At 64.5% G+C, this 57,671-nt stretch carries 53 protein-coding genes (2 of these 53 cut by a window edge); 27 read left to right on the forward strand and 26 right to left on the reverse strand.

Annotated features, from left to right (window positions below; translation table 11 throughout):
* On the forward strand, positions 1–374 hold the end of the coding sequence (locus SB764_RS22680; RefSeq protein WP_410864966.1) for a tetratricopeptide repeat protein. 2,533 nt of this gene lie to the left of the window's left edge; only the last 374 of its 2,907 coding nucleotides appear in the window; the start codon falls outside the window, past its left edge; it ends in the stop codon at positions 372–374.
* A gap of 9 nt (positions 375–383) precedes the next feature.
* Here the strand turns inward: SB764_RS22680 and SB764_RS22685 are convergent, their stop codons facing one another.
* The 3 genes from SB764_RS22685 to SB764_RS22695 all read right to left on the reverse strand — a co-directional run bounded on the left by SB764_RS22685 (position 384) and on the right by SB764_RS22695 (position 2,793).
* On the reverse strand, positions 384–722 hold the full coding sequence (locus tag SB764_RS22685) for a DMT family transporter (protein WP_110327481.1): 339 nt from the start codon (positions 720–722) through the stop codon (positions 384–386).
* A 190-nt stretch (positions 723–912) separates the two neighbouring features.
* On the reverse strand, positions 913–1,704 hold the full coding sequence (locus SB764_RS22690) for an MHYT domain-containing protein (RefSeq protein ID WP_110327480.1): 792 nt from the start codon (positions 1,702–1,704) through the stop codon (positions 913–915).
* 315 nt (positions 1,705–2,019) lie between these two features.
* A complete protein-coding gene (locus SB764_RS22695) occupies positions 2,020–2,793 on the reverse strand; it encodes an AraC family transcriptional regulator (protein WP_074983464.1) in 774 nt (257 codons plus the stop codon).
* Between the two features lie 178 nt (positions 2,794–2,971).
* On the opposite strand from SB764_RS22695, the gene SB764_RS22700 reads away from it, so the two are divergent.
* From SB764_RS22700 to SB764_RS22710, 3 genes are read left to right on the forward strand one after another with little or no spacing between them, the layout of a single operon-like run.
* Positions 2,972–4,387, forward strand: a complete 1,416-nt coding sequence (locus SB764_RS22700) for an efflux transporter outer membrane subunit (protein ID WP_410864968.1) — start codon at positions 2,972–2,974, stop codon at positions 4,385–4,387.
* Between the two features lie 39 nt (positions 4,388–4,426).
* Positions 4,427–5,551 carry an HlyD family secretion protein gene (locus tag SB764_RS22705; RefSeq protein WP_410864970.1) on the forward strand — a complete coding sequence of 375 codons (1,125 nt, stop codon included), beginning with the start codon at positions 4,427–4,429 and terminating at the stop codon, positions 5,549–5,551.
* Positions 5,548–7,143, forward strand: a complete 1,596-nt coding sequence (locus tag SB764_RS22710) for a DHA2 family efflux MFS transporter permease subunit (RefSeq protein WP_410864972.1) — start codon at positions 5,548–5,550, stop codon at positions 7,141–7,143. Before SB764_RS22705 ends, SB764_RS22710 begins: the two co-directional genes overlap by 4 nt.
* Positions 7,144–7,162: 19 nt before the next feature.
* On the opposite strand, the gene SB764_RS22715 is transcribed toward SB764_RS22710, so the two are convergent.
* Complete coding sequence (locus SB764_RS22715) at positions 7,163–8,368, reverse strand: MFS transporter (RefSeq protein ID WP_410864974.1); 1,206 nt, start codon at positions 8,366–8,368, stop codon at positions 7,163–7,165.
* Positions 8,365–8,898 carry a MarR family winged helix-turn-helix transcriptional regulator gene (locus SB764_RS22720; RefSeq protein WP_074983469.1) on the reverse strand — a complete coding sequence of 178 codons (534 nt, stop codon included), beginning with the start codon at positions 8,896–8,898 and terminating at the stop codon, positions 8,365–8,367. Before SB764_RS22720 ends, SB764_RS22715 begins: the two co-directional genes overlap by 4 nt.
* Before the next feature lie 268 nt (positions 8,899–9,166).
* Between SB764_RS22720 and SB764_RS22725 the strand changes: the two genes are divergently transcribed.
* The 4 genes from SB764_RS22725 (at position 9,167) to SB764_RS22740 (ending at position 14,808) form a co-directional block, all read left to right on the forward strand.
* Positions 9,167–9,886, forward strand: coding sequence for a gluconate 2-dehydrogenase subunit 3 family protein (locus tag SB764_RS22725; RefSeq protein ID WP_410864976.1), 720 nt, complete (start codon positions 9,167–9,169; stop codon positions 9,884–9,886).
* A gap of 75 nt (positions 9,887–9,961) precedes the next feature.
* Entirely contained in the window at positions 9,962–11,731 is a 1,770-nt protein-coding gene (locus SB764_RS22730) for a GMC family oxidoreductase (RefSeq protein ID WP_065062551.1), read from the forward strand.
* A gap of 5 nt (positions 11,732–11,736) precedes the next feature.
* Entirely contained in the window at positions 11,737–13,050 is a 1,314-nt protein-coding gene (locus tag SB764_RS22735; protein ID WP_410864978.1) for a c-type cytochrome, read from the forward strand.
* 201 nt (positions 13,051–13,251) lie between these two features.
* Positions 13,252–14,808 (forward strand): methyl-accepting chemotaxis protein, encoded by a 1,557-nt coding sequence (locus SB764_RS22740; RefSeq protein ID WP_074983475.1) that lies wholly within the window; start codon positions 13,252–13,254, stop codon positions 14,806–14,808.
* Between the two features lie 61 nt (positions 14,809–14,869).
* Here SB764_RS22740 and SB764_RS22745 read toward each other — a convergent pair whose 3' ends face one another.
* Positions 14,870–15,775, reverse strand: a complete 906-nt coding sequence (locus tag SB764_RS22745) for a LysR family transcriptional regulator (protein WP_410864980.1) — start codon at positions 15,773–15,775, stop codon at positions 14,870–14,872.
* 107 nt (positions 15,776–15,882) lie between these two features.
* Here SB764_RS22745 and SB764_RS22750 point away from each other — a divergent pair, with 107 nt between their 5' ends.
* A complete protein-coding gene (locus SB764_RS22750; protein ID WP_410864982.1) occupies positions 15,883–17,085 on the forward strand; it encodes an MFS transporter in 1,203 nt (400 codons plus the stop codon).
* 51 nt (positions 17,086–17,136) lie between these two features.
* On the opposite strand, the gene SB764_RS22755 is transcribed toward SB764_RS22750, so the two are convergent.
* Positions 17,137–18,042, reverse strand: a complete 906-nt coding sequence (locus tag SB764_RS22755) for a LysR substrate-binding domain-containing protein (protein ID WP_074983478.1) — start codon at positions 18,040–18,042, stop codon at positions 17,137–17,139.
* A 162-nt stretch (positions 18,043–18,204) separates the two neighbouring features.
* On the opposite strand from SB764_RS22755, the gene SB764_RS22760 reads away from it, so the two are divergent.
* From SB764_RS22760 to SB764_RS22770, 3 genes are read left to right on the forward strand one after another with little or no spacing between them, the layout of a single operon-like run.
* Entirely contained in the window at positions 18,205–18,750 is a 546-nt protein-coding gene (locus SB764_RS22760) for a sugar ABC transporter (protein WP_410864984.1), read from the forward strand.
* Positions 18,751–18,758: 8 nt separating this feature from the next.
* Positions 18,759–19,085 (forward strand): hypothetical protein, encoded by a 327-nt coding sequence (locus tag SB764_RS22765; RefSeq protein ID WP_183715113.1) that lies wholly within the window; start codon positions 18,759–18,761, stop codon positions 19,083–19,085.
* A gap of 18 nt (positions 19,086–19,103) precedes the next feature.
* Complete coding sequence (locus SB764_RS22770; RefSeq protein WP_410864986.1) at positions 19,104–19,988, forward strand: MBL fold metallo-hydrolase; 885 nt, start codon at positions 19,104–19,106, stop codon at positions 19,986–19,988.
* Here the strand turns inward: SB764_RS22770 and SB764_RS22775 are convergent.
* Positions 19,985–22,186, reverse strand: coding sequence for a TonB-dependent receptor (locus tag SB764_RS22775; protein WP_410864988.1), 2,202 nt, complete (start codon positions 22,184–22,186; stop codon positions 19,985–19,987). The two genes, SB764_RS22770 and SB764_RS22775, sit on opposite strands and share 4 nt — an antisense overlap.
* A gap of 263 nt (positions 22,187–22,449) precedes the next feature.
* Between SB764_RS22775 and SB764_RS22780 the strand changes: the two genes are divergently transcribed.
* From SB764_RS22780 to SB764_RS22825, 10 genes are all read left to right on the forward strand, one after another.
* Positions 22,450–23,097 (forward strand): helix-turn-helix domain-containing protein, encoded by a 648-nt coding sequence (locus SB764_RS22780; protein WP_080180517.1) that lies wholly within the window; start codon positions 22,450–22,452, stop codon positions 23,095–23,097.
* Positions 23,098–23,107: 10 nt separating this feature from the next.
* A complete protein-coding gene (locus tag SB764_RS22785; protein ID WP_065062500.1) occupies positions 23,108–23,599 on the forward strand; it encodes an Lrp/AsnC family transcriptional regulator in 492 nt (163 codons plus the stop codon).
* Positions 23,600–23,883: 284 nt separating this feature from the next.
* A complete protein-coding gene (locus tag SB764_RS22790) occupies positions 23,884–24,681 on the forward strand; it encodes a transporter substrate-binding domain-containing protein (RefSeq protein ID WP_074983488.1) in 798 nt (265 codons plus the stop codon).
* Between the two features lie 31 nt (positions 24,682–24,712).
* Entirely contained in the window at positions 24,713–25,402 is a 690-nt protein-coding gene (locus SB764_RS22795; RefSeq protein ID WP_183039675.1) for an ABC transporter permease, read from the forward strand.
* On the forward strand, positions 25,399–26,091 hold the full coding sequence (locus SB764_RS22800) for an ABC transporter permease (RefSeq protein WP_410864991.1): 693 nt from the start codon (positions 25,399–25,401) through the stop codon (positions 26,089–26,091). Before SB764_RS22795 ends, SB764_RS22800 begins: the two co-directional genes overlap by 4 nt.
* Before the next feature lie 12 nt (positions 26,092–26,103).
* On the forward strand, positions 26,104–26,868 hold the full coding sequence (locus SB764_RS22805) for an ABC transporter ATP-binding protein (RefSeq protein WP_322007264.1): 765 nt from the start codon (positions 26,104–26,106) through the stop codon (positions 26,866–26,868).
* 85 nt (positions 26,869–26,953) lie between these two features.
* Positions 26,954–27,841 carry an agmatinase family protein gene (locus SB764_RS22810; RefSeq protein ID WP_410864993.1) on the forward strand — a complete coding sequence of 296 codons (888 nt, stop codon included), beginning with the start codon at positions 26,954–26,956 and terminating at the stop codon, positions 27,839–27,841.
* Between the two features lie 189 nt (positions 27,842–28,030).
* Positions 28,031–28,957, forward strand: a complete 927-nt coding sequence (gene ctlX / locus SB764_RS22815) for a citrulline utilization hydrolase CtlX (protein ID WP_321904817.1) — start codon at positions 28,031–28,033, stop codon at positions 28,955–28,957.
* Between the two features lie 13 nt (positions 28,958–28,970).
* Positions 28,971–29,996 (forward strand): arginine N-succinyltransferase, encoded by a 1,026-nt coding sequence (gene astA / locus SB764_RS22820; protein WP_410864996.1) that lies wholly within the window; start codon positions 28,971–28,973, stop codon positions 29,994–29,996.
* Between the two features lie 166 nt (positions 29,997–30,162).
* Entirely contained in the window at positions 30,163–30,303 is a 141-nt protein-coding gene (locus tag SB764_RS22825; RefSeq protein ID WP_410864998.1) for a hypothetical protein, read from the forward strand.
* A 69-nt stretch (positions 30,304–30,372) separates the two neighbouring features.
* On the opposite strand, the gene SB764_RS22830 is transcribed toward SB764_RS22825, so the two are convergent.
* The 10 genes from SB764_RS22830 to SB764_RS22875 all read right to left on the reverse strand — a co-directional run bounded on the left by SB764_RS22830 (position 30,373) and on the right by SB764_RS22875 (position 43,732).
* Positions 30,373–34,632: an autotransporter domain-containing protein gene (locus SB764_RS22830; protein WP_410865000.1), complete on the reverse strand. Its 4,260-nt coding sequence runs from the start codon at positions 34,630–34,632 to the stop codon at positions 30,373–30,375.
* Between the two features lie 611 nt (positions 34,633–35,243).
* The gene (locus tag SB764_RS22835) at positions 35,244–35,603 is read right to left on the reverse strand and encodes a RidA family protein (protein WP_410865002.1); all 360 of its coding nucleotides are present in this window, start codon (positions 35,601–35,603) and stop codon (positions 35,244–35,246) included.
* 58 nt (positions 35,604–35,661) lie between these two features.
* Positions 35,662–36,843, reverse strand: coding sequence for an NAD(P)/FAD-dependent oxidoreductase (locus SB764_RS22840; RefSeq protein WP_074983501.1), 1,182 nt, complete (start codon positions 36,841–36,843; stop codon positions 35,662–35,664).
* Positions 36,836–38,275, reverse strand: a complete 1,440-nt coding sequence (locus SB764_RS22845) for an FAD-dependent oxidoreductase (protein WP_410865004.1) — start codon at positions 38,273–38,275, stop codon at positions 36,836–36,838. The genes SB764_RS22840 and SB764_RS22845 overlap by 8 nt, the downstream gene beginning before the upstream one ends.
* Positions 38,265–38,660, reverse strand: a complete 396-nt coding sequence (locus tag SB764_RS22850) for a (2Fe-2S)-binding protein (protein ID WP_410865006.1) — start codon at positions 38,658–38,660, stop codon at positions 38,265–38,267. The genes SB764_RS22845 and SB764_RS22850 overlap by 11 nt, the downstream gene beginning before the upstream one ends.
* Positions 38,661–38,691: 31 nt before the next feature.
* On the reverse strand, positions 38,692–39,873 hold the full coding sequence (locus SB764_RS22855; protein ID WP_410865008.1) for an NAD(P)/FAD-dependent oxidoreductase: 1,182 nt from the start codon (positions 39,871–39,873) through the stop codon (positions 38,692–38,694).
* The gene (locus SB764_RS22860) at positions 39,870–40,667 is read right to left on the reverse strand and encodes an ABC transporter permease (RefSeq protein WP_176079985.1); all 798 of its coding nucleotides are present in this window, start codon (positions 40,665–40,667) and stop codon (positions 39,870–39,872) included. Before SB764_RS22860 ends, SB764_RS22855 begins: the two co-directional genes overlap by 4 nt.
* A gap of 10 nt (positions 40,668–40,677) precedes the next feature.
* A complete protein-coding gene (locus tag SB764_RS22865; RefSeq protein WP_074983511.1) occupies positions 40,678–41,550 on the reverse strand; it encodes an ABC transporter permease in 873 nt (290 codons plus the stop codon).
* Positions 41,537–42,616, reverse strand: a complete 1,080-nt coding sequence (locus SB764_RS22870) for an ABC transporter ATP-binding protein (protein ID WP_065062469.1) — start codon at positions 42,614–42,616, stop codon at positions 41,537–41,539. Before SB764_RS22870 ends, SB764_RS22865 begins: the two co-directional genes overlap by 14 nt.
* A gap of 45 nt (positions 42,617–42,661) precedes the next feature.
* Entirely contained in the window at positions 42,662–43,732 is a 1,071-nt protein-coding gene (locus SB764_RS22875; protein WP_065062544.1) for an ABC transporter substrate-binding protein, read from the reverse strand.
* A 156-nt stretch (positions 43,733–43,888) separates the two neighbouring features.
* On the opposite strand from SB764_RS22875, the gene SB764_RS22880 reads away from it, so the two are divergent.
* Positions 43,889–44,809 (forward strand): LysR substrate-binding domain-containing protein, encoded by a 921-nt coding sequence (locus SB764_RS22880; protein ID WP_065062467.1) that lies wholly within the window; start codon positions 43,889–43,891, stop codon positions 44,807–44,809.
* Positions 44,810–44,827: 18 nt separating this feature from the next.
* Here SB764_RS22880 and SB764_RS22885 read toward each other — a convergent pair whose 3' ends face one another.
* The 4 genes from SB764_RS22885 to SB764_RS22900 all read right to left on the reverse strand — a co-directional run bounded on the left by SB764_RS22885 (position 44,828) and on the right by SB764_RS22900 (position 49,279).
* Complete coding sequence (locus SB764_RS22885; protein WP_231957671.1) at positions 44,828–45,229, reverse strand: hypothetical protein; 402 nt, start codon at positions 45,227–45,229, stop codon at positions 44,828–44,830.
* Between the two features lie 381 nt (positions 45,230–45,610).
* Positions 45,611–47,050 (reverse strand): MFS transporter, encoded by a 1,440-nt coding sequence (locus tag SB764_RS22890; RefSeq protein ID WP_065062463.1) that lies wholly within the window; start codon positions 47,048–47,050, stop codon positions 45,611–45,613.
* Between the two features lie 116 nt (positions 47,051–47,166).
* Positions 47,167–48,318 (reverse strand): CaiB/BaiF CoA transferase family protein, encoded by a 1,152-nt coding sequence (locus tag SB764_RS22895; protein ID WP_110327455.1) that lies wholly within the window; start codon positions 48,316–48,318, stop codon positions 47,167–47,169.
* 10 nt (positions 48,319–48,328) lie between these two features.
* Entirely contained in the window at positions 48,329–49,279 is a 951-nt protein-coding gene (locus tag SB764_RS22900; RefSeq protein WP_410865012.1) for a hydroxymethylglutaryl-CoA lyase, read from the reverse strand.
* A 134-nt stretch (positions 49,280–49,413) separates the two neighbouring features.
* On the opposite strand from SB764_RS22900, the gene SB764_RS22905 reads away from it, so the two are divergent.
* Positions 49,414–50,337 carry a LysR family transcriptional regulator gene (locus SB764_RS22905; RefSeq protein WP_183715207.1) on the forward strand — a complete coding sequence of 308 codons (924 nt, stop codon included), beginning with the start codon at positions 49,414–49,416 and terminating at the stop codon, positions 50,335–50,337.
* A 358-nt stretch (positions 50,338–50,695) separates the two neighbouring features.
* Here SB764_RS22905 and SB764_RS22910 read toward each other — a convergent pair whose 3' ends face one another.
* The 4 genes from SB764_RS22910 to SB764_RS22925 form a co-directional block, all read right to left on the reverse strand.
* On the reverse strand, positions 50,696–51,310 hold the full coding sequence (locus SB764_RS22910; protein ID WP_065062455.1) for a hypothetical protein: 615 nt from the start codon (positions 51,308–51,310) through the stop codon (positions 50,696–50,698).
* 49 nt (positions 51,311–51,359) lie between these two features.
* The gene (locus SB764_RS22915; protein WP_322004528.1) at positions 51,360–52,133 is read right to left on the reverse strand and encodes a molybdopterin-dependent oxidoreductase; all 774 of its coding nucleotides are present in this window, start codon (positions 52,131–52,133) and stop codon (positions 51,360–51,362) included.
* Between the two features lie 2 nt (positions 52,134–52,135).
* A complete protein-coding gene (locus SB764_RS22920; protein ID WP_074983521.1) occupies positions 52,136–52,726 on the reverse strand; it encodes a cytochrome b/b6 domain-containing protein in 591 nt (196 codons plus the stop codon).
* 122 nt (positions 52,727–52,848) lie between these two features.
* Positions 52,849–53,868: an N-acyl homoserine lactonase family protein gene (locus tag SB764_RS22925; RefSeq protein WP_410865015.1), complete on the reverse strand. Its 1,020-nt coding sequence runs from the start codon at positions 53,866–53,868 to the stop codon at positions 52,849–52,851.
* A 22-nt stretch (positions 53,869–53,890) separates the two neighbouring features.
* On the opposite strand from SB764_RS22925, the gene SB764_RS22930 reads away from it, so the two are divergent.
* From SB764_RS22930 to SB764_RS22940, 3 genes are all read left to right on the forward strand, one after another.
* The gene (locus SB764_RS22930; RefSeq protein WP_410865017.1) at positions 53,891–55,384 is read left to right on the forward strand and encodes an HD domain-containing phosphohydrolase; all 1,494 of its coding nucleotides are present in this window, start codon (positions 53,891–53,893) and stop codon (positions 55,382–55,384) included.
* 585 nt (positions 55,385–55,969) lie between these two features.
* A complete protein-coding gene (locus tag SB764_RS22935) occupies positions 55,970–56,860 on the forward strand; it encodes a nitrilase family protein (RefSeq protein ID WP_410865019.1) in 891 nt (296 codons plus the stop codon).
* Positions 56,861–56,944: 84 nt separating this feature from the next.
* A protein-coding gene (locus tag SB764_RS22940; protein WP_074983528.1) for a substrate-binding protein crosses the window boundary here: on the forward strand, positions 56,945–57,671 show its 5' portion. The gene runs 437 nt beyond the window's last position; the window shows 727 of its 1,164 coding nt (coding positions 1–727); it begins with the start codon at positions 56,945–56,947; the stop codon falls past the right edge of the window.

Raw genomic sequence — 57,671 nt, forward strand, 5'->3', positions numbered from 1 at the left:
GGCGCTGGCTGGTGCCGGCGGACGCGGCCGCGAATCTCTGGCGCGAGGACAGTCTCGCGCCGGCCGGTATGCGGCGTCAGCGCTGGGATGGCTTGTCGAGTCTGAACGAGGCGCTGCTCGGCAATCCGCTGATGCAGTACGACATCGGCATGCGCTTTCTGACCGGCAATGGCGTCCCGCGCGATCGCGCGCTCGGCGCGGCGTGGATCGCTCGCGCGCGAACGGGCTTCGAGGCGCGTGACGGCGTCCCGGCGTACGCCGCTGCCATCCGCATCGTGGAGGCGCGACTGTCCGAACGCATGGGCGATGACGAGAAGCAACGCGCTCGCGAGATCGCCGCGAATCTGAATGCGACGGTAAGCGAGCTGCCTTGAGGTGACGGCCTACGCGCCGCCGCTGCTGAAGTTCAGCAAGACGATGCCCGAAATCGCCGTCACGAGCCCGATGGCTTTGACGGCGCTCACCGATTCGCCAAACCACAGCATGCCGATGACCGCCGTGAGGGCCGCGCTGCTGCCGGCCCACGCAGCGTAAGCCATGCCCATTTCGATGCTTTTCGTCGCGACCGCCATCAGATAGATGGCCACGGCATAGCACGCGATGGTCAATATCGACGGAAAAAGGCGGCTGAAACCGGCGGATAAATTGAGTGCTACGGTGCCGAGCGCTTCAGCGGCGACACTTGCAGCAAGGATGAGCCAGGCGGCTTGAGTGGAGGGCATACCCGTACCTCGCCAACTCCACGTTTATACCGAACGTTAGAGCAAGCGGAGAGGACGGTACCCCAAGACGAAAAAATACTCGCAAAACAGCGCCCCGTTGTCAACGTCATCAACGGGATTCGATGGCGATGGGGCGCTCAGGCAAGCATGCTTTGCTTTCCGAATCTTTCCGCCGATTCCGGCGACACGATTAGCGCGCCGGATTGCGTCGATTCACATGGTTGTCGAGAATCGCATCGGCCATGGCGCGCGACTTCGCGCTATTGCGGGCGTCGAGCATGGCAATCACGATGGACGCCCCGAAAATCAGCAGGCTGAATGTCACGACGATGCCCGCGAGCCAGGGCACCGGCATATTGCGCAGATCGGCGACCGAGTAACTGCCCGCTTCGAATTGCGCGGCGGCCATGCCGCAGTAATGCATGCCGCACACCGCGACGCCCATCACGATTGCCGAGCCGATCTGCCGGACGCGGCGCATCGTATGGCGGCGGCGCAGGTCGAAAGCCAGCAGCAACGCCGCACCGCTCGCGATGATGGCGATGATCACCGACGCGATCACGAGGCCGATGTTGTAATGAATGGCCGGGCAGATATCCATCGCCCACATGCCGAGATAGTGCATGCCCGCCACGCCGAGCCCCATGGCAACGGCGGCGCCCGAGAGCAGCGGCCAGCTCAGTTCGTAACGGCACAGCGGCAGAAAACCGATTGCGGACGCGACGATGGCAATCGCCAGCGAGGCAACGGTAATGGGAATGTTGTAGCCGACGGAGATCGGCAGATGGAACGCCAGCATGGCGATGAAATGCATCGACCAGATGCCGAGCCCCATGATGCATCCGCCGAATGCAATCCACGGAAGAAGCGGGCGTTTGCCGATGACATCGAGGCGATCGGAAATATCCAATGCCGTGAATGAGGCAAAGATCGCGAGCAGGCAGGAGAGCACGACAAGCGAGGGATCGTAGTAGCCGGTCATTTTCGTTCAACTCGTGTGAACTGCATGTGGCGAGACTTGGCGTGGACGCGGTTACCACTTCCCCGTGCGTCCATTTCCTTTTAAAAATTGCGTCGAGTATACATAGAAACGTTTGCGCGCAATAGCGAGGCAGAACCCGAATAAACCCGAAAAGGACGCCTAAGAAATGTGGAATGACCCTTGAATGGCGGCTGTAAAAAAATACTCGAATAGCGGCATTCGAATAACGATGCGAATTGCATTTAAATGGCTTTAAAACACGTATGAAAAGGCAAGGGCGCGGCATTTGTTTGCACGCAAGGCAAACTGCTCTGCCTACTTTCGCCGCAGATACTCGCTAGGCGGCATGCCCAGCACCTTGCGAAACATCGCCGCGAACGCGCTCGGACTGTCGTAACCATGCTCGAGCGCGAGTTCGAGTATCGACACTCCGGCGGACAACCTCGGCAAACTGAGCAGCAGGCGCGCGTGCCGCCACCACGCGCCGGGCGTCATGCCGGTTTCGCGCTTGAACGCGCGCGCGAGCGTGCGTTCGGTCATGTGCGCGGCGTGCGCCCAGGATTCGAGCGTGACCGGTTCGGCGGGCGAGCGGATCAGTTGCGTGCACAGCGCGCTCAACGCGGGATGGCGCGGCATCGGCACATGCAGGGCGAGCGGCACGGCGATTTCGACTTCGTCGAGGATCAGCGCCAGCACGCGGCCGGCGCGATGGTTGAGGTCGTAATCGGCGGGCAGGCCGTGCGCGGTCACGATCAACTCGCGCAGCAACGCGCTCGCCTCGATCACGCGGCAATCGCGCGGCAGACTCGGCCGCACTTCATGAGCGACGAACAGCGAGTGCATGCGCACGTCGCCGGCCATTTCGATTTCGTGGCGCGTGCCGCCCGGCACCCAGACCGCGCGTCCTGGCGGCACGACCCAACTGCCGGCCTCGGCGCGCACGATCATCACGCCGTCGATGGCGAGGATCAGTTGCGCCTGCGCGTGCGTGTGCGCCGGAAACGCAAGGCCCGCGGGCGAATCGGTGGCGATCACGCCGATCTGGCGCGCTTTGTCCTGCGCGTCGAGCGCCTCGAAGAAGCCGTTCATGTGTCAATTTCCCGACGATGAATGCACATTACGCGCGCGATTGACCAAAGGGCTCGACCCTATCATGACGTCGATGTTTCCGCCCGATCGTTTTCCCTTCATCGACTTCACGATGCCGTCCACGTCTTTTCCTCCCGTTTCATCGCGCGTTGCGAGCGCGCTGTTATTGACCGCCGCAGTGTCTGCGCTGGCTGCGCTGGTTGCAAGTCTCGCCGCGTGCTCGACCGTTGAGCCGTATCGCGCGCCCGTGGCCGCCGCCGAGCGCACCGCGCCGTTCGACGCCGCCGCTTCGACGCCCAACTCGGTGAGCGCCGCGCCGCCCGATCACTGGTGGCGGCTCTACGACGATCCCGCGCTCGACGCGCTGATCCGCGACGCGCTCGCGCAGAACCGCGATCTCGCCGTGGCCGCCGCGCGCGTCGAACGCGCCCGCGCCGTGCTCGCGCAAACCGACGCCGCGCGCCTGCCCGCCACGGAGGCGACGTTCGGCGTCGATTACGGCCGCCACACCGACGACCAGATCGTGGCCGCCGCACGCAACAGCGGCAGCGCGCCGACGCGCTTCGGCTGGGCGCCGGGTTTCGCGCTGTCGTGGGAGGTCGATCTGTGGGGACGCGTGCGCGATCTCGTCGATGCCGCGCATGCCGACGCCGACGCCCAGCAAGCCGCCGCCGACGCCATGCGCGTGAGCGTCGCCGCCGAAACCGCGAGCGCCTACGCGCGGGCCTGTGCGTTTGGCGCGCGTATCGACGTGGCGCAGCGCTCGGAGCAGGTGGCCGAGCGCATCGCCGCGCTCACGGCGCGGCAGCAGGCGCTGGGCCTCGTCGCGCCGATGGACCTCGCCCGCGCGCGCGCTTTCGCCGACGACACGCGCGCGCGTCTGCCCGTGCTCGAAGGCGAGCGCCGCGCCGCGCTCTACGAACTCGCGGTGCTCACGGGTCATGCGCCGTCCGAGATTCCGCCGGCCGCCGTGCAGTGCCGCACGCCGCCCGCGCTCGCGCAGCCGTTTCCGCTCGGCGACGGCGCGGCGCTGCTGCGTCGCCGTCCCGATCTGCGCGAGGCCGAGCGCGAGCTCGCGGCGGCGCATGCGCGCGTCGGCGCGGCGCAGGCGTCGCTGTATCCGGCCATCGTGCTGGGCGGCTCGGTGAACTGGCTGTCGACGACGGGCAATCCCGCATCGATCGGCGATCGTTACGCGGTGGCGTGGGGTATCGGCCCGTTGATTAGCTGGCGCTTTCCGAATCTGGCGGCGAGCCGCGCCGAACTGGGCGCGGCGCGTGCCGACGACACCGGCGCGCGCGCCGCGTTCGATGCGAGCGTGTTGCGCGCCTTGCAGGAAACCGAGCAGGCGCTCGCGCGTTACGGCGCGGCCTGGCGCGAACGCGATGCGTTGCAGACGGCGCGCGCCGAGCACGCTCGCGCCTTCACGCTCGCCGAGCGCGAGTTCCGCGCGGGCGCGCTCGATTCGCTCGGCGTGCTCGACGCGGAGCGCAGTCTCGTGGACGTGGACGCAGCGCTCGCGCAGTCCGCGCAGCAGGTCTCGCTCGATCAGGTGGCGGTGTTCAAGGCGCTCGGCGGCGGCTGGCAACCCTGAGCGCGGCTTCATTCATATTCTCGAAACAAGATCACAAGCATGAGTACGACTGTCGATACCCAAACTGAAACCGAAGTTAAAAAGATCAGGCATCCGAAACGTGTATGGATCGTCGCGGGCGGCGTGCTCGCGCTGCTGGCGGCCAGCGCGTGGGGCTGGCACTGGTGGCGCGTCGCGCGCTTCGTCGAATCGACGGACGACGCCTATGTGCGCGCCGATGTCGTGACCGTGAGCCCGCGCGTGTCGGGCTACGTGACGCGCGTGGCCGTCGACGACGATCAGCCCGTGCGTCGCGGCGACGTGCTCGTTCAGCTCGACGACCGCGATTTCCGCGCCAAAGCGCAAGCGGCTGCGGCGGCGGTCGCGAGCGCGCAGGCGGCGCTGGGCGAGGCGCAGGCGGCGTCGCGCACGCTCGATGCGCAGATCGCGCAGCAGGCGAGCGCGATCGACGAAGCGCAGGCCGACGTGGACGCCGCGCGCGCCGAATCCGCGCGCCGCAACGCCGACGCGGCGCGCTATCAGGCCTTGCTCGCCGACGAAGCCGCGAGCGGCCAGCGCTGGGAAGCGGCCCACGCCGACGCGCTCAAGGCGAACGCGCAGTATGCGCGCGCGAAGGCGGCGGCGCAGGCGCAGCGCGCGCAGACCGAGGTGTTGCAGCGTCGGCGTGCGCAGGACGATGCGGCGATCGACGCGGCGCGCGCGCGGCTCGCGGCGGCGCAGGCGCAACGCGTGCTCGCGGACCTCGATCTCGACCATACGCGCATCGTCGCCACGCGCGACGGCATGGTCGGACAGCGCAGCGTGCGCGCGGGGCAGTACGTGGAGGCGGGCACGCCGCTGCTCGCCGTGGTGCCGATGCGCGATGTCTACGTGGTCGCGAACTTCAAGGAAACGCAGCTCGAACATATGCGCGACGGCGAGCCTGTCACGCTAGACATCGATACGTTTTCGGGCCGCACGCTGCACGGTCGCGTGCGCGGCATCGCGCCGGGACCGGGTGCGGAATTCGCGCTTCTGCCGCCCGATAACGCCACCGGCAACTTCACGAAGATCGTGCAACGCGTGCCCGTGAAGGTCGCGCTCGATCCGCTGCCGCGCGACGTCGTGCTGCGGCCCGGCATGTCGGTGGTCGCGCATGCGGATACGCGCGAGGCGGCGCGATGACCCCGCAATCGGTGCAATCGGCGCAATCCACACCCGCCGCCGAAGAAACCGTCTCGCTGCGCGCGTGGGTCGCCGTGCTCGGCGGCGTGTGCGGCTGCTTCATGGCGGGCATGAACGTGCACGTGACGAACGCCTCGCTGCCCGACATTCGCGGCGCGCTGGGCGCGAGCTTCGAGGAAGGATCGTGGATCACGACCGCGTATCTCGTCGCCGAGATCGTCGTGATTCCGCTCACGGGCTGGCTCGTGCAGGTGTTTTCCGCGCGACGCGTGCTGCTGGTCGGGGCGTCGGGGTTTCTCGCGTTCTCGCTGGCGTGCTCGCTCGCACCGACGATCGGTTCGATGATCGCCGCGCGCGCCTTGCAGGGCGCGTTCGGCGGCGTGCTGATTCCGCTCTCGTTTCAGCTCATCGCCACCGAGTTGCCGGCGTCGCGGCGCGCGCTCGGCATGGCGCTGTTCGCCGTCGCCAACAATGTCGCGCAGGCAGTGGGGCCGTCGCTCGGCGGCTGGCTCACGGACGCCTATTCGTGGCGCTGGATCTTCTATCTGCAGATTCCGCCCGCGCTCGCGCTGATCGCGGCGATCGCATGGTCGATCAAACCCGTTTCCGTCGATCTCGCGCGCTTGAAGAATGCGGATTGGTTCGGCATCCTGACAATGGTGGTTGGATTGAGCGCATTGCAGATTGTGCTCGAAGAAGGCGGACGCAAGGACTGGTTCGCCTCGCACGATATCGTGCTGCTGTCGTGCGTCGCGGCGCTCGGTCTTGTCGCGTTCGTGGCGATCGAATTAAAGCGCGCGCAGCCGTTCATCAACCTGCGTCTGCTGGGGCGCTACAACTTCGGCGTGGCGAGCCTGATGCAATTCATGTTCGGCGCGGTGGTGTTCGGCGTGGTGTTTCTGGTGCCGAATTATTTCGCGCAGACGCAGGGCTATAGCGCGCGCGATATCGGCATGACGATGATTCCGTATGGGCTCGTGCAGTTCGCCATGTCGTTCGCCACGCCGCCGCTGATGCGCGTCGTCGGGCCGCGAATGGCGATCGTCGCGGGCTTTGCGCTGGTCGCTGTGGGCTGCCTGATGAATATCCATCTCGACGCCGATTCCGCCGCGAACGTAATCGTGCCGTCGCTGATCGTGCGCGGCGTGGGGCAGTCGCTGGTGGTGATCGCGCTGTCGGTGATGGCGGTGGACGGGATCGAGAAGGCGCAGCTCGGGTCGGCCTCGGGCGTGTTCAATATGGTGCGCAACGTGGGCGGCGCGATCGGCATCGCGCTCGCGAGCCAGATCGTGGTCGAGCGGGAGAAGCTGCATGCCATGCGGATCGGTGAATCGATCACGCCTTACGCGAGCGCGTTTCAGGAACGGATGGCAGCGCTCTCGCGGCTCGTGGCGCAGAGGCATCTCGCGCACGCCGACGCGCTGCCGCGCGCGCGCTTGGACGGCGTGCACGAAACGGCGCTCGCGATCATCGAGCAGCGCGTGCTGCACGAAGCGCTGCTGATGGCGTATAGCGATGCGTTTCTGATTGCGGGCGTTGCGATGCTTGGCTGCATGGCCGCTGCGTTTTCGCTGCGCGGTGCGAGTCGATGACGCGGTTTAGCTCGCAGGTTCAGTTGGCAGGTGAAGGCGCGTTGCGCTGGCGGCGTCCTTCGAAAATGCCGAGCGTAAAAACCGTCAGCATGCCGCTCGCGATGGCGAGCGGCCAGAGCAGCACGTCGTTGCCGAGACGCGCCATCGCCGCGCCCGCGATCAGCGGACCGACGATCGAGCTGCCCGTGAACGCGAGCGACACGCGCCGCATGTTGCGCACGAGCGCGTCTTTCTCGCCGGCGGCGGCCGCGTACATGCCGAGCGTGATGAAGGCGCTGTTCATGCCGCCCGCGAGAAAGGCGCTCGCGGCGAAGCGCCAGGACGTGGGCGCGGCGAGCGCGAACGCGACCAGGGCGAGCGTGCTCGTCATCGCGCAGAGGACCACGGTTTTGCCGAGGCCCGCGCGGTCGGCCATCCACCCGACCGGGAATTGCAGCGCCATGCCGCCGAGGCCGACGCAGGCGAGCAGGACGGTGGTCTGGGTGCCGGTCATGCCGCGCGCGGCGGCGTAGAGCGGGAACAGGCCGTAGAGCGCGCCGTCGCTGAGGCCGCCGACGGCGACCACCACCATGCCCAGCGCGACGAGCGCGCTGACCGGCATGGAGCGCGCGTTGCTTTGGCCCGGCGTTTCGCGCGCGGGCGGCGCGACTGCTGGCCCGATGGGCGACCCGGAAGCGGTCAGCCACAGCGGAATCGCGGCGGCCAACGTGAAGGCCAGGCCGGCGACGATCGTCACGGAACCGGCGGGCCCGCACCACGCGGCCAGCGCGGGCGCGACGACGCCCGCCGCCGCGATCAGGGTTTCATGCACGCCGACCGCGCGGCCGCTGAGCGCATCCGGCACGAGTCCGTAAAGCCAGGATTCGTTGGCGATCCAGCGCAGGCCGATCCCGAGACCCATCAGCATGCCGGGCGCGATCCACCACGGCCAGGACAGCCACGGCACCGTCGCGAAGGCCGCGATGCTGGCCGCGAGTCCCAGCGAGACCGTGTATTTAGCGCCGATGCGTGCGACCAGCGCGGGCGCCGCCATCAGCCCCGCGAGCATGCCGATCCATTGCGACGCCGCGAACAGCCCGGCGCGCGGCGCGTCGAGCCCCTGATGCGCGAGCCAGACCGGCAGCACGATGAAGCCGAGGCCGAACTGGCCGATCTGCGCGAGCGTCGAGACGGCGGTCAGCGCGGCGATCGCGCGCCAGCGCACCGCGGGTGCAGCTTCGTTCACGGCGCGCTCCCGGCGGGCATCGGCAGCCCGGTTTCGCGGCATTCGATCGGACAGCCCGCTTTGAGGCACGGGCCGTCGTCGCAGAAGCGGCAAAGCTGCATCGCCTGCGCGGCGTCGCGTGTTTCGTGCCAGAGCACCTTGATCAGCAGCGCTTCGAGCTGCTGTCGCTCGTTGCCGTCGAGATGGCCGACGATGCGCGTGAGCAGTGCGTCGCGCGCACGTTGCAGGGCCGCGACTTCGCGGCGGCCGGCGTCGGTTAGCGCGAGGGCGACGGAGCGTTTGTCGACACCGGGCCGTTTTTCGACGAGACCGGCGTCGACCAATGCCGCGACGGCGCGCACCGCCGCCGGATGCGAGAGCGCGACGGCGTCGCGCAACAGTTCGATCGATGCGTCCGGATACTGGCCGATGGCGTTCAGCATCGCCCGCGCGGTGGGGCCGGCGAGTGCCGCCACGGAATCGAGCGCGACCATGTCGTCCATCACCAGCACGGCGAGCGCGCCGAGCAGGTTTTCCGTGCGCTGAGTCATACGTCTCCCAATACATGCAATCTGCACATATGCAGTTTGCACACATTTCGGGAGAAAGACAAGCACAAACAAAAGCCGTCGCGCAAGCGGCGAACGACAGCCGCAGGCCCAATTTTGCACACTTGGTATTGATGTACGACAACTTTGTGGTATGGTCGCGATCCCAAATATTGAAGCGATGACCGACGCCCCGTTGTGCAGGGGCTTGTAGCGCGTCGGCAATCCGCTCAGACCACCCCGACTCTCGCGACAGCTGAACCAATCGACCATGTTGTCTGACATTTCTGCATCAAGACGTAAATTCCTCCTGACGGCCGTGCTCGCGCTGCCGACCATGGGCGTCTTCGTCAACACGCTGAGCGCCGCCGAGGCCGCCGAAATGGCCGCGCCGGATCTGAAAACCTATCGTCCGGCGTTCTTTTCGGCCGAGGAATGGGCGTTCATGCTCGCGGCCTGCGACCGTCTGATTCCGGCCGACGGACGCGGTCCCGGCGCGCTGGAAACCAACGTGCCGGTTTTCATCGATCAGCAGATGCATGGCGATTTCGGCCGCGAGATTTATCTGCAAGGGCCGTTCAATACGCAGGCGCCGAAAGAGCTCGGCTATCAACTCCCGTACACGCCGCAGCAGATCTATCAGCGCGGCATCAAGCTGACCGATGCGTATTGCCGCCAGAAGTATCACAAGCGTTTCAGCGAACTCGACGCGGCGACGCAGGACGTCGTGCTGAAAGCGCTGCAGGACAACGACATTCACTTTGCCGACAGCGGCGAAAGCGCGCTCAAGGCCAGCCAGTTTTTCGGCGAGATGATTTCGGATGCGAAAAACGGCTATCTCTCCGATCCGATGTACGGCGGCAATAAAGGCATGAAAGCCTGGATTGCCATTGGTTTTCCCGGCGCCCGGGCGAGCTTCCTCGAATGGGTCTCGCAGCACAACGTGAAATATCCGCTCGGGCCCGTGAGCCTGAACGGACTTCGCGCTTGAGCGCAGGACTTTCGCGCGCGTGATCGCGTGACCGATCGCGAAGCACTCGCGTATTCAGAATCAACGAGGAACACCGTGGCAAAAATAACCAATGACGCAGTCGACGTCGTCGTCGTCGGACTGGGCTGGGCCGGCTCGCTCATGAGCATCGAACTCGCGCAGGCAGGCCTGAAAGTGCGCGCGCTCGAACGCGGCGAAGACCGCAGCAATGCCGACTTCGCGTATCCGAAGCCGGCCGATCAATACGCCTACGGCGTGCGCAACAAGATCATGGTGACGCCGCGCGACGGCGCGCTCACCGTGCGCCATTCGGCGCAGGATACGGCGCTGCCCACGCGCAAGTGGGGCGCTTTCGTGCCGGGCACCGGCGTGGGCGGTTCGGGCCTGCACTGGACCGGCGTGCTGATCCGTCCGACGCCGACCGACCTCAAGCTCAAGACTTACGCCGATCAGGCCTACAAGAAAGGCCAGCTCGAAGACGGCATGCAGGTGCAGGACTTCCCGTTCACGTGGGACGAGATCGAGCCGTACTACGACTTCTTCGACAAGGTCTGCGGCCTTTCGGCGAAGACCGGCAATCTGCGCGGCAAGATCATGCCGGGCGGCGATCCGTTCGAAGGTCCGCGTTCGAACCCGGCGCCGCTGCCCGCGCTCGAAGACACGCTGAACAATACGATGTTCGCCGACGTGGCGCGCAAGCTCGGCTATCACCCGTTTCCGAATCCTTCGGCGAACGTGTCGCGCGCGTGGACGAATCCGTACGGCAATCAGATCGCACCGTGCAATTACTGCGGCTATTGCAGCAAGTATCCGTGCCTGAATTTCTCGAAGGCGTCGCCGCAGACGGCGGTGCTCGACGCGCTCAAGCGCATGGATAACTTCTCGTACCGTGTGAACGCGAACGTGCTGCGCGTGGACATGCACGCCGACGGCAAGACCGCGAAGGGCGTGACCTACGCCGACGCGCACGGCAACGAAGTGTTCCAGCCCGCGAAGATCGTCGTGCTGGCGGGCTTCCAGTTCGTCAACGTGCGGCTGATGCTGCTGTCGGGCATCGGCAAGCCGTATGACCCGGTGAGCGGCAAGGGCACCATCGGCAGAAACTACGCATTCCTGAGTAATGGCGGCGCGACGCTGTTCTTCAAGGACAAGAATTTCAATCCGTTCGCCACGGCGGGCGCGACCGGCCAGATGTTCAACGACATTTCGCCGGGCAATTTCGACGGTCCGTCGCTCGGTATTCTCGGCGGCGCGAAGATTCACAGCTCGCAGTCGAGCGGCGCGCCGATCGGCACCGCGCTGCCGCACGGCACGCCCGCGTGGGGCAAGGGCTGGAAGGAAGGCATGCAGGACTGGTACGGCCATTCGATGAAGATCAGCATCACGACGAGCTGCATGTCGTATCGCGATCACTATGTCGATCTGGATCCGACCTACAAGGACCCGTGGGGGCAGCCGCTGTTGCGTATCACGTTCGACTGGAAACAGAACGAACTGAAGCTGCAGCAGCATCTGCGCAAGATCGTGCTCGATGTCACGAAGGAACTGAATCCGGACAGCTATTCGGAAAGCTTCCTCGCGATGGACTCGCACTGGGACATCACCAAATACGTTTCGACGCACAACGTCGGCGGCGCGGTGATGGGCGATTCGCCGGAAACGAGCGCGCTGAACCGCTATCTGCAAAGCTGGGACGTGCACAACGTGTTCGTGCCGGGCGGCAATGCGTTTCCGCAGAATTTCCAGGCCAATCCGACCGCGACCATCGGCGCGATCACGCTGTTCGCCGCTCGCGCGATCAAGGAACAGTACCTCAAGAACCCCGGTCCTCTCGTGCAGGCATGATCGTCATGAATTTCCTCAAGACCTTTACGTCCGCGGCTCTTGTGACGGCCGTGACGCTCGGCGCTGCGTTTGCCGCCGATTCGGCGCTGGCGCAAACCGGCGCGGCTGCGCAGAATCCGCAAAGCACGCAAGCCGCGCAAGCCGCGCTCATCAAGCAGGGCGAATATCTGGCGCGTGCGGGCGACTGCATGGCGTGTCACAGTGCGGTGGGCCGCAAGCCCTATACGGGCGGGCTGCCGATCGTGAGCAACATCGGCACGATCTATTCGACCAACATCACGCCGGGCAAGCAGAACGGCATCGGCAACTACACCGAGGCGCAGTTCGCCGCCGCCGTGCGCAAGGGCATTCGCGCCGACGGTTCGCATCTGTATCCGGCGATGCCGTATCCGTCGTACGCGAAGGTGTCGGATGCCGATATTCACGCGCTCTACACGTACTTCATGCAGGGCGTCGCGCCGAGCGACGATGCCGCGCCGGAAACCTCGCTGAGCTTCCCGTTCAACCAGCGTTGGGGCATGGCACTGTGGAACTGGGCATTCACGTCGGATAAACCGTTCAGCGGCCCGGACGGCGCGAGCGATCAGGTGCGCCGCGGCGCGTATCTGGTCGAGAGCCTCGGCCATTGCGGCAGTTGCCACACGCCGCGCGGCTTCGCGATGAACGAGAAAGCGCTCGACAGCAGCAACGCGTTGTTCCTCGCGGGCGGCCAGCTCAACGGCTGGAACGTGCCCGCGCTGCGCGGCATGTCGCGCTGGAGCCAGCAGGACATCGTCGATTATCTGCAGACGGGTCGCAACAGCCAGGCGGCGGTCGCGGGCGAAATGACGTCGGTGGTCTATCACAGCACCTCGCATTTGAGCGACGCCGATCTCAACGCGATTGCGGCGTATCTGAAGACCTTGTCGGCGTCGGAGACCGCGCAAGCGGCAGCGCCCACTGGCGCGAGCGCGACGACTGCTAAATTGACGGCGGCGCAGAATCTGACGCTCGGCGAGCGGCTCTATGTCGACAATTGCAGCGCGTGTCACTTCGTGAACGGCAAGGGCGCGCCGCGCGTGTTCCCGCATCTCGACGGCGCGACCGTGGTGAATGCGAAGGACCCGACCGGTCTTATCAACGTGATTCTCGCGGGCGCGCAAACGCCCTCGACGGCAAAGGCACCGTCGGTGCTGCCGATGCCGGGCTTCGCCTATCGTTTGAGCGACGACGAAGTGGCCGCGCTGGCGACTTTCGTGCGCGGCGGCTGGTCGAATCACGCGGGCGCGGTGGACGCCGGTCAGGTCGCGAAAGTGCGAAGCACAATGCACCACGATTGAGGTTTCAGCGATCCGCAGAAAGCGGCGCCGCGCGATGCGTGGCGCCGTTTTTTTTTAAAGCTTTTCGCACTGTTTCAGGGCATCTTCTGGTTTAAAAAGTCTGATGAAAAGACTTTTTAAACGACCTCTAAAGCAGCGCGCGATTATTGCCGTTATTGCAAGTATCTCAACGACCAATCGGCCACCGCCGGCACCCGCAGCATGCGCAATGTAACCGTACGGGCCAGCCTGCTGGCTGTCCTCGCCATCTTCTCGACGATGATTCTGCTGGGCGGGCTGATGGGCATCACTGCGCTGCATAGCGCGAATGGCAATACGCAATCGTTGCGGGAAATGGCGCGCCAAACCATTCTCGTCAACGATGCCTACAAGGACACCGCGCGCACGCGTTCGGCGCTGATGCGCGCCTACACCGCGCTCAAGGAGCGCAACGATACGGCCGGACGCGACGCCGCGCTCAAGAGCGCACAACGCACGCTGGATCTATCCGCGAGCGAAACGCAGGCGTTTCAGAAGGCCGTGCCGTTCGACGGCATGGACGCAACGCTCAAGGCAAGCCTGATCGATTCGTCGGGGCAACTCGCGACGAATCTCGCGCGTGCCCGCGATGCGCTCGCGAGCGGCGATACCGGCGCGTACGCTACGCTCAACGACAGCGCGATCACGTCATCGGGTGCGGCCTATTCGGCCAATGTCGAGCAATTTCAGCAACTGGCCAATCAGCTTTCCGAAACCGGCCTCGCGAACGCCAACACGCAGTATCAGTGGATCGTCGGCATGGTGGTGCTGGGCGTGAGTCTCGCGATGGCGCTGATCGTCGCCACGCATTTCGCGCTGCGCCGCGTGGTGTCGCAGCCGCTCGCGCTCGCGGCGGACGTGCTCGATCGCATCGCCTCGAACGACCTCACGGTGCAGGTGCCGCAAGCGAGCGGCAACGAAATCGGTCTGCTGTTCGCGGCGATGCAGCGTATGAAGTCGGGACTCACGCAGACGGTGGCCGGCGTGCGCGATAGTTGCGAAGCGATCCATACGGCCGCGCGCGAAATTGCGGCAGGCAATCTCGATCTGTCGAGCCGCACGGAACAGCAGTCGGCGTCGCTCGAAGAAACGGCGGCGAGCATGGAGCAACTGACGTCGACGGTGCGCCAGAACGCCGAGCATGCTCGCGAAGCCAGTACGCTCGCGGGCGGCGCGGCCGATCTCGCGCAGCAGGGCGGCGACGTGGTGAGCCGCGCCGTGCGCACGATGGCGGAGATCAGCGCGAGTTCGAAAAAGATCGCCGAGATCACGGGCATGATCGACAGCATCGCTTTCCAGACCAACATTCTTGCGCTCAATGCCGCGGTGGAATCGGCGCGCGCAGGCGAACAGGGGCGCGGTTTCGCCGTGGTGGCCGGCGAGGTTCGCACGCTCGCACAGCGTAGCGCAGGCGCGGCACGCGATATCAAGGAACTGATCGGCCAGTCGATCAACCGTGTGGAAAGCGGCAATGCGCTCGTGACGGAGGCTGGCAATACGATGGGCGAAATCGTCGGCGCCGTGCGTAATGTGGCGACGCTGATGGGCGAAATCACGACGGCCACGGCCGAGCAAAGCGACGGCATCGAACAGGTCGGTCATGCGGTGAGCCAGATGGATCAGGTGACGCAGCAGAATGCGGCGCTCGTGGAAGAAGCGGCCGCTGCGGCGGGGGCGCTGGAAGCGCAATCGCAGCGCATGCGCGAAGCGGTGTCGGTGTTTCGTCTTGCGCGTGCGTGATTACGCAAATCAGACGATGGCGGCTTAACGGGCTGCAATCGTCCGCGGTGTTTTACGTCGATTAATCGATACGTAATTCATTCGTGAGCAGTTTTAATAGCGCGTCCACTTTTGGAATCAGTTGCCGGCTCGCCGGCCAGACGAGGTAAAGCGGCAAGCCTTCGGTCGCATGCTCGGGCAGAATCTCGACCAGCTCGCCGCTGTCCAGTTCGTGCCGGATCAGCCACGTTGCCAGTTGCGCGACGCCGAGTCCGGATTTCACCGCTTCGACCTGCGCTTCCGCGCTGCCGAGTACCATCCGACCAGGCCGGTCGCGGTGCTCGGCCCCTGCGTTTTCGCTAAATCGCCAGGCGGAAATACCGCCATCCGCGCGCCCATATAACACGCGATCGAGTTGCATCAGCGATTCAATATCGCGCGGCACGCCACAACGTTTCAGATACGCAGGCGACGCGCAGAAAATCAGGCGCTCCGTGCCGAGGTGTCGGCGCGCGAGACCATCGGGTCCGTTTTGCGCGACGCCGATACGCACCGCAATATCAATTCCTTCTTCAATCACGTCGACGAACCGATCGGTGAACGTGACGCGCGGCGTCACTGCCGGATAGCGCTGTGCGTAACGCAGCAGCACGGGCATGACGCGGAATCGTCCAAAGGCGACCGGAAGATCGATGCGCAGGCGCCCGATCGGCTCCGATCCATGCGCCGCGAGAACAGCTTCGGCGTCGGCAAGTTCTTTGAGCACGCTCGAACAGGTGGCATAGAACGCGGTGCCTTCATCGGTCAGCGCGAGACGGCGCGTGGTGCGCGTGAACAGCTTGCAATCCAGGCGCGATTCCAGCCGGGCAACGGCTTTGCTGATAGCCGATGTCGTGAGATTGAGGCGGTCGGCGGCGGCGGTAAAACTGCCTGACTCCGCAGCGGCGACAAAGGCTTCGATGCCTTTCAGGCGCTCGGTGGGCAACACGGCAACCCCTTATTGTGGACTCGATGGAAACAATCGCTTGAAATATTGCCGCACGACTTTCTGGTGCGTCAATGATAGATTTCGAGGCCTTGAAACTGGAGGTGCTCGTGTCCACCACGTCGCGTACAACATCGGCCCAACACGGAACGGCGCCCGCACACGGCGCGCTGGCCGTGCTGCTGCTGGCTATTTCGGCATTCGTGATTGTCACGACGGAATTCATCATCGTCGGATTGCTGCCGGGTATCGCGCGCGATTTCGGTTTGTCCATTGCCAACGCGGGCCGTCTGGTCACGCTGTTTGCTTTCACGGTGATGTTATTCGGGCCGGTGCTTACCGGGCTCGTTTCGCATGTCGACCGAAAGAAGTTATTCGTCGCGCTGCTGTTTCTCTTTGCGTTTTCGAATGCGCTCGTCGCGATGGCATCGAACGTCTGGATCTTGGCCTTGGGGCGCGTGTTGCCCGCGCTCGCGCTGCCGGTTTTCTGGGGCACGTCGAGCGAAACCGCTGCACAACTTGCGGGTCCGGCGCGTAGCGGTAAAGCGGTTTCCAACGTCTATATGGGCATTGCGGCGGCGATGGTGTTCGGCATACCGGTTGGCACGCTCGTCGGCAATGCCGTGGGGTGGCGCGGTACGTTCTGGATTCTTGCCGCGCTTTCGCTGGCCATGGCGGTGCTGCTGTTGTTCGTGATGCCTGTGCTTCAAAAACCGGCGCGCCTTGAACTTGCCCATCAAATGCGCATTCTCAGGAATCCGATATTTCTCGCCAATCTCGTTCTTTCAGTTTTCGTTTTTACGGCGATGTTCACGTCTTATACGTATCTCGCCGATCTGCTCGAACGCGTGGCGCACATTCCCCGTCACGCCGTGGGCTGGTGGCTGATGGGCTTCGGCGTCGTGGGGCTCGCGGGCAACTGGATCGGCGGACATATGGTCGGCAAGGACCCGTTGCGCGCGACGCTCATCGCGGCGCTCGTGCTGGCAGTCGGCATGGCAGCATCGACGCTGTTGATCGGCAATGCGTTCATGCTCGTGATCGCTCTCGGCGTATGGGGGCTGGCGAATACCGCGCTCTACCCGATTTGTCAGGTTCGGGTGATGCGGGCGTCGGCGCATTCACAAGCGCTGGCGGGCACGCTGAATGTGTCGATGGCGAATGCCGGGATTGGACTCGGTGCGATCATCGGCGGTCTGACGATCAATAAGCTCGGCGTTGCCGATATTGGCTATGTGGCGGCGGCTATTGCTGTCGTGGCGGTTCTACTGGTGCCGTTGATTGCGCGCATGGGCGGCGAACGCGCTTGTTAACAGCGCGTCGCTTTTAATAAGCGTTCCGATCGCGGTTTTCAATCATGGTTTTCAAGCGTGGTTTTCCATCGCCACGCCTCGGGCTTCTTCAAGCAGCCAGTGTGCAAATGCCTGGAGCGGCCCGTCACTCGATTCGATCGGCTCGGGCAGTACGAGGCAAAAGTTTTTCGCCACACTCCCGGCGTCGGGCCACGGCGCAACCAGACGGCCTTCGGCCAGCTCCGCGCCGATATACAGACGCGGCACCAGCGCTACGCCGAGGCCCGCAAGCGCGGCCTCGATCAGCATCGCATGCAGATCGTAGCGGGCGCCAATCGCCGAATTCGTCAGCTCGATGCCGGACGCTTGCGCGTAGACCTGCCACGCATCCGGATTCTGCCGTCTATGCAGGCGCGGCATCGCATCGAGCGACGCGTTGTCACCCGCCTCCGCGAGCAGCACCGGACTGCACACCGGCACCAGCACTTCTTCCAGCAAATGATGTCGATGCATGCCCGCCCACGCAGGGTGATCGAAATGAATCGCGGCGTCGAAACCACTGCCTGCGAGCAGAAAAGGCTCCATGCATTCGGCGATATGCACGGTCACATTCGGGTGGCGCTGCTGAAAACGCTTGAGGCGGGGAATCAGCCAGCGCGTGGCGAAAGTCGGAATGGCCGCGATATCGATGCTGGCGCCTTCGGCCGGTTGCCCCATCAGATACAGACTGTCGCGCTCCAGCCGATCGAGAATCTCCCGGACCTGCGCCGCGTAGCGCGTGCCATTGGGCGCGAGCCGAACGCGATTACCCACGCGTTTAAACAGCGACACGCCCAGAAATGTTTCCAGCCGGGCGATCTGGCGGCTGATCGCGCCTTCGGTGAGCGCCAGTTCTTCGGCGGCACGGGCGAAGCTGCCGTGTCGGGCTGCGGCTTCGAAAGCGAGTAGCGCGGAATGGCTGGGAATCTTGCGGCGCACTGCGGTTCTCTCCGTTCTAGCGTGCTGAGGGTGTTGATCGTCAGCTTGATTAAATGTCATTGAAGGCTGACTTTATTTCGTTATCTATGCGGCAGACCCCAGATTACCATTACCAAACCGCAATGAATGCGCGCACGCTAATCCGTTTCGAAGGACCAACCGATGATCTACACCGTGGAATGCAGTTTCGCCGATCCGCATAGCGAGGCCGAGTGGAACGCCTTTTATAGCCTCGACAAATTGCCCGCGCTCATTTCGGTGACCGGCTTTCGCAGCTCACAACGATTCAAGGCGATGAGCGCGGGTTGCCCGGTTTATCTCGCCATGCACACGGTCGACAGTCTCGACGTGTTGACGAGCGAGGAATATCGCCAGAAAGGCGGCGGCAATTTCGCGAAGTGGCAGCAACACATTACGGACTGGCACCGGAATCTCTACAGCGATATTGGCCTCGCGCCCGCAGTGAAAGCCGATGAATGGCTCGTGCTTAGCGCAAACGGCCCGGATCCGCTGATTCAGTTGGGCCTGAAACCCTTGGCGATGCAGGCCGTGGCCCTGGAGAGGTTTCCGGAGAAGCGCTGGCTCGCGGTGCTGCCTCGGAGCAATGCGCCGCGCGCGGAGGATTTGCCCGCAGGCATCTATCTTTACGCACCGATGGCCGATCAATTGACCAGCGCGCGTGCGATATCGTCCGGCCAGAAAGACTGAGCATCGCGATGCCCAACCTGACTTTCCATATTCGCGCGGACCGGATGCCGTCCGATGCGCAGCTTGGCGAACTGTCGCGCGATTGCGTCGAACTCTGCACCGAGAAACTCGAAGCGGAAATCGGCAATGTTCACGTGATTTATTCCGCCGTTCGGCATGGATACGGCCAACCCGTTTTCGCGGAAATCCGGTATCGGCTCAACGCGTTTCGTACTGCAGCGGTCATGGACCGCTTCATGGAAAGTCTCGACGGCGCGATTACCCGGCGTACCGGCCTCAAGGCGCGTATTCGTTGTTTTGGTTACGCGGCTTCGACGATTCACGCACGCAATTAGGCAGTCTGGAGAATCAGGATGTCCACGCAATCTTTTCCCAGTCATCAAGCAGGCGATTTCATGATCCACGCCATCAGCGACGGCTATCTCAATGCCAGCCTCGATTTCCTTTCGAATATCGACGCGACCGAAGCGTCGACAATGCAGCGCGACGCCGGTGAGCAAACGCCGACTGCCGTGCATATCAATTGCTATCTTCTGCGCGGAGCCAGGCGAATTATTCTTGTCGACGGCGGCGCTGGCGGCATCAAGCAATGGGGCGGACGCCTTCAAGATAACCTGTTGCTTGCCGGTATCGAGCCGTCGGCGATCGACACCATTCTGCTCACGCACGCGCACCCCGATCACGTCGGCGGGCTGGTGAATGCCGATGGACGCATGGCTTTTCCCAACGCTGAACTCGTGGTGAACACGCGAGAAATTCGCTTCTGGCAAGACGATGCGAATCTGGCGCGCGCCAGCGAACGCGCGCGCGGAAACTTCGAAATCGCGCGCCGCGTATTCGACGCTTATGGCGATATCCGCGCGTTCGACGCAGGCGAAGTGCTGCCCGGCATCCGCGCGATGCCGCTACCGGGGCATACGGAAGGGCATACGGGCTATATTGTCGAAGCGCGCGAACGCAGTCTGCTGATCTGGGGCGACGTGGTGCATTTTCCGCATATTCAGATTCAGCGTCCCGATGTGTCGATCGCATTCGATCAGGATGCTTCGCTCGCGGCGAGCACGCGTTCGCGTTTGCTGGACGTGGTCAGTTCGGAAGGGCTGTTAGTCGCCGGGATGCATCTTGGCGAACTCGGCTTTGCGCGCATTGCGCGAAAGAAAGGGGGCTATGACCTGCGCTATGAGCGCGAAGCCATGCCCCCGCAAGCGGTTCGGCAAGACGCGCCGAACGCGCTTTAGAAGTTGAATTCCGCCGACATCAGCAACGTGCGCGGCGCGGCATTCGTCACATACGTGCCTTGCTGAATCCAGTAGCGGCTGCCGAACAGATTCTCGACATTCGCACGCAGCACCACGTCCTTGCCGAGCACCTGCATGCCGTAACGCACGCCGACGTCATAACGTGTCCACGCCGGCAGACGCAGCGTATTCGTCGCGTTGTAGTATTGCGCGCCCGTATGAATGATGCGGCCGTTCACGCTCAGGCCCGGAATCCACGGCAGATCGTAATCGGCGCCGAGATTGAAGGCGAATTTGGGCACGCCCGCGGGATCGTGGCCGTCGTTCGTGCCGCCCGCGGTGCCCTGGAGTTTCGGATCGTAGAACGTCGCGCTCGCCATCAGACGCAGATTGCGGAACACCTCGCCGTACGCGGCCAGTTCGAGACCGCGAACGCGTGTCGTGCCGTCGTAACCGTAGATGTTCGTGAGCGGATTCGTCACGCCATTCGGCTGCGAAATCTGGAACACCGACACCGAAGTCAGCACGCGTCCCCAATCGGCTTTCACGCCCGCTTCATATTGATTGGACTTGTAAGGCGCGAACGCCTGACCCGCGTTCGCCGTGCCGGCCGGTGCGGTGCCGCCGTTCGTCAGACCCGATGTGAAATTGCCGTACACGGAAATATTCGACAGCGGCTTGATGACAATGCCCGCGAGTGGCGTGATCGCCTGCTGATCGAGCGTGCTCGTGCGCGCGCCCGTCGACGTGTTGTAGTTGTCGAGGCCAATCGTTTGTCGACGGAAGCCGCCGGTAATCAGCAGCCGGTCGTTAAACAACGACATCGTGTCGATCACCTGCTGGCTGTTCAGGCGCGTCTGGCTGCTGCGCTGCATGTCGCCGCGCGCGGTGGTCATCGCCGGAAGCGGAGTGGGGCTGTACAGATTCGACGGCACCGCCGAAGACGTTGCGCCCAGCGCGTAGAAATAGCCGATTTCCTGATTCAGGCTCGTGAAGCCCGTGACCAGCGTGTGCTTTACGCCGAAGGTGTCGAAGTGAAAACGCAGCCCGGCGTCCACCGATTTCGTGCGCGTGTATTGGTCGTAATAGCCGTTGCGCACGCTGAACGTGCCGTCGTTCGTCATGCCGCTCGCCGACGGGAAGTTCTGCTCGGAAGTGCCGTAATGCTCGCCCACGGCGCCATACACGGTCACGTGATCGTTGAAGTCGTATTCGGCGCGCGTCATCACGGCCGTGTCGCGCAGTTTGAGCTTCGAGCCGGGATACAGATTGTTGTACGCGGACGGCACGGCGGGCACGGCCGTCGCGGTGCCGAAGCCAATTTGCGAGCGCAGTTCGTCGGTGTTTTCGGAAACGTTATACGCATCGAGCGACCAGCGGAATTGTTTGCTGCGGTAATCGAGCGCCACGGAGCTATCGCCCTGAAGCTGATTGCCGTGCGCGATGCCGGTCTGGCCATCCTTGATCTGGCCGTTCACGCGAATGCCGAACTGGCCTTCGCTGCCGAAGCGGCGTCCAATATCCACCGCCGTGCCGAACTGGCTTTTCGACTGATAAAGCGCGGTGAGACGCGTAAGCGGTTCGTCGTCGGCGCGCTTGGTGACGATGTTGATCGCGCCGCCGACGCTGCCGCCAGGACCCATGCCGTACATCAGCGAGCCGGGGCCTTGCAGCACCTCGACACGTTGCAGCAGATTCACCGGCACGCGCGCGGCCGAGACCATGCCGTACAGACCGTTGAGCGCGACGTCGGTGGCTTGCACCGCGAAGCCACGAATCTCGAACACATCGCCGAAACCGCCGCTGCTCTGTTCGGTGCGCACCGAGGCGTTATTCACCACGAGATCGCCGATCGTGCGCGCCTGCGTGTCCTGAATGAATTGCTCAGTATAGTTAGTCGTGCTGAACGGCTGGTCCATGACATTGGACGTACCCAGCACGCCCAGCCCACCGCCGCGCGCGACCTGGCCGCCCGCATAAGGCGCGGGCAGCGCGCCCGGCGCCGAGGTGCTCTTGACGACCACCGCGGGCAGGACCGCGTTCGCGTCCGCTGAGGCGTCGCCCGGCTTCGTGGTGGTTTGTGCGTGCGCCGCGCCCGATAGCGCGGCCGTGGCGATCACGCCGAAAGCAAGCGTGTGGATTGCGCGAGCGACTGCGGTGCGCTGGCTGCCCGGCGCGTGAAATTCCCGTTGAGACATGGTGTGTCGATTGTTGTTAGAGAAAAAGGGCGCGCCGGTGCATCGCGCATCAGAATGCGAATCATTATCAATTGTAAGATAGATGCGAGATGAATGCAGCAAATGTTTACAAATATTGTTGTCGATACAACACCGTCGTATGCGCCTTCTTGATGCGCAAAAAGTTGACAATCAGGCGACAAAAGTTGCGTCCGAGTTTATTTTTGACAAAGGAAACTTTCGTGTACTATCAGGACACCTTTTCCTGAATCGACTCATTACGCATGCCGCGAAAACCCGCCACTGCTGCGAAGTCCACGAAAATCCGTGCCGAGGATGAACTCGCCGAAGCCGTGCGCCGACCCACGGGTCCGCTGCGGCCCGTGCGCGACGACATCAATCTTGGCGAGCGGCTGCGCACGCTGCGCAAGGCGCGCGGACTCTCGATCGAGCAGGTGGCCAACAGCGTCGGCGTGACCAAGTCGTTTCTGAGCCGGTTCGAGCGCGACGCGGTGTCGGCGTCCGTCGCCACCCTGCTTAAAGTCTGCGATGCGATCGGCGTGCGTCCGGGCACGCTGTTCGATCCGCCCGCGACCAACCTCGTGCGCGCGGGCGAAGGCCGGCCGATCAGCCTGGGCGGCGAGGGCATGCACGAGTATCTGATCGCGGGCGTGGGCAACGAGCATCTGATGGCGCTGTTGTCCGTCATCGAGCCGGGCGGCGGCTCGGGCCCGGAGCCGTACAAGCTCAACGCCGCCGTCGACTTCGTGCATCTGAAGGAGGGCGAACTCGACATGGTGGTGGACGGCGAACTGTATTCGATGAAAGCCGGCGACACGCTCACGTTTCCGCCGACGCTCGCGCACACGTGGCGCAACCCGTCGCAGACGCAGCCCGCCGTGGCGGTCTGGGTCATCGCGCCGCCGATCTGACGAGTCCGCCATGCGACGACACGCCCCGAGCGCGCACGAAAGCGCGAACCTCGACCGCATCGACCACGCGATTCTCGACGTGTTGCGCCGCGACGGGCGCGTGACGTATCAGCGGCTCTCCGAACTCGTCAATCTCACGCCGCGTCCGTGCCTCGAACGCGTGCGCAAGCTCGAAAAAATGGGCGTGATTGCGGGTTACGGCGCGCTGATCGACATGCGCCGCGTAGCGCCGTGCCTCACGCTGTTCGTGCAGGTGGCGCTGTCGAATCAGAGCGGGCGCGCCGCGCAAACCGCCTTCGAAGCCGCGCTCGCGAGCGCGCCGTGGGTGCTCGACGTCTATCTGGTGAGCGGGCAGTTCGATTATCTGATTCGTATGGAGTGCCGCGACATGCATCACTACCGCGAGCTGACCGAAACCTGGCTCGACGACGCACGCTTTCATATCGACAAGATCGCCAGCAGCCCGGAGCTGGCAGCAATCAAGCAAACGCTGGCGTTCTAAGGTTTTTATGGGGCACTCCATTTCTTTTTCCGAACTGATTGATTCGTCATCCGAATTAAATGATGCGACGGAATCGGTCGTCAAGCGCGTAACTGCGACGCAAATGCGCTGCCGTGACGACGTCCTTCGACATGACTCGCGGTTTATGCGCCGCAATAATTGACGCCGGATTCCAGCGAGAAACCGCTAACCAGATCGATACCGTTAGCACGCCAATACCTGCGCGGTGCGCCTTGATGCGCCGCCCCGAAATCCATCCAGCAAGCCACCTCACGAGACCGACGATGAAACGCTACGCCCGCCTACTGCTGATTACCGCCGCCTGCGCCACTTTTGGTGCGCCGCTCGCGCACGCGAAAGAATGGACCCAGGTGAATGTCGCCACCGACGCCACCTTCCCGCCGTTCGAATCCGTCGCGCCCGACGGCAGCCTCACCGGCTACGACATCGACCTGATTCACGCGCTCTGCGATCGCATGCAGGTGAAATGCAACGTCATCAACGCGGCGTGGAGCGGCATGTTCCCCGGTTTGCTCGGCAAGAAATACGACGCGCTGATCTCGTCGCTCAATATCACCGAGGAACGCAAGCGCGTGATGGCGTTCACCGACGTCTATGAATTTCCGGTCTATCGCTTCGTCGGCCCGAAGAGCGAACATCTGGCGATCACACCCGAGGGACTGAAGGGCAAGACGATCGCCGTGCAGACGGGCACGCCGATGGACAACTTCATCACGCAGCGTTTCGGCAATGTGGCGACGATCAAGCGCTACGAGTCGGGCAGCGAGCCGTATCTCGATCTCGCTTCGGGCCGCGCCGATCTGCACTTTTCGTATCAGGCGCAGATCGATTCGAGCTTTCTCTCGAAGCCTGAAAATGCGCAGCGCTTTGGCCTGATCGGTCCGGCGTACACGGGCAAGGACAGCCAGGCGCTGGGCGAGGGTGTGGCGATCGCCGTGCGCAAACAGGACGACGATCTGCGCCTGAAGTTCAACACGGCGCTCGCGCAACTGCGCAAGGACGGCGAACTCAAGAAGATCAACGACAAGTGGTTCGGCGCCGGTTCGAACGTCACGCAATAACGCTTACTCGTTTTCAGTTTTCATTCAGACCATGATTGCGGAATACACACGCTCGGTCCTGGCAGCCGGTACGGTGACGCTCGCGCTGGCGTTCGCTTCCATCGTGCTCGCCACCGCGTTCGGCATGATCGGCGCGCTCGCCAAACTGTCGGGCAAGCCACGCGTGGTGTGGTTGGCCACGCTCTATACGACGGTGGTGCGAGGTATTCCGGATCTCGTCATCATGTTCATCGTGTTTTACAGCTTGCCGGGCGCGATCAATCAGATGCTCACCGCGCTCGGCAGCGACGCCAATTTCGAATTGAATCCTTTCGTTGCGGGCACGCTCACGCTCGGACTGATTTTCGGCGCGTATATGACCGAGACGTTTCGCGGCGCGCTCCAGCGTATTGCGCGCGGTCAGTCCGAAGCGGGCTACGCCTACGGCATGACCGCGTGGCAGGTGTATCGCCGCATTTTGTTGCCGCAGATGGTACGTCTGGCGATTCCCGGTTTCACCAATAACTGGCTCGTGCTCGTGAAGGGCACGGCGCTGGTGTCGCTGATCGGTTTGCACGATCTGATGTTCCGCGCGCGCGGCGCAGCGGAAGCCACGCGCGAACCGTTCACGTTCTACGTGCTGGCGGGCGTGTTCTATCTGATCGTGACGATCGTTTCGCTGATCGCGCTGCATTATGTGGGGCGTCGTTTCGCCGTCGGCGCACGCGAGGTGCGCGCATGAACTGGGATCTTATCTGGCTCAACGCGCCGATGTTCCTGCACGGCCTGCTGCTCACGCTCTGGCTCGTATGTGCTTCGGTGTTAATCAGTTTCGTGATCGCGGTGTTGCTGGCGATCGCCCGCGTGTCGCGCAATCGCTGGGTCGCGTGGCCGGTTGCGGGCTACACGCTCGTCATGCGCGGTACGCCGCTGCTCGTGCAGCTTTTCATCGTCTATTACGGGCTCGCGCAATTCGCGTGGATGCGCGATTCGTCGGTCTGGCCGTGGTTTTCGAACGCCACGTTCTGCGCGATCTTCGCGTTCGTGCTCAACACCACCGCCTATAGCACCGAGATCTTCGCGGGCGCGATCCGCACCGTGCATCACGGCGAAGTGGAAGCGGCGCAAAGTTTCGGCATGAGCCGCGCGCTGGTGTATCGGCGCATCGTATTGCCGTCGATGTTGCGCGCCGCGCTTTCGCAATACAGCAACGAAGTCATCATGATGTTGCAGGCCACGTCGATCGCCAGCACTGTCACGCTGCTCGATATCACGGGCGTGGCGCGCTACGTCAGCATGAATTACTACATCTCGTTCGAGCCGTATGTGACGGCGGGCGCTTTGTATCTCGTGCTCACGCTTGCGCTCACGCGTCTTTTTCGACTCGCCGAATCTCGCTGGTTGCGGCATCTTGCGCCGCGTGCGCATTGAGGAACGGCATTCATGTCTCCGTTGTTGATCGACAGAATCGGCAAGCGCTTCGGCACGCATACGGTGCTCGACAGCGTGTCGCTACGTGCCGAACGTGGCGACGTTATTAGCATCATCGGTTCCAGCGGCTCGGGAAAAAGCACCTTGCTGCGTTGCTGCAATCTGCTCGAACAGCCAAGCGAAGGGCGAATTTACGTCAACGGCGCGGAGCTGAAACTGCGCCGCAACGCCCAAGGCGATCTCGAAAGCGCCGATAAGGCGCAATTGCGTGCCGTCCGCACGCGTCTCGCGATGGTGTTTCAGCACTTCAATTTGTGGCCGCATATGACCGTGCTGCAAAACCTCATTGAAGCGCCAATGCGCGTGCTCGGTGTGAAACGTCAGGAGGCGGTGGAGCGCGCGGAACATTATCTTCAGCGCGTGGGCCTCTACGAGAAGCGCGCGGCGTGGCCCGCGCATCTTTCCGGCGGACAGCAGCAGCGCGTGGCGATTGCGCGTGCGCTGGCCGTGGAGCCCGACGTGCTGCTATTCGACGAACCGACTTCGGCGCTCGATCCCGAACTCGTCGGCGAAGTGCTGCGTGTGATGCGCGATCTCGCCGCCGAACAGCGCACGATGATTGTCGTGACCCACGAAATGGGTTTCGCGCGCCAGGTCTCGAACAAGGTGGTGTTTCTGCACCAGGGGCGCGTCGAGGAAAGCGGCGATCCGCACAGCGTACTCGCGTCGCCGCGCAGCGAGCGGCTGCGTCAGTTTCTGAGCGGCGCGCTCAAGTGAGTCGTGCCGCCATCGCGTGAACATCGCGTCTGTATTGCGTGCAGCACCGGGCTGCAAGCACGCTATTTTTTAAGGAGTTTCCGTCATGTCCTCCCAACGTTTCAAGCAGTGCGATCTCTGGGGCGTGCCGTTCGACGGCGAGTCGTCGCTCGGCTATCCGGGCTCGCGCTACGCGCCCGAGCGCGTCCGAAATGCCGCGCGCTGGATCAATATGCGCATTCAGGATGGCAAGGTCTATTGCCTCGAAACCGATGATTTTTTCGAAGTCGGCGAAAACCTGCTCGTCGATCGTGGCGATGTGGCGGTGTCGAACGATACGCTGGCGACGTTCGCAGCGACCGAGGCGGCGGTGCGCGAATCGCTCGGCAACGGCCGCATGCCGATTGTGATCGGCGGCGACGACAGCCTGCTCTATCCGGTTGCGAAGGGCGTGCACGACGCACTGCCGGGCAAGATCGCGATTGTGCACTTCGACGCGCATCTGGACCTCATGGATTCGAGCGAGGCGCAAGGCCGTTACAGCCAGTCGAGCGGCATGCGTCGCGCGCTGGAGCTCGATCGCATCGACGCGCGCCAGTGCATTCAGGTTTGCGAGCGACATTTCAATTTTCCGGCTTCCGGCCGCTTCAAGCACGATAACGACCTCGTGCATCTATCGGCGCGCGAGGTACTCAAGCTCGGTCCCGCAGCCACGGTCGAACGCATTCTCGCGCGCACGCAGGGCGCGGATCATATCTTCCTCTCGTTCGATATCGACGCGATCGATCCGGCTTACGCACCGGGCGCTGGCGCGCACGAACCCGGCGGCATCAGCTCGGCTGAAGCGCTCGAAATGGTGGAAATGCTGGCGCCGCATTGCGTGGCGATGGCAATCACGGAAGTGAATCCGACCACCGATGTCGGCGACATGACTTCCACGCTCGCGGCTTATCTGGCGTTTTCGTTCTCCGTCTACGGCAGTCAGCGCCGCTAAGGTGCGTGAATTCGCGCGCATACAAGCGTATAAAAGCGCAGCCGAATCGGCTGAACAAGCGCGCGATAACGGCAGGGAAGGGGCGTGGCGGACGGCGAAATCGCAATGATCCGCACGCGGTATCTGGAAGAATAATCGGATCGTGGATCGCATAACGATCTGGATTCCAAATTAATTTTCCGCTCCGCCATGTCTCAACAAACCACCGATACTGTCCTGATGGTGCGCCCCGCGTGTTTCGCGTTCAATCCGGAAACCGCGCGCGACAATCTCTTCCAGCACGATGCGCCGCAGCGTGACGGCGTGCATCGCGCGGCGCTCGCGGAATTCGAGGCTTATGTCGATGCCTTGCGCGCGCGCCGCATCAACGTGCTCGTGGTCGACGACACGCTCGATCCGCCCACGCCCGACTCGATCTTTCCGAACAACTGGTGGTCGTCGCATGCGGACGGTTCGCTCGTGCTGTATCCGATGCGCGCGCCGAATCGCCGCGAGGAGCGGCACGGTCCGGTGCTCGGCGCGCTGGCGCGGCATGCGCAATGGCCGGTCACGGTCGATCTGAGCGGCTACGAGCGCGAAGCCGTTTTTCTCGAAGGCACCGGCAGCGTGGTGTTCGATCGCGATACGCGGCGCTGCTATGCGTGCCGTTCGCCGCGTACGCATCAGCAGGTGCTCGATGCGCTTACGCAATGGCTCGGCTACGAGACGATCGTTTTCGATGCCGTTGACGCGCGCGGCGCGCCCATCTATCACACCAACGTCATGATGTGGATTGGCACGGCGCTCGCGGGCGTGTGTCTCGATGCGATCACCGACGTGCAGGCGCGCCGCGACGTGCTGGCCAGTTTGCGCGCGGCAGGCAAGCACGTGATCGAACTGAGCGGCGCGCAACTGGCGGCGTTCGCGGGCAACATGCTCGAACTGCGCGACGGCGACGGCGCGCCGATGCTGGTGATGTCGCGCACCGCGTGGGCGTCGCTCGACGTCATGCAGCGCGCGACGATCGAAGCGCACGCGACGCCTGTCGTGGTCGATATCGCCACCATCGAGCACGTGGGCGGCGGCAGCGCGCGCTGCATGCTCGCCGAAGTTTTCGCGCCCACGGCGCGCGCATGAACGGAGCGCGATCATGATGATGGTACGGATGGCGCAAGCCGGCGACGCGCCCGCGTTGCTCGCGCTCGCGCGCAGTGCAGGCGTGGGCATGACGTCGTTCATGCCCGATTTCGCGATGATCGAGGCACGCATCGAGCGCAGCGTGCAGACGCTCGCGGGCACATTGCCGCTCGCGCAGCAAGGCTATCTGTTCGTGCTCGAAGACACGCTCGATGCGCGCGTGGCGGGCGTCTCGGGCATCGAAGCGGCGGTGGGGCTCGACGCGCCCTGGTACAACTATCGCATCGGGCGTTATCTGCATACGTCGCGCGGCGTGGGCGTGAGCAGCGACGCGTCGGCGCTCTTTCTGTCGAACGATCACACGGGGCACAGTGAATTGTGCACGCTGTTTCTCGCGCCGGAGTATCGGCGCGACGGCAATGGCGCGCTGCTGTCGAAGGCGCGTTTCATGTTTATCGCGGCGTTTCGCGAACGCTTCACGCAGACGCTCGTGGCCGAAATGCGCGGCGTCACCGATGCGCGCGGACGCTCGCCATTCTGGGACGCCGTGTGCCGGCCGTTCTTTCGCATGGAGTTCGCCGAAGCGGATCGCCTCGTCGGTTTGGGCCGCAAGTCGATCATCGCCGAATTGATGCCGCGTCATCCGCTCTATATGGCGCTGTTGTCGCGCGAGGCGCGCGCAGTGGTCGGTGAAGTGCATGTGCAGACTGCGCCTGCGCGCGCGTTGCTCGAATCGGAAGGACTGCGTTTTGCCGATTACGTCGATATTTTCGATGGCGGCGCGACCTTGCAGGGCGATATCGATCGATTGCGTATCGTGCGCGAAACTCGGCGGCAATCAATTGACGATGTGATGGCGCAGCCGACGCAAACACTGTTGATCGCGAACGATGCGCTCGACGCGTTTCGTGTGACGAAGGCGCAGGTCGGCGGGTCGATGCGTGCGCATCGCTCGGCCTTGCTGGAGACGTTGAATGTAGCGGAAATGGGCGCGGTGCGTACCGTGGGTTTGCGCCCCGCGCCCGCTGCCTGTGCGTGATGCGCTCAAACGGTGCAAAGGGGCGGAAGGCGCGCTTTTACGTGCGCTGTCCGCGCCTTGTCCGCGCCTTGTCCGTTAGGGCGAGCCGGGCATGCACGGGTGGCGCGCTTTTTGCGTCTGCATCGACATGAAACGTGAATCCGTTTGAAGCCCGAAGGAGAAACTCATGTTCCGTTCGTTTTTGACGACGCCCGAAATGTTGCTGCTGCTTTCCGATGAACCCGAGCAGATTGAGTTCGAGACTTTCGGGCCACCACGCGAGCGCGGTTTGTTCGCCCGTCTGCTGCGCCTGACCGGCTGGCGATGAAGCGGTCCAACTAAAGCGCACGCGCCGTCCGCATTCACACGCGAACGGCGCGACACTTTACGCTTCAGCTCACCAGAACTGATAACCCACGCGCACCTCGCCCTGTTGCGCCGAGGCATGCGTCGTGTTGATCAGCGCGTCGTAACTCAGCGACACGGTCAGGTTCTTGCGCGGATGCAGCGTCACGCCCGCGCCCGCCGTGAAATAGCCGCGCGGCAGGCTCGTGCCGGGCGCGGTGAATAGCGTGCCGTCGCTCGCGGCCACGCTCACGGCGCGGTTCGCGTCGAGCAGTTCATGCGCGTAGCCGATGCGCAATTGTGCGTTCACGGGCCGCAGCGCATCGCCGAATGCGCGATCGACGGTCACGCCCACATACGGTTGCAGGCTGCGCACGTTGTCGCTGCCCACGGCCAGATCCTGGCCGCCCGCGCCGCTCTCGCTGAAATCGTTGGCGTGGAAATATGCATAGCGCAGACCGACGCGCGGCGTCACCGTGAAGCTGCCGAGCGTCATCGGCAAACTGGCCTGGCCGCCCACGTTGAATTCCTCGCCCATGTGATCGCCTTCGGCGGTGCCGATCGAGCCAAACGGGCGTTTCTGCGAGAGGAAGTCGAGCCCGAATCCGAGCGTGGCGCCCAGATTCACGGCACCGAATGCGCGGCCGCCGTAGAGTGCGGCGCGCAGCGTGTCCGTGGTGCCCGAGTCGCCCGTGTTCGATTCGTCGATGTCGCTGTGGTCGTAACCCACCGCGACGCCCGCCGTGTACGCGCCGAGCGTCTGTTCGAGGCCCGCGAGGAAACCGTAGCGGTCGGCCTGGAAGCCCGGCGCGCCGCCGGTGCCGCCCACCTTGGTCTGGATGCCCGTGGCCGTGATCCAGCCCGCCGGATTGCCGGCGCTTGCCGTCGAACCATTCGACGCGCCATTCATCGCGGCATTGCCGAGGCGGCCGAGCAGCGCCGCGCTTTGCGCCTGGGCGGCCAGAATCGCCGAGGTGCCCGTGGCCGTGTAAATGCTCGTGTTGGTCGGTGCGACGACGGTCGTGCCGGTGTTCGTCCCCGAGAGCACGAGTTCGACGTCGTTCGCGCCATACGTCACCGCCGAAGCGAGCGTGCCGATATTCGACTGGCCCGTGCTCGTGACGCTGCTGAACGTGCCGCTCACGCCGCCCGTCGCCGAAACGAGCGTGTACGTGTGCGCCGAGTAGGTGCCCGGATCGTAGGTGATGGCCAGCACGCCGTTGAGCGTGGCCTTGCCGTTGACCGCGAGTTGCGACGCGGCGCTCGGGTTCACTTCGATGGCGAGCGTCGCGCTCGACGCCTGCGTATAGTTGCCGCCGATTGTGAGCGTGCCGATCGAGCCACCCGGTTCGACCGTGCCGTCGTTGGTCACGCTGCCCGCCACCGTGCCGTGGCCGCGCAGCGTGCCCGCGGCGTCGACGCTCGCATCGCCGCCGAGCACGGCCGTGGCGTTGTCGATATCGCCCACTTCGAGCAGGCCCGCATTCACTTCGGTGGTGCCCTTGAACGTGCTGCTGTTGCCGTTGAGGATCAGCGAGCCGCTGCCTTGCTTGACGATCGCGCCGGTGCCGGTGAAGCTGCCGCCATAGGTGCCGTTCGCGTTGGCGAGCGTGAGCGTGCGTGCGCCGAGACTGACTGTTCCGGATCCCGAAATATTTTGCAGCGTGGCGCCGGACGTCGTCGACGAGATATCGAGCGTGCCGTTCGTGGTCACGCCGCTCGACGCCGCGATGCTGCCCGCGCCGGAGAGTGCGAGCGTGGCGCCCGTGCCGATGACGGTGCCGCCGCTGTAGGTGTTCGCGGCCGTGAGCGTTTCCGTGCCGCCGTTCACGTTCACGCCGCCCGTGCCGCCGATCACGCCGCCGTACGTATCGGCGGCGTTAGTAAGCGTGAGCGTTTTCGCGCCGAGCGCGACCGCGCCGCTGCCCGACAGCGTCGTGATCGACGCGCCTGACGTCGTGCCCGAAATGTCGAGTGTGCCCGCGTTGGTCACACCGCTCGACGCCGCAATGCTGCCGCTGCCCGTGAGCGCCAGCGTGGAGCCGTTCGTGATCGACGTCGCGCCTGTGTACGTGCTCGCGCCCGAGAGCGTTTCGCTGCCCGTCACCGTGACCGCGCCGCTGCCCGCCACCGTGCCGCCGAAACTGCCGCCCGAGAGCGTCACGCCGCCGCTGCCGACCGACACGGTGCCGGTGCCCGAGAGATTGCCGAGCGTGCCTTCCACCTGCAGCGTGCCGTTGTTGACCACGTTCGCGATGATGATGTCGCCCGAGTCGGAGAGGATGAGCGTCGCGCCCGTCTGGATCAGCGTCGTGCCCGTGTAGGTGCTCACGCCCGTGAGCGTTTGCGTGCCGCTCGCGATGGTGAGGCCGCCCGTGCCCGAAATCGAGCCGCTGAACGTGCCGCTCGCATTGGTCAGCGTGAGCGTCTGGCCGCCGAGGTTGACCGTGCCGGTGCCCGAAAGACTCGCGATCGACGAACCCGACGTCGTGCCGGAAATATCGAGCGTGCCGTTCGCGGTCACCGCCGATTGGGCGAGGCTGCCCGTGCCGGTGAGCGCGAGCGTCGCGCCGCCCGCGATGGCGGTCGCGCCCGCGTACGTGTTCGTGCCCGAGAGCGAGACCGTGCCCGCGCCGACCGTCACCGCCGAGAAGTTCGAAATCGCGCCGCTGTACGTGAAGGCATTGCCCGAGCCCGGCGACATCGTCAGCGTGCTGGTGCCGGTGCCGCCGTCCATGTCGCCCGTGACGGAGGCCGCGCCGCCGAGGATCTGCACGGCACTGTCGCCGCTGCCGAGGTCGATGGCCTTGCCCGAGTCGTCGGCGCGGATCGTGCCGTAGTTGACGATGGTCGCGTCGTTGCCGCCCGTCGAGACCACGGCCTCCGTGCCGCCCGATTCGAGCGTGCCCGCGGCCTCGTTCGTGATCGACACCGTGAACGCGTTGGCCGCGCCCGTGACCGTAATCGCCCCCGCGCTCTGGCCGTAAATCAGCCCGCTGTTGTCGATCACCGTGTCGGCGTAAATGCCTTGCGTGGCGATGGGGTCGCCCGTGGTCGGGTCCTTGTCGAGGCCCGCGAGCGTGATGCCGCGGCCGAGACCCGCGTTGGGCGAACCGTCGATGTCGTTGGTCGCCGAGTTGTAGCCCGCGATCGTCCCCGAGTTGATGATCGTGCCGCCGCCCACGGTCACGCCTTCGCTGGTGTCGCCGTTTGCGTGCAGCGACTGGATCGTGCCGGTGTTCGTCATGTTGACGATGCCGTCGACGTCCACGCCGTCGCCGTCCGCGGTGCGGCCGTTGCCCGTGATCGTGCCGTCGTTCTTGACCGTCACCACTTCGTTCGCGTTGAAGCCGTCGATGTTGATGCCCGAGCCGTCGTCGCCCTGGATCACGCCGCCTTTGGCGTTGGTGACCGAGAGCGTGTACGCGCCGGAGGTGGTCACGTCGGTATTGCCGCCCGTGATGCCGTGACGCGCGCCTTCGATCAGGCCCGTGGCTTCGTTGGTGACGACGACGCCCGTGTTGGTTTGCGCGTCGATACCGTCGCTGCCGTCGTCGATGGTGGCCGCCGCGTTGTACGCGTAGATCGTGCCCGCGTTGTCGATGGTGCCGTTCACGCCGGGCCGCACGGCGTCGGCTTCGTACGCCTGGATCAGCGCGCCCGCGCCGTTGTAGACCGAGTTCGTGCCGGTGGTGATCGCATTGAAGTCGATCGCCTGCGCGCCGCCTTCGCTCGCGTTGTACGAAATGATCTTGCCGTAGTTGCTGAGCTTGACGCTGTTGTCGCTGTACTGCATCTGGATCGCGTCGTCGTCGGCGGCCGAGATTGTGCCGTTGTTGACGATCGTGAGCGTGAGCGGGTCCGACTTGTCGCGGATCGCGCGGCCGTCCGTGCCCGCGGCAACGGTGCCGGTTTCCTCGATCGTGCCGTTGTTCGTGATGGTGCCGGTGCCCTTCACGGCGATCGCGTTGCTGCCGTCGCTCACGTTGAGCGTGACGCCCGCGTTGACGGTGACCGTGCCGTTGGCAGCGAGGTTCTGCGAGCTGGTCGTATCGGTGGAGATCACGACGGTCGTGCTGGCAGCGTGGGCGTGGCCTTGCGCGATCACCGCCGTGACGAGCGCAACGATCTGCGCGATGCGCTGCTTGCGCAGCGTGTGCGACTGAGCGTCGAGCCACGATGCAGCGGGCGCGGCGTTGCCGATCTTGCGCGACGTTGCGCGACCCGCGCCGGCGCGCGTGCGGCCGTGCTCGGAGATCGCTTGCATGACGCCCAGCGCGCGGTTGAAAACGACACGGTAGAGGTGATTCATCGCAGCCTTTTTCTCGTTCTGTCGACGCCGCGCGTGACGCGTCGCCGTGGTGGACGGGCCAATCCGGGCGTGGCGGCCAGCGCACGAGTCAGGCAGGGGGAAAACACAGGCGGGCAGTCGGCGCAGGCGGCGCCGTCCTTGCACGGGGCGCCGGGGCCGATCCGCTTTTGCGTCTCTGCTGGTCGATGACGTGGCCGTGCAAGCTTCCTTGCAGCCGGAGGCACGGGTTCTCGATACGAAGATATTTCTTGTAAGCACGCGCGGCGTGGCGGGCGGTAAGGCGTGAAAGCCTGGCGCAGCGCGTTGGGGCGCTATTCAGCCACGCGGATGTGACCGATCCGTGACGTAATGTGAAAGGTTGTGATTACAACGTATTACGAGGGAGAAAGTTTCGCGTGCGAGCGGGAAGGTAGAGCGAGGGCGCGGGAAGGATTCGTGACAGCCGCCGCGCCCGTGCGTTGCACACGGGCGGATGAGAGGCGGCTGCGGATTCCGGCTCACGCAAGCGTTTGCGCGTGCCGGATTCGAAGCGGATCGGCCTCGTGGCGAAGCCGATCGATGGAAGAGCGCGTCAGCGCGTTACGGCGCTACTGCGGGCGCTACTGCGGGCACTACTGCGCGGCGATCACCGCGATTTCGACGAGCAGATGCGGCGCGGCGAGCCGGGCTTCGACGGTCGCGCGCGTGGGCGCTTGACCGGGCGTCACCCACGCGTCCCAGACTTCGTTCATGCCCGCGAAATCGCGGCCGATATCGGCGAGCCAGACTTGCGCCGAGACGAGCCGCGACTTGTCGATGCCCGCCTGGGCGAGAAAGCCGTCGATCTTCGCGAGCACGCTCCCGGTCTGAATCTTGACGTCGACGGTCGGATCGGCGGACGTCTGGCCGCCGACGAAAACGAGACCCGCCGCCTTGACGACGCGGCTCATGCGCTGACTGGTTTCGATGCGGACGATTTCGGTATCGGACATGGGTGCAGTGACTCCTGTGCGCTGCGCGAGCGCGGTTGAATGATGGGGAACGTGCGGGCTAGTGCGTGGCCGCGTGATCCACGGCGGCCGAAGGCGCTTCGCGTGTTTCGCGCCCGAACCGGTCGATGGCGAACGCGTCGAGCGGCACCGAAGGCGCGCCGTCGAGCATGAGTTCGCTTACGACCTGGCCGCAGGCCGGGCCAAGCTGAAATCCGCTGCCGCAATAGCCGAACGAGTAATAGAGGCCGCTCGCGGTGCGGCTCGCGGAAATCACCGGCAGCGCGTCGTCGGTGAACGCTTCGACGCCCGCCCACGCGCGGTTCACGCCCAGATCGCGCAGATGCGGAAACAGATCGACGACGGTCCGCGCGCTTTTCACGAGCCGCATGAAATCGACTTCGCCGTGCCGACCCGGCAGATCGGCGTGACCGATCAGCTTGCCGCCGATCACGACCGTGCCGTTGTCGAATTGCTTGAACGAGAGCGGCCGTCCGGTCGCGCCGAGCGTCGCGCGGCAGAACGGCGCAACGCGCTGCGTGACCATCAGCATCAGTCCTTCGGGATGCACGGGCACGGGCTCGCCCGCCTGGCGCGCGAGTTCGCCCGACCACGCGCCCGCCGCCACCAGCAGCTGGCGCGCCGCGAAGGTGCCGCGCGGCGTGTGCGCGAGCCAGCGTTCGCCGTGCGGCTCGATGCGCGCGACCGGCGTGCCTTCGATAAAGCGCGCGCCCAGCCGCTGCGCGGCGAGCCGAAACGCCGTGGTGGTGCGATACGGCAGCGCGTAGCCGTCGCGCTCGACCCAGATGCCGCCCGTCACGTGTCGTGCGAGCGCCGGTTCGAGTTCGAGCACGCGTTCGCGGTCGATCAGCGTTTCGTGCGTGAAGCCGTGCGCGTTCAGCAGCGCGACGCGCTCGCGGCATTCGTCGAGTTCCGCGTCGGTTTCGGCGATCTTCAGTTGGCCCGAGGGCACGAAACCGCCGTCGTCGCCGATCAACTCGGGCAGCGTGTGCCAGAGTTCGCGCGAGCGCAGCGCGAGGGGAATTTCGGGCAGCGGACGGCCGAGCGTGCGCACGCCGCCCGCGTTCACGCCCGACGAATGGCGCGCGACGTAATCGGCTTCGAGCACGATCACGCTCGCGCCGCGCCGCGCAAGATGGAACGCGCTGCTGGTGCCGTGCAGGCCGCCGCCGATCACGAGCACATCGGCTTCCTGCTGCGCGCGGGCGGGTTGCTCATTCACCGGCGAGTTCTCCGAGCGTGATCGGTTTGATCGGCGGACGGATGCGGTAGTAGCCGACTTCGTCGGGCTGGACCTTTCGGGCGTCGGCGATCACTTCCGTCACGGTCAAGCCGCACAGGCGTCCCTGGCACGGTCCCATGCCGCAGCGTCCGAAGGATTTCGCCTGATTCGGCCCGACGCAGCCGAGCGCGACGAAGCCGCGCAGTTCGCCCGCCGTCACTTCCTCGCAGCGGCAGACGATGGTGCTGTCGGCGGGAATGCGGTTGGCGTCGCGCGGACGATAGAGGCTGTCGAGAAACGGACGGATGCGCATCACGCGTGCGAGCGCCGCGCGGTGCGCATGGGCTTCGCGCTCGCGCGTGGCGGTGTCGAGCATGCCGAGTTGCGACGCGACGGCAAGCGCGGCGAGCGTACCCTCTTGCGCGGCCGCCTGCGCGCCGCCGATGCCCGCGCCGTCGCCGGCCACGAAAATGCCGGGCACGTCGAGTTCGCCCCAGGCGTCGGTCTGCGGCGTGAAGCAGAGTTGCGCGGGGTCCCAGCGATGCGCCGCGCGCAGCGCCTGCGTGAACTGCGTGTTCGGCACGACGCCTTGATGCAGCAGGATCACATCGGCTTCGATGCGTTGCGCGCGGCCCTGCGAAGTGAAGGTGAGCGCGGCGGCGCGCTGCGTGCCGTCCGCACCCAGCGTGCCTTCGATCGCGAGATCGTCGGCGCCTTCGTAGATCGGCACGCGCGCGTCGCGCAACGTGCGCAGCAATTGCAGGCCTTTGCTCAGGAACGGCCACGCGCGCAACGCCGCGAACAGATGCGACTTCGCGCGCCAGCGATCTTCGTGACGCGTGGTATCGACGAGCGCGCGGATCGGCACGCCCGCGCGCACGTACTGCCAGCCGAGCAGATAAAGCAGCGGGCCGCAGCCCGCGAGCACGGGTGGCGCGGCGGGCACTTCGCCCGCGCTTTTCAGGAGGATTTGCGCCGCGCCCGCCGTGAGCACGCCGGGCAGCGTCCAGCCCGGAATCGGGAAGGGCCGTTCGAGTGCGCCGCTCGCGAGGATCACGCGCTGCGCCGCGAAGCTGCCGACCTTGCCGTCCTTGAGGTAGTGGACCGAGCGCTCGCGCGTGACCTGCCAGACCGTCGCGCCCGGCAGATGGCGCGCGCCCGAGCGCACGAAGTCCTCGGCGATGGCCGCGCCTGCCGCGTAGTCGGGGCCGAGGATCTCCTTGCGGCGCGCGTCGGCGCGTTCGATCGCGCGGTAGATCTGCCCGCCGACGGCGTTCTGTTCGTCGATCATCACGACCGACAGGCCCGCGCGCGCGGCACGCGTGGCGGCGCTCATGCCCGCCGGACCCGCGCCGACCACGACGAGATCGACGGGTTCGGCGCGATGAAGATCGGCTTGCTGAGCGCTCGATGCGGTGTGGTCAACGGCCATCAGCGTTCTCCAGGGCAGCGGCGTTTTGTGTGGCGGCGGGCGCGGCGTCCTGCACGACTTCGGGCGGCAGATCGCGCGCGCCTTCCTGCGAGCGGATGCGCATGCCGTCGCGCACCTCGACCATGCAGCTTTGGCGCGCGGGCACGCCGTCGATTTCGACGAGGCATTCGAAGCACGCGCCCATCATGCAGTAGGGTGCGCGCGGCGCGCCCGAAACCGGCGTCGAGCGAAAGCGCGCGACGCCCGCGGCCAGCAGCGCGGCGGCGACGGAGCGGCCGCCCGGGACGCGCAGCGGCGCGTCGTTGAACCAGATGTCGACGGGCGCTTCGGCGTTTGCGAGCGGTTTGAATAGCGAGGAAGTCGATTGAGTCGGTCGGGCGGTCATGGCGGATCCGGTGAGCGATATCTAGTAAGCGTCAGAGCGCGGCTACGCGCGGGGCCGCGTCGGCCGCGGCGGCATCGAAGGCGGCGGCCCACTCGCGCGGTGCGTCGGGAAAGCGGCGCGCCGAGAGCGCGGGCACTTCCTCGGGCATCGGCGCGCCCGTGATCCACGGCGCGATGCGCAGCGCGTGCGCGGCGGCGAGTGTCACGCCGCTGTGGCAGGTCACGACGAACGCGCCCGGATGCACGGGCGATTCGTCGTAGATCGGAAAGCCGTCGGGGCTGTAGACGCGCAGCGCCGCCCACATGCGCACGAGCCGCACGTGTTGCAGCATCGGAAACGCACGCACGCCGCGCCGCGCGATGTCGGCGAGAATCGGCGTCGTCGTGAGATCGTCGAAGCCCGCTTCTTCCATCGAGTCGCCGAACTGCACGGTGCCTTCGTCGGTCTGCCGCACGTTGATGGTCGGATAGCGCAGAAACGGCGCGACGCGCTCGCTCACCAGCACCTGGCCGCGATTGGGCGCAACCGGCGCGAACAGGCCCGCTTGCGGCGCGAGCGCGCGGTTGCCGAGACCCGCGGCGAGCACGATACGGCCCGCGCGAAAGGTGCCCGCCGCGCTCTCGACCGCGAAGCCGCCGCGCTCCGGCACGATGCGCTGCGCGCGCGCGCCGGAGACGAGCCGCACGCCGCGCCGCTGCATCGACGTATGCAGCGCGCGCAGCAGCTTGAGCGGATTGACGTGGCCGTCCATCGGCGAATAGCTCGCGCCGACGACGGCGGGGCCGATGCCCGGCAGCCGCTCGCGCAGTTCGCGATGATCGAGCAGCTCGAACGGGTAATCGCCGATTTCGGCTTGCAGTGCGGCGAGACGCGTCTGGCGCTCGGCCAGTTCGGCATCCGAAAAGCAGATATGGAAGCCGCCTGGCTGGCGCAGTGCGACATCCACGCCGCTGTCTTCGAGCAGGCTGGCGGCGAGTTGCGGCCAGCGCACCGCCGAACTGCGCGACCAGCGCGCGTAAGGCGTGCGGCCATAGCCCTTGCCCTGAATCCAGACGAGGCCAAAATTGCCGCGCGAGGCGCGAAAGCCGCCGTCGTCCTCGTCGAGCACGGTCACGCGCGCGCCCTCGCGCGCGAGTCCCCAGGCGACGGCGGAGCCCACGAGGCCGCCGCCGATCACGAGCACGTCGGGGCTGGCGCTGGGGGTGTGAGTCATCGGGCTTCTCCGATCAAAATGCGGTCCAGGCCGACCATGCGGTCGAGCACCAGCATCAGCGCGACCGTGCCGACGATCAGCACCGCCGACACCGAGGTGACGAGCGGATCGATCGTCTGTGCGATCTGGTTGTACATGGCGACGGGCAGCGTGGTCGTGCCGGGCGTCGCGACGAAAATGGTCATGGTCAGCTCGTCGAAACTCTGGATGAATGAGAGCACCCAGCCGCCCGCGACGCCCGTGCGGATCATCGGCAGCACCACGCGGCGGAACGCGGTGAGGCGGCTCGCGCCGCACGAGAGCGCCGCGCGTTCGGCGTCGCGGTCGAGGCCGATCGCGGACGAGAGCGCGAGGCGCAGCGCATAGGGCAGCACGATCACGACATGCGCGGCGACCAGCGCCCAGAACGAACCGCTCAGATGCAGCAGCGAAAGAAAGCGCAGAAACGCGATGCCGAGCACGACGGCGGGAATCATCATCGGCGAGAGGAAGAAGCTCGTGAGCGCGCCGCGGCCCGGAAAGCGATAGCGCGCGATGGCGAGCGCGGCGGGCACCGCGAGCGCGACGCCGATGGTGGCCGCCGCGAACGCGAGCCGCGTCGAGAGCCAGAACGCCGAGACGATGTCGGCGTTGTCGAGGATCGCGCGAAACCAGCGCAGCGAGGCGCCGTCGAACGGCATCGAGATGTAGCCCTTGTCCGTGAACGCGACCAGCATCACCACGGCGAGCGGCGCGACGATAAACAGCAGAAACAGCGCGTTGAAGGCGAGGCCGAGAAATCCGTTGCGTTGCATGGCGTCTCCCTCAATCGAAGATGTGCTTGAAGCGGCGTTCGGCGAGACGGCTGCAACCCATCACGATGGCCACGTTGGCGATCAGCAGCAGCACCGCGATGCTCGCGCCCAGCGGCCAGTTCAGCGTGCCGAGGAACTCGTCGTAGGCGGCGGTGGCGACCACCTTGAGGCGGCGTCCGCCGATCAGCGCGGGCGTGGCGAACGCCGAGGCCGAGAGCGCGAACACGATGATCGAACCCGAAAGCACGCCAGGCAGGATCTGCGGCAGCACCACGCGGCGGAACACGCGCCAGCGCGACGCGCCGAGCGAGAGCCCAGCCCATTCCACTTGCGGATCGAGCTTTTGCAGCGTGGCCCAGACCGACATCACCATGAAGGGCACCAGCACGTGCGTGAGCGCGATGATCGTGCCGGTCATCGTGAAGACGAGGCGCACGGGTTCGTCGGTGATGTGCAGCGCTTGCAGCGCGTTGTTCAGCACGCCGTTGTTGCCGAGCAGAATCTGCCAGCCGAGCGTGCGCACGACCACCGAAATCAGCAGCGGACCGAGCACGATCAGCAGGCAGATCGATTGCCACGGTTTGCGCATGCGCGCGAGCACGATGGTTTCGGGCACGCCGAGGACGATCGAGAGCAGCGTGACCGCGAAGGCGAGCCCCGCCGTGCGCAGAAAGATCACACCATAGTAAGGATCGCTGATGACTTCGAGATAGTTCGATATCGTCCAGCCGCGCTGCACGCCCGCGAGATCGTTGAAGGTATGAAACGACAGCACCAGCGTGAGCAGCAGCGGCGCGAGCAGCAGTGTGAGAAACAGCACGAGCGCGGGCGCGGAGAGCAGCCAGGGCGCGGCGCCGCCGCGCGGATCGTCAAGCGTGGCCATGAGCGCTCTCCCGCGTGAGCACGCGCAGATCGTCGTCGGTCCAGGCGAGGCCCACTTCGTGACCTTCTTCCGGCGGCGGCGCGCCCGTGTTCGACTGCGCGACGTGCAGCCGCCCAAGCTCCGTATCGACGACGAGCAGCCACTGGTTGCCGACGAACACGCGCGTGGCGATGCGGCCGTGCACGCGCGCGTCGCCGGCATCGCCATTCGCGAGCCGCATTTTCTCGGGGCGGATATAGACGTGCACCGATCCCGCGACCTCGCGGCCTTCGTGCGGTACATGCAGCGTCGTGCTCGCCACGGCCACTTCGGCGCAACGCGGATTGCGGCGCAGCACTTCGCCCGCGAGCGAGTTGGTGCGGCCGAGGAAGGTGGAGGCGAACGGCGTCGCGGGGCGCTCGTAGGCGTCGAACGGCGTGCTCAGTTGCGCAATGGTGCCGCGATGCATGACGGCGATGCGGTCGCTCATCGTCATCGCCTCGACCTGATCGTGCGTGACGAGAATGGTCGTGATGCCGAGCCGCTTCTGGATCGCGCGCAGTTCGATGTGCATTTCCTCGCGCAGCTTGGCGTCGAGATTCGACATCGGTTCGTCGAGCAGCAGCAGTTCGGGCTGCATGGCAATGGCGCGCGCAATCGCCACACGCTGGCGCTGACCGCCCGACAGCTCCTTCGGATAACGCGCGTCGAGGCCGGAAAGGCGCACGAGCGCGAGCGCTTCGGCAATGCGTTCGGCACGTTGCGCGCGCGGCATCTTGCGCATTTCGAGCCCGAAGCCCACGTTGGCCGCCACCGTCATATGCGGAAACAGCGCGTAGCTTTGAAACACCACGCCGATGCCGCGCTTTTCGGGCCGCAATTGCGTGATGTCGCGGCCGTCGAGCGTCACGCGGCCGGTGCTCGGCGCGACGAAGCCCGCGATCATCTGCAACGTCGTGGTCTTGCCGCAGCCCGAGGGGCCGAGCAGCGAAAGAAACTCGCCGCGTTCGACCGAGAGGTCTAGTTGCTCGATCGCCGTGAAGTCGCCGTAGCGCTTCGAGATGCCTTGCAGGGTGAGAAAGCTCATGCGCGCAGTCCTTGAAAAGCCGTGGCCAGACGAATCGTTGCGTGCTCAACGCTCGACGGAGCGGTTCCAGCGTTCGGTCCACTCGGTGCGATGCTGGTTGATGGTGGTCCAGTCCATCGCGGTGAGCTTCGCGACCTGATCGGGGCCGTAGGGCACGCGCGCGGCGACCTCCGGCGCGAGCTTGACGGTCTTGTTGACGGGGCCGAGACCGATGGCCTGCGCCTGCATCGCCTGCACTTCGGGGCTCAGCAGGTATTGGATGAACTGCTGCGAGAGTTGCGGCTGGGCGTTTTCGGCGAGCGCGCACGCGGCCACCTGGAGCGCCACGCCGCCTTCCTTCGGGTAGATGAACTTAAGCGGGAAGCCGGTGTTTTGCAGCGCTACGGCGCGGCCGCTGCCATACGGCGCGGCGATCACGTCGCCGCCTTGCATGAGGCCGTCCATCTCGCCGGGCGTGGGCGCCCACGAGAGCACGTTCGGCGCGACCTGTTTCGTCATCGCCGCGAAGCCGGGGTCGATGTTCTTCTCGCCGCCGCCGTTCAGGCGCGCGAGCATCACGAGCGTGTGCAGGCCGTAGGTGTTGGTGATCGGCGGCACCCCGAGCTTGCCTTTCAGGCGCGGGTCTTCGAGCGCCTTCCACGAATCGGGCGCGGGCAGGCCGAGCTTTTTGAACGCATCCGCGTTATAGCCGATGCCGGTCGCCACCATGCCCACGCCCACGGCGTTCGGGCCGAGCCGTGCGAGCGGGTAGAGGTCTTTCATGACGGGCGCGTCGTCGACCTTGGCGCACAGGCCGAGCTGCATCGCCTGATACATGGGGCCGTCGTCCATCACCGCCACATTGATCTGCTGATGACCCTTCTGCGCCTGCAGCTTGGCGAGCGTGTCGCTCGAATTGCCCGCGACGTAGACGATTTTCACGTCGTGCGCTTTCTCGAACGGCGGAATCACCTTCTGACGATAAAGCTGCTCGTTCGAGCCGCCCACATTGGCGACGTAGAGCGTGGTTTCGGCGTGGGCGAGCTGGGTGCTGGCGCAGGCGGCGCTGAAGGCCAGAAGGGCGGCCGCGCGGGGCAGGGCGAGACGATACGAGCGGCGGCGCAAGGCGTGATCCATGACGACGATCTCCATTCGATTGTGGGGCCGGCGGCGTAGGACTCGTGCGCCGATGCGTTGCAGTCTCGCCCGCGTTATTCATATCGTCCAATACGAATAAAATAGCCATCTATGCACAGATGATATGGATCAGGGTTAAGCCCAGGAGGGTTGGCAATGAATCTGAAACACGTCGAGGCGTTCCGCGCGGTGATGGTCTCGGGCTCGATGACGGCCGCCGCGAAGGCGCTGTTCACCTCGCAGCCCAACGTGAGCCGCCTGATCGCGCAGCTCGAACGCGACACCGGCCTCAAGCTCTTTCAGCGCGTGGGCGTGCGGCTCATTCCGACGAGCGAGGGCGAGGCGTTCTTTCGCGAAGTGGAGCGCGCGTATGTGGGTCTGCAAGGGCTTGCGAACGCGGCGGCGCAGATCCGCAATCTGGGCAGCGGTCGGTTGCGCATCGCGGCGATGCCGTCGGCCGGTCTCACGCTCGTGCCGCACGCGCTCAAGCGCTTTCAGGACCGCTATCCGGGCGTGACGGTTTCGCTGCACGTGAACACGTCGGGCACGGTCAATCACTGGACCGCTTCGCAGTTCTGCGACCTGGGCGTGGCGGTCTATGTGAGCGAAGCGTCGAACTGCGAGGTCGAATTGCTCTCGAAGGTGGCGGCCGTGTGTGTGATGCCCGCGCATCACCGGCTTGCGAAGAAGCGCTCGATCCGTCCGGAGGATCTCGAAGGCGAATCGTTTATTTCACTGTGTCACGGCGACGGCACGCGTGCGCAGATGGACGAAGTGTTCGTGCGCGCGGGCGTGGAGCGCGTGCTCGCGATCGAGGCGCAATACACGGCGATCTGCTGCGAGATGGTGCGCAGCGGCATGGGCGTGACGCTGGCGCATCCGATCGTCGCGCGCGATTTCGCCGGGCCCGATATCGCGATCCGGCCGTTCGCGCCCGCCGTCATGTTCCCGATGTATCTGCTGTTTCCGCCGAACCGGCCGCGTGAGCGCCTCGCTTCGGCGTTCGTCGAGGTGCTGGCGGAAACGCACGATGCGCTTGTCAGCAAGCCGTCGGAGAAGGCGCGCACGCGCGGGTAGTGCGCGTGCGTCGCATGTCTACATCGACAGTTGCGGCAATGGCGACTCATTCGAACTCCGCAGGAATCGATCGAGTCGCTGATACGCCTCGATCAACGCCTGCCGTGGCGCGAGAAACAACTGCGTGTCGGCCTGCTGAAGAATGGGCTCGACCAGCGCGCTTTCGACCGGAGAAATGCGGCATGTTTCGTCGTCGCCCGCGCGCAGAATGCAGGTTTCCAGTGCGGCTTCGGCGTTCGCGAACTGCGCGATCTCGGTATCGCCGTAACCTTCGCATTGCACGTAGAAGGTGAGATAGACCATCCGCACCAGTTCGCTGACGAGGCGCGTGGTGCCCGCCCAGCTTTTGCAGGCTGCGAATGTAAGGTGATGCGCGAGCGCCATTTCGGTGGCCGTTTTTTCGTCCAGCGGGCGCTGCAAAAACTGGGGAGAAGCAGAGGGGAGCGGTGCGGTGGAGACGTTTTTGCTACGTGACATTAATACGGAAGTGGTGCGGCGAAGAGTGAGTGTGAGTCCGAAGATAAAGCGGCTTCACAGCGATTATGCGTGAAACCGCTTGAACGTGACGCCGAACCCGCATGTCGTGCGCTCGCGGGTGATCGGCAACGTCGTGCACAAGCATATACCAGACCGTCTGACACGAAGATGTTGCTCCGCTGACAATTTTGTTAAGTCGCAGATCGATCGACGTGGCCGAAACCGAGGCTGGCCTCAGATTGTCGCGGCCAGTCGTGGAAGCATGCAACGCGCGCGAGCCCATGTTTTAAGGGCCAACGCGCGTGCTTATCGCCTCACGGTGCTTCAGTGATTCAGTTCGTCCAGCCGCATGCCGTTGGTGCGCGGGCCGAATAGTCCAATCGACAAGGCGACCACGAACATGCACGCCGTGATGCCCGTGAACGCGCCCGCCACGCCGAAGTCGCGCAGCAACGCCGCGATGAAGAAGCCGGAGAACATCGCCCCGACGCGGCTCGCCGAATAGACGAGGCCATTCGCGCGGCAGCGGATAGCGGTTGGAAACAGCTCGGCCTGGTAGGCGTGATAACACACCGAGATCGTCTGCCCCGCAAAGCTGATCAACACGCCGAGCGCGATCAGCATCGCCACGTTGCGCGTTTGCGCGAACGCGAGGCCGCACACGATCACGACCAGCGCGCCGCCGACGATCAGCCACTTGCGTTGCAACCGATCGGCGTACAGCATCGACAGCATCGGCCCGACCGGCAGCGCGAACGCGATGATGAACGAGTAAAGCAGACTCTTCGTGATCGTGATGCCTTGCCCGATCAGCAGCGTCGGCACCCAGTTCGCGAAGCCGTAATAGCCGATCGCCTGACACAGATTGAACACGACGAGCATCAGGAAGCGCGATCGATACGGCGGCTGAAGCAGCTCGGCGAACGACGCGCGGCGATGCTCGGGCTGCACGATCACGGGATGCGGCGTCGGCAGCGGCGCACGCGATTGCGTGGCAACGATCGTCTCGATGCGCGAAACGATCTGCTCCGCCGCTTCCGGTTTGCCATGCGAAGCGAGCCAGCGCGGACTCTCCGGCACCGAGCGCCGCACGAACCAGACGAGCAGCGCGCCCGCCGATCCGGCCAGCACGACGATGCGCCATCCGTCGATGCCGAACACCGCGGTCGGCACGAGCCAGTACGAGAGGATCGCGGAGACCGGCGCGGCGGCGAACATCACCATCTGGTTGAAGGCCATCGCGCGTCCGCGCATGTGTTGCGGCACGAGTTCGGTCACGTAACTGTCGATCGTGATGATCTCGACGCCCACGCCGATGCCGGTGACGAAGCGCCAGAACAGCAGCGCTTCCGGCGAGGTCTGGAACGCCATGATCGCCGAGCCGATCGAATACCAGAGCAGCGAAATCGTGAACACGCTGCGCCGCCCGAAGCGGTCCGGCAGCCAGCCGAAGCAGAAGGTCCCGACGAAGAGCCCCGCAAACGTCGCCGCGATGAAACCCGCTATGCCGTTCCAGCCGAAGAACGTGTGCGTCGTCGTGGCGAGCACGCCGCTTTTCGCCATGCCGGGTGCGATGTAACCCGTGAAGATCAGATCGTAGATTTCGAAGAAGCCGCCGAGCGAGATCAGCAGGACGAGCATCCAGAGATGCCGCGTCATGGGCAGGCGATCGATGCGCGCGGCGATTTCCGCGCCGGGTTGAAGGCCGACGCGCACGGCATGCGGGACGAGCGGGACGGCGCCCGCGGGGACGGTCTGCTGCATGAATGTCTCCTGATTTTTTCCAAGAAATGGCATTTCTGACGAATGCTCATGGATGGCGTGAGGCGTTAGTCCGTCATGGCGGCCGCCGGTTGTTGCGCGCGTGATCGTTCATGCGTTCATGCGCTCACCCGCGCCTTGAGTCGCGACAGGATCTCCTGCGTGTGTTCGCCGACGCGCGCGAGCGCCTGGCGCACGCCCGGACGGCGGCCGCCCATCGTGATCGGCAGCAGCACGACGTCGGTCGTGCCGCCGTCGTCGGTTTGCATCGGCACGAGGCCGCCGCTCGCTTTCAGATGCGGATCGTCCATCAACTGATCGGGCCGCACGATCGGCGCATACGGGATGCCGGCCGCTTCGAGCTTCGGCGCAAGTTCGTCGACGTGGCGATGCTTGAGGATTTCGCCGAGACAGCTCAGCAATTCCGCCCGCACGGCGACGCGCAGCGCGTTGGTGGCGAAGCGCGGCGTTTCGGCGAGTTGCGGACAATGCAGCACATCGCACAGCGTGACGAACTGTTTGTCGCTCACGGCGCCGATGAAAAGCTGCTCGTCGTCGGCGAGCGTGAACACGTCGTAGACACTCCACGCCGAGACGCGCGACGGCATGGGCGGCGGCGCTTCGTTCGTCATCGCGAACTGCTGCATGTGTTGCGACGACAGAAACACGCAGTTCTCGAACAGCGCGCTTTGCACCTCCTGCCCGAGTCCGGTCGACTCGCGTTCGCGCAACGCGGCGAGCACGCCGATCGCGCCGAACATGCCGCCCATGATGTCGTTGACCGACGTGCCCGCGCGCAGCGGGCGGCCCGCGGGTCCGGTCATGTACGAGAGGCCGCCCATCATCTGCACGACTTCGTCGAGGGCGAGCCGCTTCTCGTACGGCCCCGGCAGAAAGCCCTTGTGCGAGACGTAGATCAGGCGCGGATTGCGCGCCGAGAGCGTGGCGTAGTCGAGGCCCATCTTCCGCATCAGGCCGGGGCGGAAGTTTTCGATCATCACGTCGCAGGTGTCGGCCAGTTCGGCGGCCGTTTCGCGGCCCTCCGGCGTGGCGAGATCGAGCACGACGCTCTTCTTGTTGCGATTGAACGAGCGGAAAAAGCCGATGCCGAGGCCCGGCAGCGAGCGCGTTTTGTCGCCGTCGGGCGGTTCGATCTTGATGACTTCGGCGCCGAGATCGGCGAGGATCATGCCGCACGTCGGCCCCATCACCATGTGGGTGAATTCGATCACCCGGACGCCGTCGAGCGGCAATCGTGTCGTGTTGGCCATGTCGGTTTCCTCAGGCGATCAGCGCGTCGCGCTTCGACGCGCGCGCGAAAGTGTTGGGCAGACCGGCGCGCCACAGTGCGCCGTGCAGGGTTTCGCCGTCGAGCCAGCGGGCGACTTGCGCGCGCAGATCCAGCAGCGCGGGCAGGTCGAGGCCCGTATCGATGCCCATTTCGGCGAGCATGAACGCGAGGTCTTCGGTCGACGCGTTGCCGCTCGCGCCCGGCGCATGCGGACAGCCGCCGATGCCGGCGAGCGTCGCGTCGAAGCGGTTCACGCCGGTTTCGAGCGCCGCGTAGACGTTGGCGAGCGCGAGGCCGCGCGTGTCGTGAAAGTGGCCGCACCAGAGACGATCGCCGGCGATCCTGCGAGCCTTCGCGAACAGGTCGTGCACGGCGCGCGGTCCGGCGTAGCCGACCGTGTCCGCGATGCTCACGCGATCGACGCCGGCATCGAGCAGCGCCTGCATGCAGCGCAGCACCTCGTCGGGCGCGACGTGGCCCTGAAGCGTGCAGCCGAACGCCGTGCCGATGCCGCCTTCGATCAGCGTTTTCGCGCCCGACGCGTCGCGCGCCGCACGAATGCGGGCGACCTCGGCGATGACCTCATCGGGCGTTTTGCGCAGGTTGGCGAGGCTGTGTTCGAGGCTCGCCGAAAGCGGCACGAGCAGCAGATCGGCCTGTGTTTCGAACGCCTTTTCGGCGCCTTTCAGATTCGGCACGAGCACCGACACCGACAGGTCCGGCAACGTCTTCGCGAAGGCGACGAGCGCGGCGGTATCGGCGAGCTGCGGCAACAGCCGGGCGGGCACGAACGAACCGACTTCGATCTCGCGTTGACCGGCCGCGTGGGCGGCGCGAATCCACTCGATCTTCTGTTCGGTCGCCACGATGCGCGGCAGGCTTTGCAGGCCGTCGCGAAGGCCGACTTCGCGGATCACGGCGTGGCTGGGAAGTGGGGGCATGAAGCTGTCTCCGGGAACTCGCCGGTCGTCGAATCGCCAGCGTCGTGCTAACTTTAGACATTCCCGAAAACTAGTAAAGCGGCATTCCGGAAGCACCAGGATTCCGATCCGGAATGTCACAGGAGACAAACACCTTGCGCGATCTCGACCTGAAAACCCTGCGGCTCTTCGTGGCCGTTTGCGATCATCACAACATCGCGCGGGCCGCCGAGGAGGCGCATATCGAGCCGTCGGCGATCAGCAAGCGGATCGCGCAACTCGAAGCGGACCTCGGCGTGCCGCTGCTCGACCGTTCGCGGCGCGGCGTGTCGCCGACCGGCGCGGGTCTCGCGCTGCTCGAACACGCGCGCACGGTGTTGTTCACCGTCGAGCGGATTGGCAGCGACATCGCGGCGTTTGGCGGTGGTTTGCGCGGTCGCGTAAGCATTTGCGCGTCGGCGTCGGCGATCGCGGAAACGCTGCTCGACGATGTCGCGTCGTTCATGCGCGAGCCGGCCAATGCGAATATCCGCGTGGACGTTGAGGAGCGGCAGTCGCACGAACTCGTGCGCCAGTTGCGCGAAGGCGTCGCCAGCATCGGCGTGTGCTGGGACAACGTCGATCTGCAGGGATTGCAGCATCGCGCTTACCGTCGCGATCGTCTCGCGCTGGCCGTGCATCCCGACCATCCGCTGGCGGGCAAACGCTCGATCGCGTTTCGGGAAACTTTCGCGTATGAGCATGTGGGGCTGCCGCCGACCACCGCCGTGCATGCCATGCTTCAACGCGCGGCGGCGAGCGAAGGCGCGGCGCTGATGTATCGCGTGATCGTGTCGAGTTTCGATGCGGGATTCCGGGTTGTGGCGGCGGGACTCGGTATCAGCGTGGTCCCGGAAGAAGTGGCGGCGACGTACACCAGGGTGTTCAAGGTGAAGACGATTCCGCTCGTCGATGCGTGGGCGGAACGTCGCTTCGTGGTGTGCTTCAGAAGCTTCGACCAGTTGCAACCCGCTGCGCAGCGCGTTGTCGATCATCTTGCGCGGCGTGCGGATGAGGCGGGTCGGACATCGAGACCGTGAGGCTTCGCTTACCGCGCCCGGGCGATCCGCCTCGCCGAAAGGATCGCTAACGGCGAGCACGTCACGCCGAACCGATCGACGTAAAGACCTAAGCATCGATCGGTCAACGCCTCGCTCGATGATCGGGAATTCCGGCACAACATGGCCTCCCCGGTCATCGACTCTTCACACGTAATGTGTGCGGACATTGCAGGCGATCGCGCGCGGGCGAGTCATCAGCTCCTGTTCGGGCGAAATGGATTTGCCCTTGAATGGCGCGATATTCGGATTCACCGAGTCGTCAATGAAAGCGAATTGGCCCGCAGGAGGCAGTGCGGCCGTGATCTGCGGCCAGAATCACGGCGCAATTCATGCCGTATTACATCGGCGGGGCGACGCCATCCTTTTCGACCACGACAAGCTTGCCGTCAAACGTGCTGGACGTCTTCGGAATCGCCACGACAAAGACCTTTTTGCCAGCGATCAATTCCGCGCGCGTTGCCGGGATCAGCGTGACGACCGGCACGTTGGCGGGCACGTTGATGGTGTTGGATCCGCCTTTGTATGAGAGTGTGAGATCGCGGCCGCTGGTGCTTTGCACCACGGTGTCCACGTTGGCATTCGTCATGGTGCTGTTCGCACCGAGGTCCCAAGCGTAGTGGCCTTCGCCCGTTCCGCGCGCCGCTTCAGGGAAGACCAGTACTTCCCTGGCCGTCAGTTTGCCGTCGGGGCCGGGAATCGCGGCTGCGCCGACATAAGAGCCGGGTTTGATGTCGGCAAGCTGGATCGCCTTCACGGCGTTGACACCGGCCGACTGCTGCATATCGATGGTTACCGTGTCTCCACTGCGCCGATGCACTTTGAGCGCGTTGCCGGCGAACGACACGATCTCGCCGCGAATGCGTTCAGGCTTATCGGCAGGCGTGCCTGCGAATGCCGCGCCGGCGAGCGTGAATGCTACAAAGCAAAAGGCAATTTTGAAATGAGTGGGCATAGTTGCTCCGAGAGCGGGTTGGGTCGAGAAGAAATCGGCTAATGGGCGTTCAGGATCCACCGAACCAGTTGTAGCCCTGGTTTTCCCAATAGCCACCGGGAAATTCGTTGCCGACGGTAATGGCGACGATGTGTTTGGGGTTCTTGTAGCCGAGCTTCGTGGGAATGCGAAGCTTCAACGGGAAACCATACTTTGCGGGGAGTGTGGCGCCGTCGTAAGTCAGCGTAAGGAGCGTCTGGGGATGCAGCGCCGTTGGCATATCGATGCTGGTCCAGTAGTTATCGGCGCAGTGCAGGGCGACATATTTCGCGGTCGTATCCACGCCGGCGCGCAAGAGAAAATCGGAAAACCGCACGCCGCCCCATTGACCTATCGCGCTCCAGCCTTCAATGCAGATATGCCGCGTAATCTGGCTCTGCTGCGGCATCGCTTGTAATTCGTCGAGCGACCAGATGCGTTTTCCTTTCGCGAGACCGCTGACTTCAAGCCGATAAGTCTGCCTGTCGACCTCCGGAACTTCGTCGATGTCATAGTAAGCATTGAACGGAAATGGCCGCGTAATCATCGATTCCGGATACGTCGGGGCCAGTGTGTTCGGATTGAACATGACGGCTTGTACGCGATCGTTGAATGAAGACATTCTGCGCAGCAGGGTATTGACTGATTCTTCGCTCTTCAGATCGCAACCCGACAATAAAGCGAGTCCGCCCAAAGTCAGAATGCGTTTGCCAAACAGGCGTCGTGAAGACGACGGGAGTGCTTTTCGCGCGTCTTTGATGATCGATGCGCCGTCGAGCTGCCGTACGGTTTTCCGCGAAGTCATGGTTAGCGTCCCCGGATCATGGTGAGCAAAGACCGCGGAACCAGCGCGACCATTGCGACATGGATGGCGAAGAAGCCGACCAGAACACTCATTGCGAAGAAGTGGACGACGCGTGCCTGATCGAAACCGCCCATCGACGCACACAGAAGCGGCAACTGCACCGGCTTCCAGACAGCCAGACCTGACAACACCACCAGCACGATGTCAGCAATCACGACGAGATAAGCCAACTTCTGCACGGCGTTGTATTGGCCGGGATCGCCGTGACTGAGCTTGCCGCGCAGTGCCGCAACGAGGTCGGTGACTACTGCACGAAGACTGAGCGGCAAGAATTTTTCACGCAGGCGTCCTGTGCTGAGATTCGCGACGAGATAAGCGCCGAAATTCGCGACCAGTATCCACATGAACGCGAAATGCCAGAGCAATGCTCCGCCCAGCCATCCACCCAACGTGATGGAGACGGGAAATCGAATGGCGCTGAAAATGGGCGAAGCCTCATACACTTGCCAGCCACTCAAACACATGACGATGACGGCGACAGCGTTGACCCAGTGGAAAATGCGAACCCACGCGGGATGGATTGGTGCATGCATCGAGACAACCTCGCTGTCGACGAAATAGAATGGGGAACGGGCGCCTGGAACTATCGCATCCGGGGACGCAGACCGTTATCGGTCGAATGACCGATGGATCGCCATCGCCTCCAATCTTGCTTTCAGTAAATCCAGGCAGGAGCATGCGGCAACGTTGCGCTTTGCATCGTGTCGTGATTGATCCAGATTCTGGCCCCTTCCTTGCGGGCCAATTCCTCGATCTTGCGCATCGAAGCGACCGAAGCCTCACGATCAGTGCTGAACGAAGGGACTCGACGATATTGGAGGTCGAGGCAGTTGTGCGCGACGTCTCCACCAAGAATGACCGGGCCGGTACGAGGAAGTCGAACGAATAATGAGCAATGCCCAGGAGTCAGTCCGGGCGTGTGGATCAGGCGAATGGCCCCGTCGTCGAACAAATCGCAATCTCCTTGCAGGAGTTCGACCTCGTTGTCGCGCATCGCCGAATAGAACTCAGGCAGATAGCCGAAACTGTCCGCTTGTGTGCCGAACATCGCCTCGTGTTCGTGCTGCTGAACGAACCATTTGGCGTTTCTGAATAGACAGGAATTGCCGACATGATCATAGTGCGCATGCGAAAACATAATAATGTCGACGTCGTCAGGGGAGAGACCGATCATTTCGAATTGGGCGGCGATCGTACGAACCACGATGGCGCGCATACCGTCAGCAACGATTTTTCCGCCGGGATGGGCGTAGAAAGCGTCGGGCGTGCCGGTGTCCCAGAGCAGCCATTTTGCTTTGTGACGAATCAGGTAGGCATTGCAACTGAGCGTTGCTGGCACGCCGACGCTCACGCCGGGCGAATAGATCGATCCGTCCTCGACTCGAGTCAGCCCGCCGTCGAGGATGCAGATTTTTTCCACGCTTTCCTGCATGTTGATCGTTCCCTTTCCCGTTATGCGAGCCCGCATGCCAGAACGCCGGAACGGCCGATTTCCGACATTGCGTCGCCGCTGGCGGCATGAAAAAAGCGTGTCCGCTGGCTCGCGATGGCCGCCGTGAAAGTCGCAAACGGCGTGACGGGTGAAAATCATCGCGGCGAAGTCGCGGCGGCGGTATCGGTCGAATGACCGATTCGCCCAGCAAGATCTGTTGCGTATATAGTGATCAACATGCATTTACTCGCGTTTATTTTTCTCCATGACGATCGCTGACCCGAAAAGCCAGACGCCGATTCGAGTATTTGATTCGGTAAAGGCACTCGCTTTCATTGGCGATCTGAGCATGGGGCAGCCAACCGATCATTCGTTGCGTACAGGTTGGATTGCCGCGCGTCTCGCGCAGGCAGCCGGTCTGAACGCGGACGAAAACGCAACGGTTCGCGAGGCGTCGCTGCTGCGATGGTCCGGCTGCACGGGTAACGCGGCGGGATTCGCCGAGGTGTTCGGCGACGACATCGCGATCCGCGCGAAAATGGTCGAAAACCGGCCAGGCTGGATCGAACCGAACGGCGCGCTCGGGGGGGCCGCCGCGGTGCTCATGCCGCTCGCGCGGATTCATTGCGAGGTGTCGGGCGAAGTCGCGCGTTTGCTCGGGCTCGCGGGACCGACCGAAAACACGCTGCGCCACATCTTCGAAGCATGGGACGGCAGTGGCACGCCCAACGGTGTCGCGCGTGACGCGGTGCCGATGTCGGTCTACGTGGTCGCCCTCGCGGGTGATCTGGAGGCGTTCGGCCGCGTGTACGGCGTCGAGCGTGCAATTGCACTCATCAAGCAGCGCGCCGACGCGCGTTATCCGGCGCATCTTGTCGATATCGCGGTATCCAATGCGCCTGCCTGGCTGAAGGAAATCGAGAAAATGCGCGATGTCGATTTCGATCGTGCGTTGTCAACGCCGGCCATGCAGCAAGCTTCGTCGGCGGAGTTGATTGCTGACGTCGTGGATCTCAAACTTCCGTGGATGACCGGCTTCTCGCGCCGGGTTGCGGCAACCGCGGCAGCGTGTTGCGAGCGGCTGTCCCTGGACGAAGCGGCACAATCACGCGTCTATCGTGCTGGTTTGCTGCACGGCATTGGACGTGCCGCGGTGCCGAACAGCATCTGGAATCAGGACACGTCTTTGCCCGCGAGCGCGTGGGAAAAAGTGCGACTGGTGCCGTACTGGACTGCGCGGGCTGGCAAGCAAACAGGCGTGCTCGCACAGGCGACCGAGCTTGCTTCATACGCGTACGAACGGCTGGATGGCTCCGGCTATTTTCGCGGTCTGAGCGGCGCCGCGTTGACGCTCGAGGCGCGCGTGCTGGCGGCTTCGGTGGCGTGGGTCGCGTTGCGCTCGCGGCGTCCATGGCGTGCCGAATTGCCTGCCGATGAAGCCGCGCAACAATTGCGTAACGAGGTGGCCAACGGCCGGCTGTGTAGCGAAGCCGTCAATGCGCTGCTGGCCGAAGGGCAGGCGTTCGCGAGATCCCCGATCATTCCGGTGAAAGCCGCGCAGCACAATGTGCATTTGACCGCACGTGAAATCGAGGTTCTGCGTGCGATCTCTCTCGGGTCGAGCAACAAGGAAGCCGCGCGTGAGTTGACGTTGAGTCCGAGTACGGTGCGTACGCATGTGGAAAGCATTTTCCGTAAGCTCGAATGTTCGACGCGCGCGGCGGCCACGCTAAAAGCATCGGCGATGGGCCTGCTCTGATGAAGGCAATGGCGTCTTCATAGTCATCGCGGCCACCAGGGAATTCCGAGGGGCGTTGTCCGCGCTCGTCTGCTTGACTCGAAGCCGATACAAAATATCACTACGGCGGTTTCGGCACGTTGATCGACCAGTTCGACCAGTCGGTCGCCGGCCTCAAGGATTGCGAGCAGGCCGTTGTCGCCGCAATTGGGCAGGATCTGACGAAGTCGCAGTAAGGGCTGCGATAAGTGCCGCCAGGTCCTCGGCATCGCGAAGCGTCGGCGCTTCGATATGGCCGCGCGAGATCGCCGAGGACGGGCATACGAGGACTTATCGGCTGGCGACCGTCTTCTGCCGCCGCACGTCGGCATACATTTGCCTGACACCCGCACGTCGAACTTTACGAATTCGAACGTCGCTAAATCTGCTTGACATGGGCAATTTGGCTTTTTACATTCGCTTCCACTGAGGCGCGAGGTCGACTTCGTTCGATTTGCGCTTCCGCGGCAGCGTTGCCGCGCTACATATGGAAGGCTACGTAGCCCCCGAACTTGCGTCGTATGACGCCGGTTTGGGGGCTTTTTTGTTTTCTGGAGATCCAACACGATGGAGCCGTACGTCAGTGCAGATCAACAACCCGGCCGTTTCGTCGTCGCGTGCGTGCAAATGGAGCCGCATGTCGGTGCCGCGCGCGAGAACGTCGAGCGCGCGTGCATGCTTATCGAAAGTGCCGCGCGCAACGGCGCCGCGCTCGTGGTGTTGCCGGAGCTAGCCAATAGCGGTTATGTGTTCGAGAGCCGGGAGGAGGCGTATGCGCTCTCGCAACCGTTGCCGGATGGCGAGGCGGCGCGGGCTTTCGATGAGCTCGCCAGACAGTTCGGAATCCATATCGTTAGCGGCGTCGCCGAGCGGGCTGGTGAAAAGCTCTATAACTCGGCGTTGCTCACAGGACCGGCGGGGCCGCTCGGCGTCTATCGAAAACTGCATCTCTGGAACGAGGAAAAGCGCTTCTTCGAGCCGGGCGACCTGGGCGTGCCGGTATTTGCCACGCCGCTTGGGCGGATCGCCATGGCGATCTGCTACGACGCCTGGTTTCCGGAGACCTTCCGTCTTGCCGCGATGCAGGGCGCCGATCTCGTCTGCGTGCCGACCAACTGGGTGCCGATGCCCTCACAGCCCGACGACCGTCCGGCCATGGCGACGACGCTGGCCATGGCCGCCGCGCACAGCAACGGCCTCGCAGTCGTCTGCGCAGATCGCGTGGGCACCGAGCGTGGCCAACCGTTCCTCGGCCAGAGCCTGATCGTGGGCGGCGACGGCTGGCCGATCGCCGGGCCTGCCAGCGCTGACCGCGAGGAAATCCTCTACGGCACGATCGACGTCGCCCGCACACGCGCGGGACGCACGCTGAATCCGCGCAATCACGTCCTGCTCGACCGGCGCGTCGATCTGTACGACGCGATGCTCGGCACGAAGACCGCGCGCGGCCCTGCTTGACAGGCGAGGCCGCCAACGACAAGCCGTACCGGCAAAACCGCATCACGAACCCTCCACGCATCACCACAACTACGAGGAAGCATCATGACGTCGTTCAAACGCATCATCGCTGCCGCCGTCGCGGCGGCGGCTTTCGGCGCCTGGCTGGGCGCGGCGGCGGCCGAGCCGATCAAGATCGGCGTCGCGGTCGGCCTGTCGGGCGCCAACAGCGTGGTCGCGCCGGCTGTCGTTCAGTCGTCGCAACTCGCGGTCGCCGAGATCAACGCGGCCGGCGGCATTCTGGGTCGGCCGGTGGAACTCGAAATCGCCGATGATGCGTCCGGCGCGGTCGGCGCGCAGAAGGCCTACGACACGCTGGTGTTCCAGAAAAACGTGGACGCGATCATCTCGATGGAAACGAGCGCCGCACGTAACGCCGCGCTGCCCATCGTCGCGCGCGGCAAGAAGCCGTTCATCTACACCTCGTTCTACGAGGGCCGCTCGTGCAGCCCGTGGATGTATGTGAACGGCTGGGTGCCCGAGCAGGTCGTCGCGCCGATCGTCGATTACTTCAGCAAGACGAAGGGCGCGAAGACGTTCTATCTTGTCGGCAACGATTATGCGTTCGGGCGCGGCATGCTCGACTTCACGAAGCAGTACATCGAGCAGCACGGCGGCAAGGTGATCGGCGAGGAATATCTGCCGATCGACGGCACGGACTGGACGCCGGTGCTCTCGAAGATCCGCGCGGCGAAGCCCGATGCGTTGATCAGCGCGACGGCCGGCGGCGCGCCGAACGTGGCGCTCGCCAAGCAGTTGAAGAGCGCGGGCC

This window comes from Paraburkholderia sp. SIMBA_027 (assembly GCF_046535315.1).
Taxonomy (GTDB): domain Bacteria; phylum Pseudomonadota; class Gammaproteobacteria; order Burkholderiales; family Burkholderiaceae; genus Paraburkholderia; species Paraburkholderia tropica.

Coding starts and splice junctions, on each gene's coding strand:
- SB764_RS22685 (WP_110327481.1), bottom strand. CDS start 722: ATGCCCTCCACTCAAGCCGCCTGGCTCATCCTTGCTGCAAGTGTCGCC.
- SB764_RS22690 (WP_110327480.1), bottom strand. CDS start 1,704: ATGACCGGCTACTACGATCCCTCGCTTGTCGTGCTCTCCTGCCTGCTC.
- SB764_RS22695 (WP_074983464.1), bottom strand. CDS start 2,793: ATGAACGGCTTCTTCGAGGCGCTCGACGCGCAGGACAAAGCGCGCCAG.
- SB764_RS22705 (WP_410864970.1), top strand. CDS start 4,427: ATGAGTACGACTGTCGATACCCAAACTGAAACCGAAGTTAAAAAGATC.
- SB764_RS22710 (WP_410864972.1), top strand. CDS start 5,548: ATGACCCCGCAATCGGTGCAATCGGCGCAATCCACACCCGCCGCCGAA.
- SB764_RS22720 (WP_074983469.1), bottom strand. CDS start 8,898: ATGACTCAGCGCACGGAAAACCTGCTCGGCGCGCTCGCCGTGCTGGTG.
- SB764_RS22725 (WP_410864976.1), top strand. CDS start 9,167: ATGTTGTCTGACATTTCTGCATCAAGACGTAAATTCCTCCTGACGGCC.
- SB764_RS22735 (WP_410864978.1), top strand. CDS start 11,737: ATGAATTTCCTCAAGACCTTTACGTCCGCGGCTCTTGTGACGGCCGTG.
- SB764_RS22740 (WP_074983475.1), top strand. CDS start 13,252: ATGCGCAATGTAACCGTACGGGCCAGCCTGCTGGCTGTCCTCGCCATC.
- SB764_RS22760 (WP_410864984.1), top strand. CDS start 18,205: ATGATCTACACCGTGGAATGCAGTTTCGCCGATCCGCATAGCGAGGCC.
- SB764_RS22765 (WP_183715113.1), top strand. CDS start 18,759: ATGCCCAACCTGACTTTCCATATTCGCGCGGACCGGATGCCGTCCGAT.
- SB764_RS22770 (WP_410864986.1), top strand. CDS start 19,104: ATGTCCACGCAATCTTTTCCCAGTCATCAAGCAGGCGATTTCATGATC.
- SB764_RS22775 (WP_410864988.1), bottom strand. CDS start 22,186: ATGTCTCAACGGGAATTTCACGCGCCGGGCAGCCAGCGCACCGCAGTC.
- SB764_RS22780 (WP_080180517.1), top strand. CDS start 22,450: ATGCCGCGAAAACCCGCCACTGCTGCGAAGTCCACGAAAATCCGTGCC.
- SB764_RS22785 (WP_065062500.1), top strand. CDS start 23,108: ATGCGACGACACGCCCCGAGCGCGCACGAAAGCGCGAACCTCGACCGC.
- SB764_RS22790 (WP_074983488.1), top strand. CDS start 23,884: ATGAAACGCTACGCCCGCCTACTGCTGATTACCGCCGCCTGCGCCACT.
- SB764_RS22795 (WP_183039675.1), top strand. CDS start 24,713: ATGATTGCGGAATACACACGCTCGGTCCTGGCAGCCGGTACGGTGACG.
- SB764_RS22800 (WP_410864991.1), top strand. CDS start 25,399: ATGAACTGGGATCTTATCTGGCTCAACGCGCCGATGTTCCTGCACGGC.
- SB764_RS22805 (WP_322007264.1), top strand. CDS start 26,104: ATGTCTCCGTTGTTGATCGACAGAATCGGCAAGCGCTTCGGCACGCAT.
- SB764_RS22810 (WP_410864993.1), top strand. CDS start 26,954: ATGTCCTCCCAACGTTTCAAGCAGTGCGATCTCTGGGGCGTGCCGTTC.
- ctlX (WP_321904817.1), top strand. CDS start 28,031: ATGTCTCAACAAACCACCGATACTGTCCTGATGGTGCGCCCCGCGTGT.
- astA (WP_410864996.1), top strand. CDS start 28,971: ATGATGATGGTACGGATGGCGCAAGCCGGCGACGCGCCCGCGTTGCTC.
- SB764_RS22825 (WP_410864998.1), top strand. CDS start 30,163: ATGTTCCGTTCGTTTTTGACGACGCCCGAAATGTTGCTGCTGCTTTCC.
- SB764_RS22830 (WP_410865000.1), bottom strand. CDS start 34,632: ATGAATCACCTCTACCGTGTCGTTTTCAACCGCGCGCTGGGCGTCATG.
- SB764_RS22835 (WP_410865002.1), bottom strand. CDS start 35,603: ATGTCCGATACCGAAATCGTCCGCATCGAAACCAGTCAGCGCATGAGC.
- SB764_RS22845 (WP_410865004.1), bottom strand. CDS start 38,275: ATGGCCGTTGACCACACCGCATCGAGCGCTCAGCAAGCCGATCTTCAT.
- SB764_RS22850 (WP_410865006.1), bottom strand. CDS start 38,660: ATGACCGCCCGACCGACTCAATCGACTTCCTCGCTATTCAAACCGCTC.
- SB764_RS22855 (WP_410865008.1), bottom strand. CDS start 39,873: ATGACTCACACCCCCAGCGCCAGCCCCGACGTGCTCGTGATCGGCGGC.
- SB764_RS22860 (WP_176079985.1), bottom strand. CDS start 40,667: ATGCAACGCAACGGATTTCTCGGCCTCGCCTTCAACGCGCTGTTTCTG.
- SB764_RS22865 (WP_074983511.1), bottom strand. CDS start 41,550: ATGGCCACGCTTGACGATCCGCGCGGCGGCGCCGCGCCCTGGCTGCTC.
- SB764_RS22870 (WP_065062469.1), bottom strand. CDS start 42,616: ATGAGCTTTCTCACCCTGCAAGGCATCTCGAAGCGCTACGGCGACTTC.
- SB764_RS22875 (WP_065062544.1), bottom strand. CDS start 43,732: ATGGATCACGCCTTGCGCCGCCGCTCGTATCGTCTCGCCCTGCCCCGC.
- SB764_RS22880 (WP_065062467.1), top strand. CDS start 43,889: ATGAATCTGAAACACGTCGAGGCGTTCCGCGCGGTGATGGTCTCGGGC.
- SB764_RS22890 (WP_065062463.1), bottom strand. CDS start 47,050: ATGCAGCAGACCGTCCCCGCGGGCGCCGTCCCGCTCGTCCCGCATGCC.
- SB764_RS22895 (WP_110327455.1), bottom strand. CDS start 48,318: ATGGCCAACACGACACGATTGCCGCTCGACGGCGTCCGGGTGATCGAA.
- SB764_RS22900 (WP_410865012.1), bottom strand. CDS start 49,279: ATGCCCCCACTTCCCAGCCACGCCGTGATCCGCGAAGTCGGCCTTCGC.
- SB764_RS22910 (WP_065062455.1), bottom strand. CDS start 51,310: ATGCCCACTCATTTCAAAATTGCCTTTTGCTTTGTAGCATTCACGCTC.
- SB764_RS22915 (WP_322004528.1), bottom strand. CDS start 52,133: ATGACTTCGCGGAAAACCGTACGGCAGCTCGACGGCGCATCGATCATC.
- SB764_RS22920 (WP_074983521.1), bottom strand. CDS start 52,726: ATGCATGCACCAATCCATCCCGCGTGGGTTCGCATTTTCCACTGGGTC.
- SB764_RS22925 (WP_410865015.1), bottom strand. CDS start 53,868: ATGCATGTTGATCACTATATACGCAACAGATCTTGCTGGGCGAATCGG.
- SB764_RS22930 (WP_410865017.1), top strand. CDS start 53,891: ATGACGATCGCTGACCCGAAAAGCCAGACGCCGATTCGAGTATTTGAT.
- SB764_RS22935 (WP_410865019.1), top strand. CDS start 55,970: ATGGAGCCGTACGTCAGTGCAGATCAACAACCCGGCCGTTTCGTCGTC.